The organism is Achromobacter sp. 46006 (assembly GCF_059761975.1).
The window spans coordinates 1-55,294 of record NZ_JCBANN010000013.1 but is presented as its reverse complement, the minus strand read 5'-3'; the positions used below and the strand labels follow the sequence as shown (position 1 = coordinate 55,294).

The window sequence follows — 55,294 nt, the reverse complement described above, 5'->3', positions numbered from 1 at the left end:
CGCCCATCGCCTGGCAGGATTCGGCGCGGCACACTTCCAGCGTGTGGCGGCCCGCGGGCACGCTACGGAAATGGGGGTAAAAGGTGATGACGCCATGGACTTCGGCGCGGGACAGGTTCAGGGCCTCGGCGATGGTCTGCACCGCCTCGGCCGGAATACAGCCCAATTCATGCTGGACCGCGTGCAGGATCGGCAGCAGCGGACCGGGCTGGTCCTTCAATTGGGCCACGATGCGGGCGGCGGCAGCCACCGCGGGGCTGGCGGATGCCTGGGCCGCGTCCAGGGCCAAGGCGCCGCCACGGGCGCCGCCGGTGGAAGCCAGATCGGATTTTGCCTCGCGCTGGCGCATGGCGGTCTCCTCCTGTCGTGCTGGGAGCCCGTAGGGTAGGGGCTTCTGTTGTGGTGAGTCGCCCGGAAAATTAATATGCTTTAAAAAGCATATAAAATAACCGTGCGTCGTGTTATTTGTGTACTCTAAACAGGTAATTAATCGCCTTCAATAAGAAATAAATGACATATAAGTTCCGACTCGGCCTGCGGCCGCAATGGACTTTGGACGGAGACGACGGCACGCCGGTGCCCTTGCAGGACATGCTGGCGCTGCTGGCCGCCATCGACGCCACCGGCAATATCGCCGGCGCCTGTCGCGCCTGTGACCTGTCCTACCGGCATGCGTGGGGCGTGCTGCGCCGCTTCGAGGGCATCTTCGGCACCCAGTTGCTGATCACCAACCGACGCCAGGGCACGCAGTTGTCGCCGTTCGCGCAGCGGTTGCTGTGGGCCAACCGCCGCATCGAGGCGCGGCTGATGCCGACGCTCGACAGCATGGCGTCTGAACTGCAGGAAGAGTTGGCGCGGCTGCTGCCCGAAACCGGTCCGCATCTGCGGCTGCATGCCAGCCACGGCTTCGCGGTCGAGTCCCTGATGGAACACGTGGGCGCGCGCAAGCCCGGGCTGGAGCTGCGCTACCGCACGGCGATCGAGGCCCTGGCCTCGCTGGAGCGGCACGAGTGCGACCTGGCCGGTTTCCAGGTGCCGCTGGGCGATTTCGAGGCGCCCATCATGGACCGCTACGCGCAGTGGCTGCATGCCGACGAATACCTGCTGATCCATCTGGCGGTGCGCAATACCGGGCTGTTCGTCACGGCCGGCAATCCCAAGCGCATCACCGGCATGGCCGACCTGGCGCGCGAGGATGTGCGCTTCGTCAATCGCCAGATCGGTTCCAGCACCCGCTACCTGGTCGGCCTGATGCTGCAGCGCGCCGGCGTGTCGATCGGCGAGGTGCAGGGCTACGAGACCAACGAATTCACCCACATGGCGATTGCCGCGCACATTGCCAGCGGCATGGCCGACACCGGTGTCGGCGTGGAGACCGCGGCCTGCCGCTTCGGCCTGGACTTCATCCCGCTGGTGCGCGAGCGCTATTTCTTCGCCATCCGCAAGAGCGCGCTGGAAACCCCCGCCATGCAGGATCTGCTGTCCATCATGCGCAGCCCCGACTACGTCGGCTACGTCGGCCAACTGGTGGGTTACGACGCGCGTGACACCGGCCGCCTGCAAACCCTGGAAGAGGCATTTTCCTAGGCGCGCTGCCGAACACGCCGGGCTATGATGTTCCCATGAGCAAAGTGATCCTCCTTGCCGATCGCCGCACCGAACGGCCGGCCCCCGTCGCGCCGCCGGCCGCGGGCCAGCCCGCGCTCGACCGGCGCGCGCGGCCGCTGCGCGACCTGCGCATTTCGGTCACTGACCGCTGCAATTTCCGCTGTACCTACTGCATGCCGCGAGAGGTGTTCGACACCAGCTACACCTTCATGCGGCATGCCGACCTGCTGTCGTTCGAGGAAATCGCGCGCCTGGCCGGCGTCTTCACCCGCCTGGGCATCGAGAAGATCCGCCTGACGGGCGGCGAACCGCTGCTGCGCAAGCATGTGGAAAACCTGGTTGGCCTGCTGTCCGGCTTGCGCACGCCTGCGGGCCGGCCGCTGGAACTGACGCTCACCACCAACGGCAGCCTGCTCGAACGCAAGGCCGCCGTACTCAAGCAGGCGGGGCTTAACCGCGTCACTGTCAGCCTGGACGCGCTGGACGCGTCCATGTTCCAGGACATGAGCGACAGCGGCTTCACGCCCGACGACGTGCTGCGCGGCATCGACGCGGCGGCGGCGGCCGGGCTGGCGCCCGTCAAGGTGAACATGGTGGTGCGGCGCGGCCTGAACGACGCGCAGATCCTGCCGATGGCCGAGCGCTTTCGCGGCAGCGGCCACATCCTGCGCTTCATCGAATATATGGACGTGGGCAACACCAACGGCTGGAACCTGACCGAAGTGGTGCCCAGCCAGGAAATACTGGCGCGCATCGGCGCGGTCCATCCGCTCGAACCGATCTCCACCGATGACATGGGCCGCGTGGCCGAACGCTGGCGCTACCGCGACGGCGCCGGCGAGATCGGCGTCATCTCCAGCGTCACCCATGCCTTCTGTGGCGGTTGTACCCGGGCGCGCCTGTCGCCCGAAGGCAAGCTGTTCCTGTGCCTGTTCGGGCACGAAGGCCACGACCTGCGCGCCCCGCTGCGCGACGGCGCCAGTGACGACGAGCTGGCCGCCATCCTCACCGGCATCTGGGCCGCCCGCGGCGACAACTATTCCGAACAGCGCGGCCGCAACATGGCCGATCCGGCCCGCAAAGTCGAAATGAGCTACATCGGTGGCTGAGACGTTGCCCGCGTTCGATCGGCGGCAAGTGGCGGGCCTGATCCTGGCCGGCGGGCAGGGTTCGCGCATGCGGGGCAGCGACAAGGGGCTGGTCACGCTGCGTGGCGAACCGTTGGTGGCGCACGTGGCGCGGCGCCTGGCGCCGCAGGTCGGGTCGCTCATCCTCAGCGCCAACCGCAATGCCGGCATGTACGCCCGCTATGGCCGGGTGGTGGCCGACGATACCGATGCGCTGGGCGCCTGGCAGGGGCCGCTGGCGGGCCTTGCCGCCGGCCTGGCCGCCGCCGCGCCTTGCGAATGGCTGGTCGTGGCCCCGTGCGACACACCGTTCCTGCCGGAGGATCTGGCCCAGCGCCTGATCGCGGCGGCGCGGGCGGCGGGCGCGCCGCTGGCCTATGTGATGGCCGATGGCCAGCGCCATCCGGCCTGCATGGCGTTGCGCACGTCGCTGCTGCCGTTGCTGCGCGACTACCTCGCGGCCGGCGAACGCAAGGTCGGCCTGTGGCAGTCGCGCGTGGGGGGCGTGGGCGCGCCGTTCGATGACGCGCCCGGCGCGTTCATGAACCTGAACACGCCCGAGGAACTGGCCGCGGCCGAGCGCTACGCCAGCCAGTGACGCAGGTCGTAGTAGGGCACGCGGTCGCGGTCCTGCACCCGTACGTCGGCAGGCAGGCGCGCCAGCCCGGTCGACCACGGCAATGAACTGATCACCCCCGAACCCTGGTGGCCGTAAGGCACCAGTTCGGCGCCACCGTCGTCGGCCGTGCGGCGCTGCACCCGCAGGAATTCCTCGCGGCTGTCCAGACGCGGATGCTCGGTGCGCAGCGGCAGCCGGCTGACCGGCGGGAACAACTCTTCGCGGCCCTGCATGCGGCGCACCAGCGGCGTCACCAGCATGGCGAACACCGCGTAGGCCGACACCGGATTACCCGGCAGGCTGACCACCGGCTTGTCGCCGATCATGGCCAGCGCCACCGGCTTGCCCGGCTTCATGCGCACCTTCCACAGCGACAGCTCGCCGCCCAACGCGGCCAGCGCTGGCTTGACCAGGTCGCGCTCGCCGACCGACACGCCGCCCACGCTCAGCACCAGGTCGCAATCGGCCAGCAGGCGCTTGAAGGCGGTTCGCAGGTCGTCCTCGGTGTCGCGCGCGTGCAGCACCAAGGCGGGCTCGGCGGCCATGCCGCGCACCAGCGCGGCCAGCATCGGGCCGTTGGAGTTGTAGATCTGCGCCGGTTCACGCGCACCGCCGGGGGCCACCAGTTCGTCGCCGGTGGTCAGGATGCCCACCCGCAGGCGGCCGTAGACCGGCACGCTGGCCAGGCCCTGCGAGGCCAGCAGTGCCACGTGGGCGGCCTGCAATTGCGTGCCGGCGGGCAGCAGCGGGGCGCCGGCCAGGGTGTCTTCGCCGCGCAGGCGGATGTGCTGGCCGGGACGCGGCTGGCGCGTGATCTCGACCTGCTCGTCGGCCTCGTGCGTGTCTTCCTGCATCACCACCACGTCGGCGCCTGCGGGGATAAGGCTGCCGGTGAACAGGCGGATGGCGTGGCCGGGCTTGAGCGGCTCGGGCGTGTCGCCTGCGTAGCAGCGCTGCTGGATCGGCAGGCGCGCGCCCGGCTGCCAGTCGGCCAGGCGCAGCGCATAGCCGTCCATGGCGCTGTTGTCGGCCGGCGGGATGTCCACCGTGGCGTCGAGGTCGGCCGCCAGCACGCGCCCCGGGGCGTCATCCAGGCCGACGTGTTCGCGGCGCGCGAGGGGGGCGGCCGCGTTGGCCAGCAGGGTCTGGGCTTGGTCGAAATCCAGCATGGGTATCAGTGGTCTTCTTGGTCGCGGGGTTGGAAGTGCGTGGCGAAATTGCAGGGGCGTTGGCCGCTGTCCAGCTGCTCGCGGATGATGCGGTTCCAGGCGGTCTCGCAGGCGTTGTTCGAACCGGGCAGGCAGAACAGCAGCGTCTGGTTGGCCTCGCCGGCAAAGGCGCGCGACTGGATGGTCGAGCTGCCGATCTCCTCGTAGGAAATCTGGCGGAACAGCTCCCCGAAGCCGGGAATCTCGCGGTCCAGCAGCGGCAGGATGGCCTGCGGCACGTGGTCGCCATGCGAGAAGCCGGTGCCGCCGGTGGTCAGGATGACCTGCACCTCGGGGTCCGCGATCCAGTCGCTGATGACGCGCCGGATCTGGTAGACGTTGTCCTTGGATATGTCGCGCCGCACGCATTGGTGGCCGGCCTGGGCCAGGCTGTTGGCCAGCAGGTTGCCGGAGGTGTCGTCGCCGGCGCTGCGGGTGTCGCTGACCGTCAGCACGGCGCAGGCCAGCGAGACGGGGGAGGCGTCGTTCATGGAGTCTCCTTGGGGGTCGGGGTGTCGGCGTCCCAGGACTGCGTGCGGTCCTGGTCGGATTGGCGCTGTTCCACCCAGAAGCTGTTGCCACCGGCCAGGGTTTCGCGCTTCCAGAAGGGCGCGCGGGTCTTGAGCGCGTCGATGATGAATTCGCAGCCGCGAAAGGCGTCGCCGCGATGGGCGCTGGCCGCGGCCACGAACACGATCTGGGCATTGCGCGCCAGGGCGCCGACCCGGTGCACGATCACCGTGCCGTCCAGGTTCCAGCGCGCGCGGGCGGTGGCGGCGATGTCTTCGAGCTCGCGCTCGCACATGCCGGGGTAGTGTTCCAGGTAGAGCGTGTCGGTGGGCGTGTCCGGCGCGTAGTCGCGCACGTAGCCCACGAAGGTGACGATGCCGCCCACGCCCGGCCCGGCGCTGGCGCGCAGGGCGGCGGTGAGCGCGGCGCCGTCGAAGTCGGCTTCCTGCACGATGACCATGGCGCTCAGCCTCCGGTGACGGGTTCGAACACCGCGACCTCGTCGCCAGCGCGGATCGGCGCCGACGGCTTGGCGTGGGTCTGGTTGATGGCCAGCTTCAGGCGGCCGGCCGGCGCCAGCTGCGGATAGCGTTCGCCAAGCGCGGCCAGCAACTGCGCGCCGGTGGACTCGCCGTCCAGCGGCCAGGCCTCCGCGCGCTTGCCGACCAGTTCGGCGACGCGGGCGAAATACAGCAGGTTAATCGTTGCGCCATTCACCGCTTTTACCTCCCGCCTTGTACTTCAGGCGAACTTGTTCGATCACGATGCCCTTGTCGGCCGCCTTGCACATGTCGTAGATGGTCAGCGCGGCGACGCTGCACGCGGTCATGGCTTCCATTTCGACGCCGGTCTTGTAGCTGGTGCGGCAGGTGGCCAGGATGTCGATGCGGTGCGCCGCGTCGTCCAGCGCGAATTCGACGCCGACGAACGACAGCGGCAGGCTGTGGCACAGGGGGATGAGCTCTGCGCAGCGCTTGGCCGCCAGGATGGCGGCGACGCGCGCGGTGTTGAGCACTTCGCCCTTGCCCTGGCCGGGCTGCGTCAGCAGGCCGTAGGCCACCGCATTCATGCGGACGCCGGCGGTGGCGATGGCGACGCGTTCGGTGTCGGTCTTGCCGATAACGTCGACCATGCGGACCTGGCCGGCTTCATCCAGGTGGCTCAAGGTGGGGGCGGGCGTGGACATGGGAATCGGGAGCGAGAATTGTTAATGATTGAAAAGAGCGGTCCCGGCAGGCCGTGGCGGGCCGCTGATGCGCCTATGATAGACGAGCCGCCGCCCGCCGCGCTTTGACGAAAGATAAGCGCGGCCGCCGCCTTGGCCTCGCTCCGATTGGCCTGCCTGCGGGCCGCGCCACGGATCGCCGCGCAGGCCGCGGCTTGCGCGCTTTCGTGCCCCTGCGGGGGCATTTGCGCTTGGGGCGGCGTGGCCGCAATCGCGCGCTGCAAAAAGCCCCCCAATTTGCTCGAAGGACGCGATAATGGCCTTCGATTCGTACCAGGAGACGCACAATGCCCTTGCGGATGCCCAAGTTCCGGTTCACCCGCCGCTTAGGCAAGATCCTCTTGGGCGTCGTGGCCACGGCGCTGATCCTCTGTGGCATCGCCGCCTGGCAGGTGCCCAAGGTGCTGCACAACGTGCTGACCCAGGACGTGTCCAGGATGCTGGGCCGCGACGTCGCCGTCGGCAAGATCAGCTTCAACCCCTTCACCCTGACGGTGCGCGCGCACGACCTCGCCGTGGCGCAGCCCGGCTCGCAGACGCCGCTGTTCAGGGCCGCCGAACTGGATGTCAGCGCGGCCTGGTCTTCGCTGTTCTGGTTCGCGCCGGTGGTCGACCGCTTCACGCTGCGTGCGCCCACGCTGTCGATCGTGCGCGAGGACATCACCCGCTTCAACTTCTCCGACGTGCAGCAGCGGGTGGCCGAGATGACGGCTCCCAAGCCCGACGAGTCGCCCAGGCCCGATGAAGGGCTGCCGCGCTTTTCCCTGAACAACATGGTGATCGAGGGCGGCGTCGTGACGCTGGACGACAAGGTCACCGGCCGCAAGCAGGTGATCGACGAGCTGGCCGTGGGCGTGCCGTTCATTTCCACCTTCGGCTACGCCACCGACATCGACGTGCAGCCGCGGCTGCATCTGCGCATCAATGGCAGCCCGTTCGACCTGACCGGCGTGGCGCGGCCCTTCGACACGGTGCCGTCTTCGACCCTGCGGGTCGCCTTCACCGGCCTGCAACTGGAAAAATGGGCCGACGTCTGGCCCTTGCCGCTGCCGTTCAAGCTCGAGCGCGGCCTGCTCGACTCGAACCTGCAGATCGTCTTCGAACAGCCCAAGGACGCGCCGCCCAAGATCCGCGTGGTCGGCGACCTGGGCCTGCGCCAGTTCGACCTGCGCGACAACGCCGGCGACAGCCTGGCGGCCTGGAGCGCGCTGACCGTCAACCGCCTCGAACTCGAACCCATCGCGCGCCAGGTCTACGTGGGCGATGTTGGCCTGTGGGCGCCGCAGGTGTACGCGCGCCGCTACAGCAACCAGCATTTGAACTGGCAGGACGTGGCCGACAAGCTCAAGCAGCTGGGCGGTCCGGCGCCGGCGGCCCAACCCGCCGCGACGCCTGCCGCCAAGACGGGGACGCAGCAGGGCGCGCCCGCCGCGAATCCCGCGGTCCCGGCGACGGCCGATCCTGCCCAGGCCGCCAAGCCTGCCGCGACCGATCCCGCCCAGGCCGCCAGGCCTGCCCCTGCGGCCGCCACTGCCGACACGCCGCCCGCCGCCGACACCCCGCCCAAGCCCGCCGCGCCGGCCGAATGGAAGGTGACGCTGGACGCCTTCAACATCCACGAAGGCGAGATCTACGTCACCGATGCCATCAGCAAGCTCGACTACACCCTGACCGGCCTGGCCGTCACCGTCGAAGGCGTGGCGCTGCCGCAGGTCAAGGGCGAGCCTATCAACCTCTGGCTGACCGTGGACAACAGCACCGATGGCGGCTGGATCCGCGCCAAGGGCCCGCTGGTGCTGCAGCCGCTGTCGCTGGAACTGGCGGTGCGCATGGGCAACGTCGCGCTGGCGCCGTTCGCGCCGGCCGTGCGCAGCCTGTCGCCGATCCTGTTGCAGGACGGCCGCCTTGGGCTGACCGCGCAGGTGCACGTGCTGGACAAGAACGGCGTCATCGATGCGTCCGCCACGGGCGTGCGCGCCGAGCTGGCGCAATTCAAGGCGCGCGATGAAACCCTGAACCCCGCGCTCGACGTGGCGTTGCAGCAGTTGGTCGTCACCGCCGACCGCCTGGCCATGGGCCCGGGCGCCAGCAACTTCACGCTGGCCGCGTCCGGCATCCAGGGCGGCGGCAAGCTCGACCTGAAGGGCGCCTTCACGCCGCAGCCGCTCACGCTCAAGACCTCGGTCGACCTGGCCGGCCTGAATGTCGCCTCGTTCGCGCCGTACTTCGCCTCCAGCCTGAACGCCACCGTGCGCGCCATCACGCTGGGCGCCAAGGGCGATGCCGAATTCGCGGCGGCCAATGGCAGCGCGCCGATGAAGGCCGGCTGGAAGGGCGGCGTCGAAATCACCGATGTCGACCTGCAGGACCGCGTCAACAAAGACGACTTCCTCAACTGGAAGCGGCTGGGCTTTGCCGGCATGAACGTCTCGGTGGCCGGCGAGAAGATCGTGGCCGGCCTGGGTGATATCGCGCTCGACGATTTCTATGGCCGCATCCTGTTGAACGCGCAGGGCCGCTTGAACGTCATGGACCTGGTCGCCGCGCCCGGCCAGGCCGGCGGCTCCATCACCCAGGATACGCAGACGCCCGCGCGCCGCGCCGCGCCGCCGGCGCCCGCCGCCAAGGGCGGCGGCATGCCCGACATCTCGCTCAACAGCGTCACGCTGTCGCGCGGCCGCATGACCTTCACCGACCGCTTCGTCAAGCCCAATTACGTGGCCGAGCTGTCCAGCATCGACGGCTCCATCACGGCGGTGTCGTCCACCAACCCGCAGCCGGCCAAGGTCAAGGTCACGGGCCGGGTGTACACCACCGCGCCCCTGGCCATCAGCGGCGTGGTGCAACCCTTCGCCAAGTTCCTGTCGCTGGACCTGAAGGCTTCGGCCAAGGGCGTGGACCTGCCGCGCTTCAACACCTACTCGGCCAAGTACGTCGGCTACCCGATCAAGCGCGGCAAGCTGTCGGTGGACCTGGAATACAAGATCAAGGACCGCGCGCTGCAGGCCTCCAACCACGTGGTGCTGAACCAGCTCACCTTCGGCGACAAGACCAACAGCCCCGATGCCACCAAGCTGCCGGTGCTGCTGGCGGTGGCCCTGCTGAAGGACTCGCGCGGCAACATCGACATCAACCTGCCGATCTCCGGTTCGCTGGACGATCCGGAGTTCTCGGTCGGCGGCATCGTGGTGCGCGTGCTGCTGAACCTGGTGGTCAAGGCCGTCACGTCGCCGTTCAGCCTGCTGGCCTCCGCCTTCGGCGGCGGCGAAGAACTGTCGTATGTGGAGTTCGCGCCCGGCAGTGCCGCGCTTACCGAGGACACGCTGCAGCGTATCGCCACCCTGACCAAGGCCCTGGCCGACCGCCCCGGGCTCAAGATGGACCTGAGCGGCCGCGCCGATCCCAAGACCGACCTGGACGGCCTGCGCCAGGCCTGGGTCGACGCCCAGATCCGCCTGGCCAAGGCCCGCGACGTCGCCCCGCGCGGCAAGAAGCCGAATCCCGCCGGCGTCGAGGTCTCGGGCGCCGAGCGCGCCAAGTACCTGGAACAGGTCTACGACGATACCGACCTCAAGGACAAGCCGCGCAATTTCATCGGCATGGCCAAGTCGGTGCCGCCGGCACAGATGGAAGAGATGCTGCGCGCTGCGGCTCCGGTGGGCGACGAGCAGTTGCGCCAGCTGGCCGACGCGCGGGCGCAAGCGGTCTATGAGAAGCTGCAAGCCCAGGAAGGACTCGCGGATCGCGTGTTCATCGTTGCCCCGCAACTGGACGCCGATGGCATCAAGGACGAGGGCTTGCCCTCGCGCGTGGACTTCTCCCTGAAGTGAACCCCGGCGGCCCGCCCGGACGCGTCGGCGTCTGGCGGCCGTCCCTCGCCCGGAGATGCATGATGAAAGACCAGGACGCGCATTTCGACAGCCTGCTGCCTCCCTTGAAACTCGACCGGCGCGGCTTCATCGCCACCACCGTCGCGGCCGGCTTCTCGCTGGCCGCCGGCCCCGCCGTGGCGCAGACCGCCATCAAGACCGACGCCAGCGGCCTGACCGCCGGCAAGGTGGACATTCCCACCTCCGACGGCAAAATGCCCGCCTACCGGGCCATGCCCGCGGGCGAGAAGAATCTGCCGACGCTGCTGGTGGTGTCCGAGATCTTTGGCGTGCACGAGTACATCCAGGACGTCTGCCGCCGCCTGGCCCACCTGGGCTACCTGGCCATCGCGCCCGAGCTGTTCGCGCGCCAGGGCGACCCGTCCAAGTACACCGAGATTCCCAAGCTGCAGGCCGAGATCATCGGCAAGGTGCCCGACAAGCAGGTGCAGGCCGACCTCGACGCCACCGCCGCCTGGGCCGCCGCCAACGGCGGCAGCGACGACAGGCTCGGCATCCTCGGCTTTTGTTGGGGCGGCCGCCAGGTCTGGCTCTACGCCGCCCACAACCCCAAGCTCAAGGCCGGCGCCGCCTGGTACGGCCAGTTGGGCGGCGCCCCGAGCGAACTCAAGCCCAAGTCGGTCCTGAACCTGGTCAACGACCTCAAGGCCCCGGTCCTGGGCGCCTACGGCGGCAAGGACGCCGGCATTCCCCTGACAGACGTCGACAAGATGCGCGTCGAACTCGCCAAGGGGCCGGCCGCCGCCAAGGCCTCCCGCATCGACGTCTACCCCGAGGCCCCCCACGCCTTTCACGCCGATTACCGGCCGAGTTACCGCAAGGCCGAGGCGGAGCAGGCTTGGCAGAGGATGCTGGACTGGTTCAAGCAGAATGGGCTGGGGACTTGAGGTGAGTGTTTCTTCGGGGCGAGAAGGGCGTTCTTCGTAGGCCGCCCCCGCCTGCCGCCGTCCCGCCGGGCGGCTCAAGAACTCAATCCCCCGCCAGCCAAAAAAAACCGCAGAGAATTCACTTCTCCGCACTCTCCCCCGGCAACCCATCACTAACCTCAGCCAACGCCGCCTTCATATCCTCATAGGAAATCACCCGTTCGTTCTGGAAGCTGCCCAGCACCCCCTGGCAGCCATCGACGCCGGATCGCTTCATCTCGTCCATCATCCGCGTCCCATCCGCGAGCCCTTTCTCGTAAAGCCCGTCGTAGCCCGCCGCCGAGAACCCGTATTCCTTGGCATACCGCTCCAGGTTTCTGCGCGCGGTCGCCTGGTGCTGCGCCAGGTCGGGTTCGGACGCGCCGCACGAGCGCGCCGCGCCATTGGAGGCGCCCGCCGCCACCACGAAGGATTCGTACTGGGTCTGCCCGGCCGCATCGGGCGCGGCCCAGGCCGGGGCGGCCGCGGCCATCGTCCAGGCCAGGCCCATCAGCGTCTTGCGCATCGGTGTCTCTCCGCAAAGCGCCCGCGCGCGGCCGGCGCGCCCGGGCATTGATTACCACGACATTATGGCAACGAACCCGTCGCCGCCCCGCGTGTGGAGTCGTTTCAGACTGTGCGGTTTTTTTTCCCGGCCAGCCGGGCGGCGCAGCAAGCGGGGCGCGCAGGAACTATGATGAGGGCTGTGGGGCATGTCCGCCCCAATGCAACACCCCTAACACTGGAGATCCCCCCATGAGCATCAAAGTCGGCGATCGCGTGCCCGATGGCACCCTGACCGAATTCATCGAAACCGAAAGCGAAGGCTGCTCGCTCGGCCCCAACGCCTTCCAGGTCGCCGACCTGACCCGTGGCAAGACCATCGCCCTGTTCGCGCTGCCCGGCGCCTTCACGCCGACCTGCTCGGCCAAGCACCTGCCCGGCTACGTCGAGCAGGCTGCGGCCCTCAAGGCCAAGGGCGTCGATGAAATCTGGTGCGTGTCCGTCAACGACGCCTTCGTCATGGGCGCCTGGGGCCGCGAACAGAAGACCGCCGGCAAGGTCCGCATGCTGGCCGACGGTTCGGCCCTGTGGACCAAGGCCCTGGGCCTGGAGCTGGACCTGATCCAGCGCGGCATGGGCGTGCGCTCGCAGCGCTATTCGGCCCTGATCGTCGACGGCGTGGTCAAGCAATTGAACGTCGAAGGCCCCGGCAAGTTCGAAGTCAGCGACGCCGCGACCCTGCTGTCGCAACTCTGATTTCCCGCGCAGTTCCTGTTTCATCGCTCAATGCGCGGGCCGCCCTGGCGGTCCGCGCCGCTACCTCCCGGCAGAGGTAGCCAGACGCCATGCTCGCAACCATTTCTTCTTTCTCGTCGCTGTATTTCGCGACCCTGCTGATGCTCATCGGCACCGGTCTGTTCAACACCTACATGGGGTTGAGGCTGACCGCGCAGTCCGTCAGCGAGATCTGGATCGGCGCCCTGATCGCCGGCTACTACCTGGGCCTGGTGTGTGGCGCGCGCCTGGGGCACAAGCTCATCATCCGCGTCGGCCACATCCGTGCCTTCGTGGCCTGCGCCGCCGTTGCCACCAGCATGATCCTGGCGCAGACGCTGGTCGACTCCATGCCGCTGTGGCTGGTGTTCCGCGTCATCTCGGGCATTGTCATGGTGACCGAATTCATGGTCATCGAAAGCTGGCTCAACGAACAGACCGAAAACCATCAGCGCGGACGCGTGTTCTCCGTCTATATGGTGGTGTCCGGCCTGGGCACGGTGCTGGGGCAACTGGCCCTGACCGCCTACGCCACGCTCGACCTGCGGCCGCTGACCCTGGTGGCCATGTGCCTGGTGCTGTGCCTGGTGCCGATTGCCGTCACGGCGCGCTCGCACCCGCCCACGCCGCTGCCGGCCGCGCTCGATATCCGCTTCTTCATGCGCCGCGTGCCGCTGTCCATGACCGTGCTGTTCGTGGCCGGCAACCTGTCCGGCGCCTTCTACGGCCTGGCCGCCGTCTACGGCGCCAAGCATGGCCTGACGACTTCGCAGGCCGCCGTCTTCGTTGCCGCTGCCGTCACCGCCGGGCTGTTGGCGCAATGGCCCATGGGCTGGCTGTCCGACCGCATCAACCGCGCCGGCCTGATCCGCTTCAATGCCCTGTTGCTGGTGGTGCTGCCGGCCGTGATGTGGGGCTGGCTGACCCTGCCTTACTGGGCCCTGGTGGCGATGTCCTGCGTGTTCGGCGTGCTGCAGTTCACCCTGTATCCGCTGGGCGCCGCGTTCGCCAACGACCACGTCGAGTCCGAGCGCCGCGTCAGCCTGTCGGCGGTGCTGCTCATGACCTACGGTGTGGGGGCCTGTGTCGGCCCCATGATCGCCGGCCTGCTGATGTCGCTGGCGGGCCACAGCATGTACTACGTCTTCATTTCCGCCTGCGCCCTGATCCTGGTGTGGCAGGTGCGTCCGACCCGCGTGACCGGCGCGCACCAGGTCGAGGAGGCGCCGGTGCATTTCGTGCCGATGCCCGACACCCTGCAAAGCTCGCCGGCCGCCGCGGTGCTCGATCCGCGCGTCGATGTGGAAAACGACATCGGCATCGAGATGGTGCAGCCCGATCCATCGGCGGCACCCGCCGCCACGCCGGTGGACGGGGTGGTGGCGGCTGCCGATGGGGCAACGGACGCGCCGGCGCCGGTCTCCGAGCCCGAGGCCGCCGGCACCGACCAGCCAGCCCGCCAGGCCCGCACCGGCACCTGAGGCGCCTCACCATGTGGCCATCGACAGGATGGCCGCCAGCGCCAGGGCCAGCCCCAGCACGTTCAGGCGGCTGAGCGGTTCGCGGAACACCAGCGCGCCGACCAGCGTGCCCAGCGTGATCACCCCCATGTTCATGGCGGCGAACACCAGCGCGGGATTGGCCGGCAGCGCCTGGTGCGCGCGGATATAGGTGATGATGTTGCCGAAATTCACCACGCCCAGCGCCACGCCGGCGAACAGGTGGCGCGGCGCCCAGCGCGCCCGGCGCCACAGCAGGTAGCCCAGCATCAGCATGCTGGACAGCGCAAAGGCCAGCAGCAGTCCGCCAGCGAACGCCGTGCCGGCGCGCGCCATTTGCTTGAACAGGATATCCACCAGGCCATAGGCCGCCCATACCGCCAATGGCCAGCACCACAGCGCATGGCGCGGCGTATCGTCCGTGGCGGCGGCAACCCCGGCATTGCCGCCGCTGGCCACCGTGGCGGGCCGGCGCAGCAGGCAGAACAGCGCGGCGAAGGCCAGGGCGATGGCGCCCAGCTTGCGCGCGCTGACGGGCTCGCCGAACAGCAGGAACGCAGCCAGCAGCGGGATGAACAGCGACAGCCGCTGGGCCGCGTCGCTGCGCGCCACGCCGGCGTAACGCACCGCCAGCGCCATTGCCATGAAGCCGCTCGGCAGCAGCAGGCCCAGCGCCAGCAGCACGGCCCAGGGGGTCTGCGGCGTCAGCAGGGTGGCCGGGGCGGGCCGCAACAGCAAGCCGCAGAGCAGGGCGGCCACCGCGTGATTCACCATGATGGCCTGGCGCACATCGACCTGCCAGCGCCGCGCCAGTTTCAGCATCGCCGCCACGGCGACGCTGCAGATGACGCTGGCCAGCAGGTAGGACAGGCCGGATGTCAGCGACATGCGCCCACCTCCTGGTGCGCATGGCCGTGCGGGCCGGCGTCGATGCGCATGCCCAGGCGTCGCAACAGGCGTTGGTCGGCTTCCATGCGCGGGTTGCCGGTGGTCAGCAGTACGTCGCCGTAGAACATCGAGTTGGCGCCCGCCATGAAGCACAAGGCCTGCAAGGCATCGTCCATGGCTTCGCGCCCGGCCGACAGGCGCACCATGGCGCGCGGCATGGTGATGCGCGCCACCGCGATGGTGCGCACGAATTCGAACGGATCGAGCGGCTCGGCATCGGCCAGCGGCGTGCCCTCCACCCGCATCAGGTTGTTGATCGGCACCGATTCGGGATAAGGCTCCATGTTGGCCAATTGCGCGATCAGGCTGGCGCGCTCGCGGCGCGATTCGCCCATGCCGACGATGCCGCCGCAGCAGACGTTGATGCCGGCATCGCGCACGCGGGCCAGCGTATCGAGGCGGTCCTGGTAGGTGCGGGTGGTGACGACTTTGCCGTAGAACTCGGGAGCGGTATCCAGGTTGTGGTTGTAGTAGTCCAGCCCGGCCGCCTTGAGCTGTTCCGCCTGGCCTTCGCGCAGCATGCCCAGGGTGACGCAGGTTTCCAGCCCCAGCGCCTTGACCGCGCTGACCATTTCGGCCACGGCCTCCAGGTGATGCGGCTTGGGGCTGCGCCAGGCCGCGCCCATGCAGAAGCGCTGCGCGCCGCCTGCCTGGGCCGCGCGGGCGGCCGCCAGCACCTCGTCCAGCGGCATCAGCTTTTCCGCCTCCAGGCCGGTGTCGTAGCGCGACGACTGCGAGCAGTAGCCGCAATCCTCGGGACAGCCGCCGGTCTTGATCGACAGCAGGCTCGACAGTTGGATGCCGTTGGGGTCGAAGTGGGCGCGGTGCGTCTGCTGCGCGCGGTACACCAGGTCCATGAATGGCAGGTCATAGAGTGCCATCACGGCGGCGCTGCTCCAGGCAGGCGCCAGCGGCGTCTTGGGCGGTTTCGGAACGGGTAGGTAGGCGGTCTGCATGAACGGACTCCAGATGGCTCGCGGGGATCGCGCCGGACGCCCGGGGCGGGCGGCTCGATCGGCGGATCGTATGAAGCTGCGCAGGGGTTGCGCAATCTGGCGTCAGTCCCTGGCGTAGCAGGGGCGTTGTAAGTGCTTTCGCCGGAAATGGCGATTTTTAAAGACGGCCGGAATCTAACGCGGCGGTATCTTCGCCTAGCCGGCTGCCCGGATTATTTTGATTCAATTTGTAAGTTCAGGGGCTGCCGCCTGCCGCGGACTTGCCGCGCGCCTTCGGTTTTTCGTGCCCGGTGATGCCGCGGTCGCGCGCCCAGACGATGGCCGCGCTGCGCCGGTGCACACCGATCTTGCTGTAGATGGTTGCCACGTGGTTGCGCACCGTGTTGCGCGACAGGCGCAACTGACGCGCGATGGCGTCGTCGTCATGGCCCTGACACAACAGCCCCAGCACCTCGCGCTCGCGCGCCGTCAACTGCGCCAGCTCGGCCACGTCGCGGGTCGCCGGCGCGGGCGCGCGCAATTGCGCCAGTTTCTCGATGATGCCGCGGCTGAACCACGAGGTGTCCTGCATTACGGCTTCGATCGCGGTCAAGAGTTCGGTTTCGGTGCGCTTGCGTTCACTGATGTCCTGCAGCACCAGCAGCACGCGTTGTTCGCCGCCGATCATGACCGGCTCGGCCGACAGCAGGCAGTCGAGCTGCGCGCCTTCCGCCGTGACCAGCGCGGTTTCGCGGTTGCGCACGCTTTCACCGCGCGCCAGCGCGGCCGCCATGCCTTCGTACGGCCGTAGTCCGAGGGCGGTCAGTTCCTGGCCCTCGGCTTCTCCGGGCGCGACGCCGACCGCCTGGGCGTAGGCGTCGTTGATATCCAGCGCGCGCAACGAACTGCCTTCGCACAGCGCCATGGGCACCGGCGCCAGCCGGAAGGCCTTGGAAAACCGTTCTTCGCTCTGTTGCAAGGCTTCTTCGGCGCGCTTGCGCTTTTCCAGGTCGATGAAAGTGAACAGCATGCAGGGTTCATCCTGCATGTCTATCGGCTGGCCGGCGACGATCACGAAGCGGGCGCCGCCGTCGGCCAGTCGCAGCACGCCCTCGCGCTGGCCGATGGTCAGGCCGGCGTCGAGCTTGGCCACCGCCTCTTCCCGGTCTTCGCCGCCTTCCAGAACATCCAGTTCATAGGCCGACTTGCCCAGCACCGCATCGCGCGTCAGGCCGGTCATGTCGAGGAACCCCTGGTTCACTTTGACGTAGCGCAGGTCGGACAGGCGGCAGATGAGGGCGGGCGCGGGGTTGGCGGCGAAGGTGCGCTCGAAGCGCTGCTCGGCGTTGAGCTCGTCGGTCTGGTCATCCAGGATCAGCACGCGATAGTCGGCGCCTTCGTTGTCGAGCAGCAGGCCGCGCGCGCGGATGTTGCGCAGGAAGTCGGGGTCGTCCTTGCGGGTCAGGTCCAGCAGCAGATCGTCGAAGGCAATGCCGGCGGCCAGGCGGTCCAGCGGGTACTGCCGGGCCGGCACGCGGTGGTGGTTGCGGTAGGTCAGCGCGTAGCGTTTGCGGTAGCCTGCCGGCGTCTGTCCCAGTGCCTGCGGCGTGTCGGCCCCGTGCAGGGCCAGGGCACTGGCGTTGGCCCAGGCGATGGCGCCATCTGCTTCGAGCAGGATGATGCCTTCGTTCAGGCCAGCGATGATGTGTTGCAGGTGCTGGCGATGCGTGTGCGGGGCGGCGTTGCTGGCGGTCACGTGGGCCTCTTGGCTTGGCTGGCACAAGCCCACAGGATGCGTTGTGCAACGCGGCCTGTCCAGAGGATAAACGGACGAGGCGGGGGGAGGGCGGCACGGCGATGGCTTGCCGCGCAAAGCAAAAAAGCCCCGGAATCCGGAGCTTTTGGCGGGCGCCTTCTGGCGCAGTGCAGGAAGACTCCTGCGGAACAACTGGTCTTGCGGCTTGCTGGGATGCGCACAAGATGCCTGGCGGAGCGGACGGGGCTCGAACCCGCGACCCCCGGCGTGACAGGCCGGTATTCTAACCAACTGAACTACCGCTCCGCAGCGGTTTACTCGACGTTGCAGCTTACCCTCTTGTCAGGACGGCTTTGCAGATCCGGTCGGCGAGCCAGCGAACTGGCGTCCCCTAGGGGATTCGAACCCCTGTACTCACCGTGAAAGGGTGATGTCCTAGGCCTCTAGACGAAGGGGACCGGAACTTGCAACTGCTTCGACTACTGTACTACTTACTGCTTTACTGGTGGAGGTAAGCGGGATCGAACCGCTGACCTCTTGCATGCCATGCAAGCGCTCTCCCAGCTGAGCTATACCCCCAGAATCCCTGCTGTTCCAACCTGCAAACAACAAGGCTTACACCCTATAAATGCAAAAAGCCCCGAGGACGGAGCTCTTGAAAGGCACTGCGTAGAGCGCTTTTGGCGGAGCGGACGGGGCTCGAACCCGCGACCCCCGGCGTGACAGGCCGGTATTCTAACCAACTGAACTACCGCTCCGCAGCGGCATACTCAACTACTGTGTCACTTCAACTGCATCTTGTACTGCTGCCAGTAAGACTGGCGTCCCCTAGGGGATTCGAACCCCTGTACTCACCGTGAAAGGGTGATGTCCTAGGCCTCTAGACGAAGGGGACTTCGGACTTGCTTACTGCTTTCTTCGCTTTGGACTGGTGGAGGTAAGCGGGATCGAACCGCTGACCTCTTGCATGCCATGCAAGCGCTCTCCCAGCTGAGCTATACCCCCGTTCTTCTAATCAATACCAGCTTCCGTTCCACGTTTTCCGACTGCTTTCACGGTCGTTTTTCGTGTCTCGTTGCCGGTTTTGTTTAGTGCCGTTGGCGAAGAAACGAGATTATGCACGAACTAATTTCGGCGTGCAAGTCGGTTGGATGCAAAAAATGAAAAAGTTGCGTTGAAATCGCTTTCAGGGGGACATATGCGGGAAAGAGCCAGGCGCAAACCCGTGGCCCGGCCGCCCGGCCGGCGGCGCAAGGCCAGGCACGGTGTCAGCAAAATCAAAGGCTTGCGCCAGTGCTATCGTGGGCGTGGTTGTGGGCACGCGCAGCGCGGCCCGCCATGATCCGGCCGGCAGGAGATTTTTCGCATGATCACCAAGACTTCTTTTCCGACGCGACCGTTGGGGCGCAGCGACATGTCCATCACGCGGATCGGCCTGGGCGCCTGGGCCATGGGCGGCAACGCCTGGGCCATTGGCTGGGGGCCGCAGGATGACAGCGATTCCATCGCCGCGATCCGCCTGGCGGTGGATCGCGGCATCAACTGGATCGACACGGCCGCCGTCTACGGGCTGGGCCATGCCGAGGAGGTGGTGGGGCGGGCGCTGGCGCAGATGAGCCCCGACGACCGTCCCTATGTCTTCACCAAGTGCGGCCTGACCTGGTCCGCCGACCAGCCGCGGGCGACTCCGCGTCGCAGCGGCGCTCCGGCCAGCATCCGCCGCGAAATCGAAGGCTCGCTGCGGCGCTTGGGCGTGGAGCGGATCGACCTTTACCAGATGCACTGGCCGGCCGGCGACGGCACGCCGCTGGAAGCCTATTGGCAGGAACTGCTCGACCTGAAGCAGGAAGGCAAGGTGCGCGCGGTGGGCCTGTCCAATCACAATCTGGCGCAACTGCAGGACGCCGAGGCGCTCGGCCACGTCGAGTCGCTGCAGCCGCCGTTTTCCGCGATCCAGCGCGGCGCGGCCAACGACCTGATTCCGTGGTGTGCGCAGAATGGCACCGGCGTCATCGTCTACAGCCCGATGCAGTCAGGCCTGCTCAGCGGCGGCTTTTCCGTCGAGCGCGCGCAGGCCCTGCCAGCGGATGACTGGCGTTCGCGCAACGCCGAGTTCCAGGCGCCCAACCTGGCCCGCAACCTGGCGCTGGCCGAGGCGCTCAAGCCCATCGCAGAGCGCCATGGCACCACCCAGGCGGCGGTTGCGATTGCCTGGACGCTCGCGTGGCCGGGGGTCACCGGCGCCATTGTCGGCATGCGCAACACGGCGCAGGTCGATGGCGTGCTGGGCGCGGCGGAGCTGGAACTGGACGGGGACGACATGGCGCGCATCGCGGATGCGATCGAGCTTACGGGGGCGGGCGTGGGACCGCTGCGCCCGCTTGACGACAGCGGCGCGCTGCCCGCCGATCTGCTGCGCTGAGGCCGCGCCGGGCGAGCCGCCCGCTCCGCGCGGCGGGCCTGTCCGGATAGCGCCGGTGGGTTGGCGCTGGCAGAGGTCAGGCGCGGCGCGCGCGGCGGCCGAAGGCGGCAATGAGCGCCAGGCCGATCAGCGCCAGCGCCGACTTGTCGCCGAAGCGCGCATAGGGCGTCAGGCCGGTCATACCCTGTACCGAGACCGGCAGCACGCCCGGCTGCAGCGGCGCCAGTTGGGCCGCCACCTGGCCCTTGGCGTCGATGGCGGCGGTGATGCCGGTGTTGGTGGCCGTCAACATGGGGCGCGCGGTTTCGATGGTGCGCAAACGGCCGATCTGCAGATGCTGGCGCAAAGCCCAGGTATTGCCGAACCAGCCCAGGTTGCTGACGTTCACCAGGATGGTCGCGCCAGGTTCGCCGTTGGGGCCGGCTTGCAGCGCCGGCAGCAGGTCGGGGCCGAACAGGTCTTCGTAGCAGATGTTGAAGGCGATGTGCTGGCCGCCGACCGCGAATGGCGTCTGGCGTTCGGCGCCGCGGTCGAAATCGCCCAACGGGATGTTCAGCATCTCGACGAACCAGTGAAAGCCCGGCGGCACGTATTCGCCCCAGGGCACCAGATGGCGCTTGTCGTAGCGCATCGCGGTGCTGCCGCCAGTCAGTTGTTCCAGCGGCGTCTGGCCGTCGAAACCCATGACGCTGTTGGTGTAGCGGTCGCGGCCGCCGCGCACGTCGTGGATCGGCACGCCCATGGCGATCACGGCGCTCTGCCGCGCCGCCACCTGGCGCCAGACCTCCCAGACGCGCGGATCGAGCTGGTCCTGGAAGATCGGCAGCACGGTTTCCGGCAGGATCACCAGTTGCGGCGGCGGCACGCCCGGCGCCGGCGGCAGGGCCGTCAGCTCGAGGTGCCGGCGCAGACTCTGGTCCAGCAGCGCCGGGTCGAATTTCTGCGATTGCTCGATGTTGCCCTGGACCAGACGCACGTTCAGCGCATCGCCGCTGGGCGTGGACCAGTCAATGCGCGACAGCGGCCAGCCGGCGGCGGCCAGCGCCAGCGCCGCGCCGGCGGCAAGCGCGTGGCGACCGTCGCGCGGCTGCTTCTGCTGGCCCGCGGGACGCCACAGGCTGGCAATGGCGGCGGCGGCGAAGGCCGCCACCAGGGCCATGCCGTGCACGCCCAGCAGCGGCGCCCAGCCGGCGATGGGGCCGTCGATCTGCGCGTAGCCGATGTTGAGCCACGGAAAGCCGGTCAGCAGCACCGCGCGGATCCATTCGAAGCCCGCCCACAGCGCGCCCCAGGCCAATGTCCCGGACAGCACGCGTCCCGGCGTCGAATCGGCCGCAAGCGGGACGTAGCGCCGCGCCAGCGCACCGGCGGTGGCCGGGAACAGCGCCAGGAAGGCCGACAGCGCCAGCACCGCGGCCACGGCCAGCGGCGCGGCCAGGTCGCCGTAGCGGTGCAGGCTGATGAAGATCCAGTACAGCCCCAGCGCGTAGGTGGCGAAGCTGAACAGCCAGCCGCGCAGCCAGGCCTGGCGCGCCGAGGGCGCGTACAGCGTGACGCGCGCGGCCACCGCCAGCGCCAGGACCTGGACGATGGCCAGGGCCCAGTCCGGCAACGGACCGGGGGCGAAGGTGAGGGCGTGGATGGCGCCGGCCAGCGTCAGGCCGGCCGCGCCCAGCAGGAACGGACCGCGGGCGGCGCGGCTCATGCGTCGCTGTCGGGCGAGACGCCGCGGGACGGCGCCACGCGCTTGACGCGCAGCCAGATGGCACGGCGGGCGTCGCCGCGCGCCACTTCGAGCTTCAGGCCGTCGAATTCGGCGCTGTCGCCGCGGCGCGGGATGCGGCCCAACTGGCCCCCCATCCAGCCGCCGACGCTGTCGTACTCGTCGTCGGGCAACTGGCAGCCGAACACGTCGTTGAAGTGCGAGATGTCGGTGGCCGCCAGCACGCGCCACTGGTTCTCGCCTTCGGGAAAGATCGAGTCTTCCTCGGTTTCGTCGAATTCGTCCTCGATGTCGCCGACGATCTGCTCCAGCACGTCTTCCATCGTGACCAGGCCGGAGATGCCGCCATGCTCGTCGATGACGATGGCCTGATGGTTGCGGCTGGCGCGGAACTCGTGCAGCAGCACGTTCAGGCGCTTGGATTCGGGGATGAACACCGCCGGGCGCACCAGCGTGCGAACCTCGATGTCGGGTTCGAGCATGCAGCGCAGCAGGTCCTTGGCCAGCAGGATGCCGATGATGTTGTCGCGGTCGCCTTCGTAGACCGGGAACCGCGAGTGCGCGGTTTCGATCACGTTGGCCACCAGGTAGGGGATGGGCTGCGTGACGTCGAGCAGGTCCATGCGCGAACGCGGCACCATGATGTCGCCGACGGTGCCTTCGGACACGGCCAGCGCGCCCTTGATCATCTTGTAGGACTCCGCGTCCAGCAGGTCGCGGTCGTGGGCGGCTTCCAGGACGGCCTTGATGCCTTCACGGTCCTCGGGCTCGCGGCGCACGAGGGAAAGCAGGCGGTCTAGGAGGGATTTGTTGGCGGGTTTGGATGAGCGAGCGGGAGTCGCTTCGGGAGCAGGGTAAGGGTCAGACATCGTCCGGGAGGACAAGTTATGGAGGGGCCAGCATAACCGAATCTGGCGCCCGATTTGTAACGCCGCCCCCGAAAATGGGGCCAACCGACGCGATCTGCGCCTTGCTGGACGCCATTTCGCGCCGATTGCTCAGGGTTGACCCCAGGGGCTTGCGGATCAGGCGGCGGTGTAGGGGTCGGCGATGCCCATGCGGGCCAGCGTGGCGGTCTCCAGTGCTTCCATGCGGCGGGCGTCGCGGGCCTTGATGTGGTCATAGCCGAGCGAATGCAGCACCCCGTGCAGGGTCAGGTGGGCGGCGTGGTCGAGCAGCGCCTTGCGCTGTTCGCGGGCCTCGCGCACCAGCACCGGCACGCACATGACGATGTCGCCGCGCGCCACGCCCAGCGGGTCGACGCCGTATTCGAACGTCAGCACGTTGGTGGCGTAGTCGCGCTGGCGGAAATCGCGGTTCAGGCGGCGCCCCTCGGCCGCGCCCACCAGGCGCAGGCTGAGCTCGGCGGCGCTGAAGTCCACCAGGCCGTCCTCGGCCGCGGCGGCCAGCGCCCGTTCGGCCCAGCGCCGCAGGCGCCAGCGCGGCAGGCGCGGTTCCTCGACCCCGTACTGGACGGAAAGGGACAGGTCAGGCGTCATTTTCGGCGGCCCGGTCATAGGCATCGACGATGCGCGCCACCAGCGGATGGCGCACCACGTCGCGGCTGGTGAAGCGGGTGGTGGCGATGCCCTGCACGTCGTGCAGCACCTTGACGGCATGCGCCAGGCCGCTTTCCTGGCCGCGCGGCAGGTCCACCTGCGACGGGTCGCCGGTGATGACGGCCTTGCTGCCGAAGCCGATGCGCGTCAGGAACATCTTCATCTGTTCCGGCGTGGTGTTCTGCGCCTCGTCCAGGATGACGAAGGCGTGGTTCAGCGTACGGCCGCGCATGTAGGCCAGCGGGGCGATCTCGATGGTCTGTTTCTCGAACAGGCGCTGCACCTTCTCGAAACCCATCAGGTCGTACAGGGCGTCATACAACGGGCGCAGGTAGGGGTCGACCTTCTGCGCCAGGTCGCCGGGCAGGAAGCCCAGGCGCTCGCCGGCCTCGACCGCCGGACGCGTCAGCACCAGGCGCTGCACGGTGTCGCGCTCCATCGCGTCGATGGCGCAGGCCACCGCCAGCCAGGTCTTGCCGGTGCCGGCCGGGCCCACGCCGAAGGTGATGTCGTGCTTGAGGATGTTGTTCAGGTAGTCGCGCTGGCGCGGCGTGCGCGGACGCAGGTCGCTGCGCTTGGTGCGCAGGGCGATGGCGTCGCTGTCGTCGTCCAGCGACGGTAGCGGGTCGGCCTCGCGGGCCGGTGCGTCCTGCAGTTTCTCTTCCTGGCGGCCGACGCCGATCTCGACCAGCCCGAGCTGGATGTCGTCGACCGACAGGGCGCGGTGCACGGCCTGCTCATGGAAACGGCGCAGCACGCGGCCGGCCAATTCGGCCTTGTCGCCTTCGAGGGTGACGCGGCTGCCGCGGCGCGAGAGCTTCACGCCCATGCCGTCGGCCAGTTGGCGCAGGTTCTCGTCCAGCGGGCCGCAGAGGTTGGCCAGGTGGGTGTTGTCGCCGTCCAGGGTGACGACGGCGGGCATGCTGCGGCGGGCGCGGGGGCGGGAAGTGGTCATTCGGCCTCTTGGGAGTCGCGGTCGACGTCGGCCACCCGGGCGCGCAGCGAATTGGTGTGCGCTTCGGTGATGATGACGTCGACCATCTGTCCGATGAGCCGCGCGGGCGCGGCGAAATTGACGATGCGATTGTTTTCGGTGCGGCCCATCAGCTCGTTGGGGTCGCGCCGCGACGGGCCTTCCACCAGCAGGCGCTGGCGCGTGCCGATCATGTTGCGGGCGATGGCGGCGGCCTGTTCGTTGATCAGCGCCTGCAGGCGCTGCAGGCGGCGCAGCTTGACGTCCTGCGGGGTGTCGTCGTGCAGATCCGCGGCCGGCGTGCCGGGGCGGCGCGAGTAGACGAACGAGAACGAGGTGTCGAAACCGACGTCCTCGATCAGCTTCATGGTCTTTTCGAAGTCTTCCTCGGTCTCGCCTGGGAAGCCGACGATGAAGTCGGACGACAGCGTCAGGTCGGGACGCGCGGCGCGCAGGCGGCGCACCACCGACTTGAATTCCAGCGTGGTGTAGCCGCGCTTCATGGCCGCCAGCACGCGGTCGCTGCCGGCCTGCACCGGCAGGTGCAGGAACGACACCAGCTTGGGCAGGCGGGCGTAGGCGTCCACCATGCGCTGGGTCATTTCCTTGGGATGCGAGGTGGTGTAGCGGATGCGCTCGATGCCGGGGATCTCGTGCACGTATTCCAGCAGCATGGCGAAATCGGCGATCTCGTCGCTGTCGCTCATGCGGCCGCGGTAGGCGTTGACGTTCTGGCCCAGCAGGGTGACTTCCTTGACGCCCTGGTCGGCCAGGTCGGCCACTTCGACCAGCACGTCGTCGAACGGCCGCGAGACCTCTTCGCCGCGCGTGTACGGCACGACACAGAAGCTGCAGTACTTGCTACAGCCCTCCATGATCGAGACGAAGGCGGTGGCGCCGTCGACGCGCGGCGGCGGCATGTTGTCGAACTTCTCGATCTCGGGGAAGCTGATGTCGACCTGCGAGCGCCCTTCGGCGCGGCGGCGCTGGATCAGGTCGGGCAGGCGGTGCAGGGTCTGCGGGCCGAACACCACGTCCACGTAGGGCGCGCGCTTGACGATGGCCTCGCCTTCCTGGCTGGCCACGCAGCCGCCCACGCCGATCACCAGGTTCGGGTTGGTCTTTTTCAGGTGCTGCACGCGGCCCAGGTCGGAAAACACCTTTTCCTGGGCCTTTTCGCGCACCGAACAGGTGTTGAACAGGATGACGTCGGCGTCTTCCGGATTGTCGGTCAGCTCCAGCCCCTGGTCGCCGCGCAGCACGTCGGCCATCTTGTCCGAGTCGTACTCGTTCATCTGGCAGCCGAAGGTGCGGATGTACAGCTTGCGGGGAGCGCCGGTGGTGGCGGGGGCGGGGGGGACGGCGGCGCCGTCTTGCGCGTGGGGCACGCGCTTGAGGGAAGTTTCTTGCATGTCGGTCGCCGTGACGGGTGTAGATCCCGGGGGCAGTGGAGAGGGGAAAAGCGGAATTTTACCCCTTGCTGCAAATTTCCTCCTTGCGCAAGCAATGCAGAGTTACGATAGCTGGCCTTGGCCGGCTTCCCTGGCCGAGAACGATTATCCTTAAGCGATCGGTTCGATGACGACGAATCCCTCTCTTCCCCCGCAGGCCGCGCTGGCGCCGGGCGCCGTGGCGGCGCCGGACGAGTTCCGCAATCCGCTCTCGACCCGCGCCTGGTTGCTGGCCGGACTCGGCGTGGCCCTGGCGGCCGCGGTCTGTGCCCGGTGGGTCGATCTGCCACTGGCGATCTGGATCCGGCAATCGGTCAGCGATGGGGTCAACACCTCGTTCGAGTGGATCGGTGAATTGGGCGAAAGCGGCCGCTACATCGGCGTGGCGCTGGCGTTCTACGTCATCGGCCTGGTGGGCCTGGCGCGCGGCTGGCGCAATCCGGTGCGCATGAGCTATGCCAGCATGGCGCGCGGCAGCCTGCTGATGCTGTCGACCATGGCGGTTGGGGGGCTGGTGGTGCTGGTGCTCAAGCGCTCGGTGGCGCGGGCGCGCCCAGAGCTGTTCTTCGAGAAAGGCATCTACGGGCTGGGCGAATCGTTTTCGCGCGCCAACCAGTTCAATTCCTTTCCTTCCAGCCATACCTACGCCGCCTTCGCGGTGGCGGTGGTGCTGGGCATCCTGGCGCCGCGCTGGCGCTGGGCCTTCCTGTCGCTGGCCGCGCTGGTTGCCGCCAGCCGCCTGGTCAACCTGGATCACTACCTGTCCGACGTGCTGACCGCCGCCGCGATCGCCATCGCCGTCGGCCATCTGCTGGCGCCGCGGGTGCTCTGTAGCAAGTACCAGTGGCCGCTGCGCGCGCCGTGGCGCTGGTGGAAAAAGGGCTGATCCGGCCGTCGGACACGCGTTGCCACAGCAAAAGGTCGCCCGCGAGAGGCGACCTTTTTGCTTGCGCGGCGTCGCCTCAGGCGAAGGCCACGACCACGCGGCGGTTGGTGCGGCTTTTCTTTTCGATCTTGGTGACGGTTACCGCGCCGATTTCACGGGTGTTGGCCACATGCGTGCCGCCACAGGGCTGGATGTCCACACCGGGAATCTCGATGATGCGGATGCGCTCCGTGCCGGCCGGCGGCGCCGCGCCGATGGTGCGCACCAGATCCGGCTGGGCCGCCAGTTGCTCGGGCGTGATGGCGTTGACGGTGACGTCGGTGGCGGCCGTGATCAGCGCGTTCAGGCGCTCGGTCAGGTCGGCCTTGTCCAGGGTCGACTCGGGCAGGTCGAAGTCGATGCGCGCGGAATCGGGCGAGATGCTGCATCCCGTGACCGGCGCGGGCACCAGCGCGCCGAGCAGGTGCAGGCAGGTATGCAGGCGCATCAGCCGGTGCCGCCGGGCCCAGTCGATGGCAACCGTGACGCGCTCGCCCACCCCTGGAGGCGTCTCGCCCTCGGCCAGCACATGGATGATGCGGCGGCGGTCGTCGGCGTAGACCGTGTCGGCTAGCGCCAGCACGCGGCCGTCGGCCAGGGTCAGCGTGCCGCGGTCACCGGCCTGGCCGCCGCTGCGGGCGTAGCAGACGGTTTGGTCCAGCTCGACGCCGTCGGCGCCAACGGCGATGACGGTGGCATCGCACTGTCGTTCATAGGGCGCGTCGTCAAAGCGCTTGCGGGTCACGCTCATGGGGAAGTCTCCGTGTCGTCGTTCGTGTCAGGCGAGGGTCTTGATGCCCCGCGGGGTTTCGATGGCTGCGCGCAGGCGCGGCGGTCCGTCCGCCTGTTCGACCGTGATGAGTTGGCCCGCGCCCAGCCACGCCAGTCCCTGGCGCAGCAACGCCGCGCGCGGGTGGCTGCCGGCCAGCGACACCAGCGCCAGCGGCTGGCGCGGCAGGCTGATGCCCGGATAGGCGTCCACATCCCACTGGATCAGCGTCGGCAGCAGGCCTTCGCCGGCAGCCTCGCCGCCGTCGCGCCAGGTCGGCAGGCTGCCGTCGTCGGGCACGGTCAGCCGCCAACGCAGGTCGCCGCGCGTCATGGGGATGGCGGGGGCGATGCGGTCAGGGTGGCGCGCCTGCAAAGCGCTCAAGTCGTCGGGCGCCTGGACGCGCGCCGCCCAGTGCGCCAGGAACGGCCCTTCGGCCAACCGCGCCCGCATGGCCGGCTGGTCCAGCCCGAACCAGCGCGGCCGCTGCGGCGCGGGCGCGTCCGGGTCGATGGCGATCACCTCCAGGTACACGCCGCCCGCCATGCCCAGCACGCGGTTGTGGGTGCCCATGCGCGGATGCGCGCCGCCGCCCGTGGGCGCGACGCCCAGCAGGTCGGCCACGTGGCGCGTGCCGCTGTCCAGGTCGGCGGCGGCGACGACGAGATGATCGAGAGCGAGTTTCATGAGGCCTATGGTAGCGAATAAGGAGGCGGCCGTACCCGTACACCCGGCGGGCGGGGCAGCGGTACAGTGCGGGGCTAACTTCTGGTTGTGCTAGGCCGCGACGCTGATCCCGGCAGTGTCGGGGGGGCCGGTAGTACGCGTCATGGTCGTTTCTTGTGGGGCCCATTGCGGGCCTGAACCTGTTTGAGCCGCCCGGTGATCAGGGCAATGTCGGGCCGCGGCGTGAAAACGCCCGATTTGGACTTCTTCTGGAATGCATGCGGTACATGCACGCCGTTGCCAATGCGTATCAGGCAGACGGCGCGGAATGTATCGCCCCGATGATCGTCGACCAGTTCAAACACGTCCGGCCCCAGTCCGTGCCATGGCTTGGACGCGGCCGGTCGCCGGCCCGACTGCACGATGAACAGACTCATCCCCAAGTGTTTCTGAACGGCCAGCGGGAAGGCCTGTAAGTCCCTTTTCGAGGAACCTTCCCAATACAGGGGGCGAGCGCGTTCGATAAACACGAACATACCTGTTCGGATATAACTGTCGACCTCCGCAGCGACGGCTGTGGCAAAGGTATCCGCATGTAGGATGGGGGGCTATTCGTAGTGACCGAGGGGGCCTGCGCCAGGATCCGCGGCGCATAAAAAAACCCGCCACAGCGGGCGGGTCTTGCGGAGCGAGAAGCGACTCAGGCGACTTCGCCTTCCTCGCCTTCCTTCTTGGCCGGCTTGATCAGGTCTTCGCGCTTGACGCCCATCCACATCGCCAGCGCGGCGGCGACGAACACCGATGAGTAGATGCCGAACCAGATGCCGATGGTCAGGGCCAGGGCGAAGTAGTGCAGGGTGGGGCCGCCGAAGAACAGCATGGCCAGCACCATCATCTGGGTCGAGCCGTGGGTGATGATGGTGCGCGAGATGGTCTGGGTGATGGCGCTGTTGATGACTTCCTGCACGTTCGCCTTGCGGTACTTGCGGAAGTTTTCGCGGATCCGGTCCATGATGACCACGGATTCGTTCACCGAGTAGCCCAGCACCGCCAGCACGCCGGCCAGCACCGACAGCGAGAATTCCCACTGGAAGAAGGCGAAAAAGCCCAGGATGATGACCACGTCGTGCAGGTTGGCGAGCACGCCGGCCACGGCGAACTTCCATTCGAAACGGAAGCCCAGGTAGATCATGATGCCGATGACCACCATCAGCAGCGCCATCAGGCCGTTGTGCAGCAGTTCCTGGCCCACCTGCGGCCCGACGAACTCGACGCGGCGCAATTCCACGCCCTGGTCGGCGGCCTTCAGCGCGGCCAGCACGGTTTCGCTTTGGGTGGCCGACGTCTGGCCTTCCTGCAGCGGCAGGCGGATCATGACGTCGTGCGAGGTGCCGAAGTTCTGCACCTGGAAGTCGGTGTAGCCCAACTTCGAGACCACGCCGCGCACGCTTTCAAGCTGCGCCGTCTGGGCGTAGTTGACTTCCATGACCGTGCCGCCGGTGAATTCGATCGACAGGTGGAAGCCGCGCGTGATGATGAAAAAGACCGCCGCCACGAAGGTGACGAGGCTGATGATGTTCAGCACCAGCGCGTGGCGCATGAACGGGATGGTGCGGTGGATCCGGAAAAATTCCATGTTTTGCCCTGGCTAGTCGGTGACGGGCGGCGTGGCCGCCCGTGTCCATGTTCAGTTGGTCTTCGGCTTCCAGACTTCGCCGATGGAGATCGACGTGAGTTTCTTCTTGCGGCCGTACCAGAGGTTGGCCAGCGCACGCACGCCCACGACAGAGGAGAACATCGAGGTCAGGATGCCCAGGCAGTGGACCACCGCGAAACCGCGGATCGGCCCCGAGCCGAATGCCAGCAGGGCCAGGCCGACAATCAGCGTGGTGAGGTTGGAGTCGAGAATCGTGCCCCAGGCGCGCTCGAAGCCATGGTGGATGGCCTGCTGGGGCGATGCCCCGTTGCGCAGTTCCTCGCGTATCCGCTCGTTGATCAGCACGTTCGAGTCGATCGCCATGCCCAGTGTCAGCGCGATGGCCGCGATGCCTGGCAGCGTCAGCGTGGCCTGCAGCATGGACAGCAGCGCCAGCAGCAGCAACACGTTGAACGTCAGGCCGATCGTGGAGAACACGCCGAACAGGTGGTAGTAGAGGATGATGAAGACGGCGATGCCGATGAAGCCGTACAGGGTCGAATGGAAGCCCTTCGAGATGTTGTCGGCGCCCAGGCTCGGGCCGATGGTGCGCTCCTCGATGATCGACATCGGCGCGGCCAGCGCGCCGGCGCGCAGCAGCAGCGCGGTGTCGGCCGCTTCCTCGGAGCTCATGCTGCCCGAGATCTGCACCTGGCCGCCGGCGATTTCGCTGCGGATGACCGGCGCGGTGACCACTTCGCCCTTGCCGTTCTCGAACAGCAGGATGGCCATGCGCTTGCCGATGTTGTCGCGGGTGACGTCGCGGAAGATGCGCGCGCCCTTGGAGTCCAGCGTCAGGTGGACGGCGGCCTGCTGGGTCTGCGAGTCGCGGCCGGGCTGGGCGTCCTGCAGGTTTTCACCGGTCAGCAGCACCTGGCGGCGCACCAGGATCGGACGGCCGTCGCGGTCGGAATAGCGTTCCAGGCCGAATGGCACGGTGCCGCCCAGCAGCGCGGCCTGCGCGGCCGGAGAATCGTCGACCATGCGGATTTCGAGGGTGGCGGTGCGGCCCAGCAGTTCCTTGGCCTTGGCCACGTCCTGCACGCCCGGCAGTTGCACCACGATGCGGTCCGAACCCTGTTGCTGGATGACCGGCTCGGCCACGCCCAGTTCGTTGATCCGGTTGTGCAGCGTGTTGATGTTCTGCTTGAGCGCCGAGTCCTGCACACGGGTGACCGCGGCGGGGTTCAGCGCGCCCAGCAGCAGCAGCTTGCCGTTTTCTTCGCTTTCGGTGAATTCGAGGTCGGGCAGGCGGCTGCGCAAGGTGGCGATGGCGCGGTCGCGATCCTGGGCGTTGGCGAAGGTGGCGGCCACGCTCATGCCGGAACGCTCGACCCCGGCCACGTTGACCTTCTGGTCGCGCAGCACCGAGCGCACGTCGGCGGCCAGCGAGTCGTAGCGGGCGGTCAGGGCGCCCTGCATGTCAACTTGAAGCAGGAAATGGACGCCGCCGCGCAGGTCCAGCCCCAGATACATGGGCTTGGGCTCGAACCAGCCCAGCGCGCGCATCCAGGCGGGCGAAGCGGGCAGCAGGTTCAGCGCCACGGTGTAGTGCGGGTCGCCCTGCACCGTGTTGAGGGATTTGTCGATCAGGTCGCGCGCCTGCAGTTGCAGGTCGGTCGAGGCGAAGCGGGCGCGCACGGTGCCGAGCGTGCCGTTCTGTTCGTAGTAGACCCCGTCGTTGGGGATCTTGGCGTCGGCCAGTACCTGCTCGACCCGGTCGCGCATGGCCGGGTCCACCTTGATGGTGGCCTTGGCGCTGGAGACCTGGACGGCGGGCGACTCGCCGTAGAAATTGGGAAGCGTATACAGCAGGCCGATAAGGACCGCAATCAGGACCGTAATGTACTTCCAGAGGGGATAGCGGTTCATTGCCGGCTACGTCATGTCAGAGTGGAGAAAAGGCCGTCCGGGCGGCGGGCGCGGCGGACGGCGAGGCAGTTGCGCCGTCGGGCCCGGGGCCCGGCGGCGCGGCTCCCATGGGACGCTTACAGGGCCTTGATGGTTCCCTTGGGCAGAACGGTCGACACCGACGACTTCTGCATGATGATCTCGACCGGCTTGTCGGCCAGTTCCGAGACCTCGACCGTGACGTAGCTGTCGTTTACCTTGGTGACCTTGCCCAGCATGCCGCCGGCGGTCACGACTTCGTCGCCCTTGGCCAGGGCGGCGATCAGGTTGCGGTGTTCCTTCTGGCGCTTCATCTGGGGACGGATCATCAGGAAGTAGAGGATCACGAACATCAGGATGATGGGCAGCATGCCCATCAGCGCATTGCCTTCAGGGGCGGCCTGGGCCACGACGAGGCTGGCGGTATCGATAGCGGACATGTAATTCTCCTGCGTTTGGTCTGTTTGGGTTTGTTTGTATCGTGCTGTCGACGATCTTGTTCTGCGCCCATCCCCGCGCGAGCCATGGATAGGGCAAGCCGACTATTGTAGCGAGGTTATCCCGGGCTACCAGTCACGGCCTGTGCGCAGTGATGGGGGCGGATCGCCAAATAAAAAGCCCCGACGATCTCGTGGTTTTCACTAGGTCGGCCGTCGTTTGCTCCTCCCGCTACTCCACCCCGCGCGCCCGGTCGGCCGCGAACTGCGCGCGCCAGGCATTGAAGCGGCCCTCGGCGATGGCCTCCCGCATTTCCTTCATGATGGTCAGGTAGAAATGCAGGTTGTGCAGCGTGTTCAGGCGCGCGCCGGTGATCTCGTTGGCGCGCTGCAGGTGGTGCAGATAGGCGCGCGAAAAGTTGGCGCAGGTGTGGCAGGCGCAGCTCGGGTCCAGCGGGCGGGTGTCGTCGCGGTACTTGGCGTTGCGGATCTTGACGTCGCCGAAACGGGTGAACAGCCAGCCGTTGCGGGCGTTGCGCGTCGGCATGACGCAGTCGAACATGTCGACGCCACGGCTCACGCCCTCGACCAGGTCTTCCGGCGTGCCCACGCCCATCAGGTAGCGCGGCGCCTGGGCCGGCAGCTTGGGCGTCACGTGCGCCAGGATGCGCATCATGTCTTCCTTGGGCTCGCCCACCGACAGGCCGCCGATGGCGTAGCCGTGGAAACCGATGTCCTGCAGGCCGGCCAGGGACTCGTCGCGCAGTGATTCGTACATGCCGCCCTGCACGATGCCGAACAGCGCGTTGGGGTTCTGCAGCCGGTCGAACTCCTCGCGCGAGCGGCGCGCCCAGCGCAGCGACATGCGCATCGAGCGGGCCGCTTCCTCGACGGTCGCGGGGCGGCCGTCGATCTCGTAGGGCGTGCACTCGTCGAACACCATGACGATGTCCGAGTTCAGCGAGCGCTGGATGCGCATCGATTCCTCGGGCGTCAGGAACAGGCGGGCGCCGTCGATGGGCGAGGCGAACTTCACGCCTTCCTCGGTGATCTTGCGCATGCCCTGCAGGCTGAACACCTGGAAACCGCCCGAGTCGGTCAGGATCGGCTTGTCCCATTGCATGAAGCCGTGCAGGCCGCCGTGCTTTTCCATGATTTCCGTGCCTGGGCGCAGCCACAGGTGGAAGGTGTTGCCCAGCACGATCTGCGAACCGATGTCCTTGAGCTCGTGCGGCATCATGGCCTTGACGCTGCCGTAGGTGCCCACGGGCATGAAGATGGGCGTTTCCACCACGCCGTGGTTGAGCGTGATGCGGCCGCGGCGGGCGCCGCCGTCGGTGTCGAGCAGTTCGAAATTCAGTCCGGTCATGGGGCGGGGGATTCGATGAACATGGCGTCGCCGTAGCTGAAGAAGCGGTAGCGCTGGGCCACGGCGTGGGCGTAGGCGCGGCGGATCGGCTCGACGCCGGCCAGCGCCGACACCAGCATCAGCAGGGTCGACTGGGGCAGGTGGAAATTGGTGACCAGCGCGTCGATGACGCGGTACTGGTAGCCGGGGGTGATGAACAGGCGCGTGTCGCCTTGGGCGGCGGCCAGCGGCAGGCCCGGGGCGGTGCGGCCCTCGGTCTGGGCGGCGGCCGATTCCAGGGCGCGCACGCTGGTGGTGCCGACCGCGATCACGCGGCCGCCGCGGGCGCGCGTTGCGGCAATGGCGTCCACCGTGGCTTGCGGCACCGTGAACCATTCGGCGTGCATGATGTGGTCGGCCAGCTTGTCCACGCGCACCGGCTGGAAGGTGCCGGCGCCGACGTGCAGCGTGACGAAGGCGCGCTCCACGCCCAGCGCCGCCAGGCGGTCCAGGGTGGGCTGGTCGAAGTGCAGGCCGGCGGTCGGGGCCGCCACGGCGCCCGGTTCGCGGGCGTAGACGGTCTGGTAGCGGTCGTCGTCGCCGGCATCGGCGGCATGCGTGATGTAGGGCGGCAGCGGCGTGGCGCCGTGAGCATCCAGCAAGTCCAGTACCGGGCCGGGGAAGCGGATGTCGAACAGCTCGCCCTCGCGGCCCAGCACCGTGGCGTCGAAGGCGTCGGCCAGCCGCAGCACCATGCCGGCGCCGGGCGATTTGCTGGCGCGCACGTGCGCCAGGGCGCGGTCGGTGTCGATGATGCGCTCGACCAGCACCTCGACCTTGCCGCCGGTGATCTTGTGGCCGGCCAGGCGCGCCTTGATGACGCGGGTGTCGTTGAACACCAGCAGGTCGCCGGGGCGCAGCAGTTTTTCCAGGTCGGCGAACTGGCGGTCATGCAGATTGCTGGCGCCATCCAGGTGCAGCAGGCGGCTGCCCGTGCGCTGGGCGGCGGGCGTCTGCGCGATGAGCTCGGGAGGCAGCTCGTAGTCGAAATCGGAAACGGTAAGGGCTTGCACGCGGGTATCGGTATCAGGGGCGGGCGCGGCCTGGGCCGGCCGCCGGGCCGCCGGATGGGGCGGCGGCAAAAAAGCGAGCCGGACCTGTCGGCTCGGCTCTGGGCAACTATCTATTGTAAAGGGGCTGGCGAAAACGGCGCCCGGACGGCGCGGCGCCTCAGCGCCCGCCGCGCCAGCCGAGCCGGCGCGAACAGTCGGTGGCGGCGGCCATCAGGGCCCGCAGCGGCGCGCCGTCCGGCGCCAGGTCGAAGCCGCCGTGCAGTCCCAGGCCGGTGATGGCCCCGGCCAACTGGCCCTGGGCGTCCAGCACCGGCAGCGCGGCCGAGTCGATGCCGTGCAGCAGGTGGCCGCTGACGCTGGCGTAGCCGCGTTGGCGCGTGGCCTGCCAGCGCGCCCGCAGCGCGGCGGCGGGATCGGCCGGGTCGAGCGGCAGGCCGCTGGCGGCTGGATCGTCCAGTAACTGCGCGGCGTCGGCACCCTGGCGCCGCGCCGTGTCCCATTCGGCCAGCGCGCGCGGCAGAGCCAGCGCCTCTGGCAGCCAGGCCGCAAAGACGCGCCCTGTGGCGCTGTTGAGCAGCGGCAGGACCGAGCCGACGCGCACGTTCACCGTGACCGGCAGCCGCGCGTCCCGCCACTGGACGATGGTGGGGCCGTGCTGGCCCCAGACCGAAAGGAAGACGGTCTGGCCGATGGCCGCGCTCAGGTCTTCCAGGCAGCCGGCCGCCGCGTTGACGAAATCCACCTCGGCCAGCGCCGCCAGACCGGTGTGCAGGGCCTGCGGTCCGAGGCGGTAGCGGGCGCTGGCGGGGTCCTGCTCGACGTAGCCGCGCCGCTCCAGTGACACCAGGTAGCGGTGCGCCTTGGCGCGAGGCATGTCCAGGCTGCGGCCCAGTTCGGACACCGACACGGCGCCACCCAGCTCGGCCAGCCGGGTCAGGACGTCCAGGGCGGTTTCGGCAGACTGGATGCCGGTGCTGCTTTCTGTTGACATCAGTTCGTCTCTTATTAGAATACGTGTATCACTAAAAAATACATCAGCGTGCCGTGGCGGACAAACCCCGTGCCGGATGACCGGCCGGGGCGCAGGCGGACAAAGACGGAGACAAGCAATGAAGATGTCCATCTTTTCGGTGCAGGACCACTACCCCGACCAGCCCCGCAGCCTGGGCCAGCTCTACGGCCAGGTGCTGGAGCAGGCGCGCCGCGCCGAACAACTGGGCTACGACACCTTCTGGGTGGCCGAGCACCACTTCCATGAATACGGCGCGGTGCCCAACCCGGCCGTGTTTCTGGCGGCGCTGTCGCAGCAGACGACGCGGCTGCGGCTGGGCACGGCGATCTCGATCCTGACCTTCCACAACCCGCTGACGGTGGCCGAAAACTATGCCCTGGTGGACCAGCTTTCGCAAGGCAGGCTGTCACTGGGCGTGGGGTCGGGCTACCTGAAGCACGAGTTCGAGGGCTACGACGTGGATCCGACCACCAAGCGCGAGCGCTTCGACGAAAATCTGATGCTGGTCGAGCGCCTGCTGGCCGGCGAGCGCGTCAGCCATGAAGGCAAGTACAACCGCATCCACGAGGTGCGCCTGAACGTGCAGCCGGTGCAGCAGCCGGTGCCGGTGTATGTGGCGATCCTGCGCCGCGAGGCCGCCTACCACGTCGGCCGCCAGGGCCGCCGCATGTTGTTCGTGCCCTACGCGGCCGTGGACAACTTCGAAGAGATCGGCCTGATGATGCAGGACTACCGCCGCGGCCTGGCCGAGGCCGGCATCGAGGACGCCAGCGGCATGGCGGCGGTGGCGCTGCACACCCACGTGGCCGCGACCGACGACCAGGCCCGCGAGCGCGCCGCCCGCGCCTTCGACCTGTACGTGGACACCCGCCTGTATGCGCGCAAGCAGGTCTACGACGACATCATCGCCAGCGGCCTGTCGCTGTTCGGCTCGGCCCGCACCGTGGCCGACAAGCTGGCGCGGCTGGCCGACATGGGCCTGGACCACGTCATGAGCCTGCATAACTTCGGCCTGATGCCGCAGGCCCTCGTGCTGGATTCGATGCAGCGGCTGATGGACGAGGCCATGCCGCTGTCGGGCGTGCGCCCGGCCAACGCGGTGCCGGCCTGAACGGGCTCGTCGCGGGAGCCGCCATGAGCGCCAGCCTCGAACTCAGCCCGGCCCGTCTGCGCCGGGCGCTGGGCCGCTACGCCACCGGCGTCACGGTGGTGACCGCCGCCGGCGCCGACGGGCCGATCGGCCTGACCGTCAATTCCTTCGCTCCGGTGTCGCTGGAGCCGCCGCTGGTGCTGTGGAGCCTGCGGCGCGCCAGCATGCATTACGCCGACTTCACCACCCGGGGCGGCTTTGCCATCCATGTGCTGGGGGCGCCGCAGCGCGACCTGGCGCGGGTGTTCTCGCAGCCGGTGGCCGACCGCTACGCCGGACTGGACTGGTACGCCACCGAAGACGGCATCCCCGTGTTCGATGATTGCGCCGCCCGCTTCGAGTGCATCACCCGCCAGGTGCTGGAAGTGGGCGACCACGCCGTGCTGATCGGCGAGGTGCGGCGCCTGCACGCGCCGGACCATCACGGCGGCGCCCTGGTTTTCCATGACGGCGTTTTCCTGTCGCACCTGGAGGATCCCGTCGTATAACGCTTTCTACGCCGTAGCGGATCGGCAAGACGCATAACGATATCCGCGCCCCAAAGGAGATACCGCATGACCCCTCGTAGCACTTTGACGGCCGCGTTGGCGGCCCTGCTGGTGGCGGGCGCCGCGCCCGCCCTGGCGCAGGTGAAGATCGGCGCCACCCTGTCCACCACTGGTCCCCAGGCCTCGCTGGGCATTCCCGAACGCAACACCATCAGCCTGCTGCCCACCGAGATCGGCGGCGCCAAGGTCGAGTACGTGGTGCTGGACGACGCCTCCGACCCCACCCGTGCGGTCAGCAATTCGCACAAGCTGATCTCGGAAAACCAGGTCGACCTCATCATCGGCTCGAGCACCACTCCCAACACCATGGCCATGCTGGATACGGTGTCCAGCGGCGCCACCCCGGTGATCACGCTGGCTTCGTCGGCGCGCCTGATCGACCCGGTGGACGACAAGCGTCGCTGGATCTTCAAGACGCCGCATTCCGACTCGCTGATGGCCGAGGGCATTGCCCGCCATGCCGCCGCCAACGGCGTCAAGAAGCTGGCCTTCATCGGTTTCAACAACGCCCTGGGAGAGACCTTCTGGGTGGAAGTGGAAAAGGCCGCCAAGCGCCACGGCATCGAGATTGTCGGCAAGGAAAGCTTTGCCCCGACCGACACCTCGGCGGTGGCGCAGACCCTCAAACTGGTGGGCGCCGCGCCCGATGCCGTGGTGGTGGGGGCCTCCGGCACGCCGGCGGCGATGCCGGCGCGGGCGCTGCGCGAGCGCGGCTACCAGGGCAGGATCTACTTCAACCACGGCGTGGCCAACAACGACTTCCTGCGCGTGTGTGGCGCGGCCTGCGACGGCGCCTGGGTGCCAGTGGGGCCGGTGATGGTGGCCGGCCTGCTGCCGGACACCCATCCGGTCAAGGCCACGGCGCAGGCCTTCGCCAGGAAGTACGAGGTTGCCAACGGCCCGGGCAGCGTTTCGCTGTTCGCCGCCTACACCTGGGATGCCGGACTGCTGCTGCAGCAGGCGGTGCCGCAGGCGTTGAAAAAAGCCAAGCCCGGCACCCCGGAGTTCCGCGCGGCGCTGCGCGACGCCCTGGAAAACATCAAGGACCTGCCGACCGCCACCGGCGTGGTCAACATGAGCCCGACCGATCACAACGGCCTGGACGAGCGCGCGCTGGTCATGGCGACCGTGGCCGGCGGCAAGTGGCAGTTGCAACGCTAGCGTTGCGCCCGGGCGGCGGCGCGGCGCCCGCCGGGGGCGGCGCAGGCCGCGGGCAGGGCGCCGCCGCCTGTTTCGGCGCGTGGCGCCGCCCGTAATCGTCCCAGGTTTTGTATGCTCACGGTTTTGCAGGACGAGCAACCGGGTGGACAGGGCATGACGGGACTAGGGAAAAAGCGTGTGGGCGGGCTGTGGCAATGGCTGGCCGGTGGACTGCTGGCCCTGGCGGCCGGTGCCGCGTGCGCCCAGGTGCCGGGCCTGCCGCCCAGCGTGGTCAACGCCTGGAAAGCCAGCAAACTGCCTGACAGTTCGCTGTCGCTGGTGGTGCAGGAAGTCGGCGGGCCGAGGCTGGCGGCCCTGAACGCCAAGGAAGCGCGCAACCCGGCCTCGGTGATGAAGCTGGTCACAACCTGGGCGGCGTTGTCCGAACTGGGGCCGAACTACGTCTGGCGCACCGCCTTCATGACCGAGCCCGGCGCCCGGCCCGACGCCAAGGGGGTGCTGCCCGGACCGCTCTACCTGCGCGCAGGCGGCGATCCGCAATTCCTGATGCAGGACCTGTGGGTGCTGCTGCGCGAGCTGCGCCTGCGCGGCGTCAAGCAGATCAACGACCTGGTGATCGACCGCAGCATCTTCGGCCAGGTCGCCACCGACCCCGGCGCCTTCGACGGCGCGCCCGACCGAGCCTACAACGCCAGTCCCGACGCCCTGATGGTGGGCTTTGGCGCCGTGCGCATCCTGTTCACCCCGGATCCCGTCGCCAATAAATGGGTGCCGCTGATCGACCCGCCGCTACCCGGCCTGAAGATCGAAGGCCGGGTCGAATGGAGCGAGGCCCGCTGCCCGGGCGCGCCGGTGGTGTCGACCGATCCGGTCATCACCCAGCAGGGCGTCACCCTGCGCATCAGCGGCAAGGTTGCCGGCTCCTGCGGTGAATTCGACCTATACCGGCTGGCGCTGTCGCAGACCGACTACGCCACCGCGCTGTTCCGCCTGTTGTGGAAGGAACTGGGCGGCACGTTCAAGGGTCAGGTGCGTTCCGGCATGGTGCCGGGCGACGCCGTGGTGCTGGCCTCGCACGATTCGCCGACCCTGGCCGAGGTCATCCGCCAGATCAACAAGCGCAGCAACAATGTCATGGCGCGCACGCTGCTGCTGACCCTGGGCGCCGAGCGCGGCCGCCGGCCCGCCACGGTGGCCAGCAGCGGCAGCGTGGCCAAGAGCCTGCTGGCCCGGCAGGGCCTGGACATGCCGGAACTGGTGATCGACAACGGCGCCGGGCTGTCGCGCGAGGCGCGGGTGTCGGCCGATAGCCTGGCCTCGATGCTGACCCTGGCCTGGAGCTCGCCGGTCATGCCGGAGTACATCGCATCGCTGGCGATCGCCGGCGTCGACGGCACCGTGCGCCGCCGCATGAAAGGCGACGGCACGCTCGGCATGGCCCATCTGAAGACCGGGTCGCTGCGCGATGTGCGCGCGATCGCCGGCTATGTGCTGGGCGCCAGCGGCAAGCGCTACGTGGTGGTCAGCATCGTCAACCACGAGCAGGCCGGCGCCGTGCGCGCCTTCGATGACGCCCTGATCGCCTGGCTGGCCGAACAATAAAGGTTGACGCGGCCCCTGCATCCTCCTGCCAAACCGATTACGATTCTCGGGCGTGCGCCATGTGCCGGCGGCGCCTGAGGCGAACCAACCCTGCCTATCAATATTCTGGAGATTTACGCACATGCCCGTGCACGAAATCCGCCATCCGCTGATCCGCCACAAGCTCGGCATCATGCGGCGCGCCGACCTCAGTACCAAGAGCTTCCGTGAACTGTCGCAGGAAGTGGGCGCGTTGCTCACTTACGAAGCGTCCAAGGACCTGCCGCTGGCGCCCGCCACGGTCGAGGGCTGGTGTGGCCCGGTCCAGGTCGAGAAGATCGCCGGCAAGAAAGTCACCGTGGTGCCGATCCTGCGCGCCGGCATCGGCATGCTGGACGGCGTGCTCAGCCTGATTCCTGGCGCCAAGGTCAGCGTGGTGGGCGTGGCCCGCAATGAAGAAACCCTGGAGGCGCACACCTACCTGGAGCGCCTGGTGGGCGAACTCGACCAGCGCCTGGCGCTGATCGTCGACCCGATGCTGGCTACCGGCGGTTCGATGGTCGCGGCCATCGACCTGCTCAAGCGCGCCGGCTGCAAGGAAATCCGCGCGCTGGTGCTGGTGGCGGCGCCCGTCGGCATCGACGCGGTGCTGTCCAAGCACCCCGATGTGCAGATCTACACCGCTTCCATCGACGACGGCCTGAATGAGCACGGCTACATCATGCCGGGCTTGGGCGATGCCGGCGACCGCATCTTCGGCACCACCCAGAAGACCGACTGACATCGTCCCGGGGCGATGTGGCCCGGGACGCGACCGGCCGTTACGCCGCCAGTCGCTGCGGCGCCCCTTGCAGGTGTTCGCCGAACCAATGCAGGGATTGCGCCAGCCCGGCCACTTCGCCCACGATCAGCAGGGCGGGCGAGCGGATGGCATGGGACCGTGCCAGTTGCGGCAGGTCGCGCAGCGGGCCCGACAGCACCCGCTGGCCGGGGCGGCTGCCGTTCTCTACCAGCGCGAACGGGGTGTCCGGCGCGCGGCCATGCTGGGTCAAGCGCTGCGTCAGCCGTTCCAGTTGGCCCACGCCCATGTAGAACGCCAGCGTCTGCCGCTCGCGCGCCAGCGCCGGCCAATCCAGATTGTCTTCGTCTTCGCGGCAGTGCGCTGTCACCAGGCGCACCGACTGGGCGTGCTCCCGGTGGGTCAGCGGAATGCCGGCGTAGGCGGCGCAGGCCAGCGCGGCGGTGATGCCGGGCACGACTTCATAGCGCACGCCGTGCGCGCGCAGGTGTTCCAGTTCCTCGCCGCCACGGCCGAAGATGAAGGCATCGCCGCCCTTCAAGCGCACTACGCGGCGGCCGGCGCGGGCGTGCTCGACCAACAGGGCGTGGATGCGCGCCTGGGTGGCGTGGTGATCCTCGCCGGGCAGCTTGCCCACCGCGATGCGCTCGGCGTCGCGGCGCGCCAGCGACATGACTTCGTCGCTGACCAGCCTGTCGTACAGGATCACGTCGGCTTCGTTCAGCGCCCGCAGCGCCTTCAAGGTCAGCAGGCCGGGATCGCCGGGGCCGGCGCCCACCAGCACCACGCTGCCTTCGGCCGGCGCCAGCGGCCGGGCCAGCGCCGAGTCGAGCGCGGCCGCCGCGGCCTCGGGCCGCTGCTGGCGCAGCAGGCCGGCCACCGGACCGTCCAACAGCCAATCGTAGAAGCGGCGCCGCGCGCCCAGGTCGGGATGGCTGGCACGGATGCGGGCGCGGTAGCGTTCGGCCAGGGCGGCCAGGTGGCCCAGGCTGTGGTCGAACAGCGATTCGATGCGTTCGCGCAGGCGCCGCGCCAAAACCGGCGCCACGCCCGACGATGAAATGGCCACGATCACCGGCGAGCGGTCGACGATGGACGGCACCTGGAACGAAGACAGCGCGGGATCATCCACCACATTGCAGAACAGGCGGCGGGTCGCGGCGGCCTCGGACACGCTGGCGTTGACGTCGCGGTCGTCGGTGGCGGCTACCACCAGCCAGGCGCCGTCGAGCCAGGCCGGATCGAAGCGGCCGGGCAGGTGACGGATGCGGCCCTCGGCCGCCAGGGCGGCCAGGGCCGTCGTCAGCTCGGGCGCGCCGACAGTCACGGCGGCGTGGGTCTGCAGCAGCGCGAGCGTCTTGCGCTCGGCCACCGCGCCACCGCCCACGACCAGCACGGACCGGTCTTTCAGATCGGCAAAAATCGGGAATAGCTTCATCAAGCAGCCTCGGGCGCACCCGGCAGAAGGTCAAACGATCATAGGGATGGGGTCTCATCCCCACAACTTCTCATTTCTTGAATCCATATAGCCATAACTTATTTGGCGGGGCCGGCGCCGGGGCGCGGGCCCCGCCTTGCTCCATGCAAATTCCATGCCCGTGGCGGCGCGCCCCAGCGGGCCGCCCGCGCGGCCGGCATCCTGATGCCATCGACCGCACAGGCTTGGTGCGATACCGCATGGGAATGCGCACCAAGATGGATCGCCGCCGCCGCTGTCCGCCACCGCGCGGCGTTGCGCGGATTTTTCGGTGGCGCGCGCGCAGCCAGCGTTGGCGCGGGTTTGCGGGCGCCAGAGGGGCGCATGGCGAGGACTTGGCATGGCAATTGCTTAATTGCTGGTGGGCGGGCCGCGTGCGGCGGCCCATGCCAAGCGCCGCGATTCGCGGCAGGGAACAACGACGTTCCGCAACGCCGACGGGGGTGCCCGCGAGGCGTGCGGGACGTTTTTTTTTGCCAGGAGCCCCCGTATGACGCTCGTGAAATCCCATCCTTCCACCGACCCCGGCGCGCAACCGGGCGCCGATCCCGGGCGCCGCCGCTGGCTCGCCGGCACGGCCCGCGCCGTGGCCGGCGCTGGCCTGCTGTCGCTGGTCGACCCATTGGTGCGCGCCGGCGCCTGGGCAGCCGGCAGCGATGCGCCCGAGCAGACCGAGGTGAGAATCGGCTTCATCCCGCTGACCGACTGCGCCTCGGTGGTGATGGCCTCGGTGCTGGGCATCGACAAGAAGCACGGCGTGACCATCACGCCGTCCAAGGAGGCCTCGTGGGCGGCGGTGCGCGACAAGCTCCTGAACGGTGAACTGGCGATGGCGCACGTGCTGTACGGCCTTATCTACGGCGTGCAACTGGGCATCGGCGGGCCCCGCAAGGATATGGCGGTGCTGATGAACCTTAGCCAGAACGGCCAGGCCATCACTCTGTCGAACAAGCTGTTGCAGGCGGGCGCCCGCGATGGCGAATCGCTCGCCCGGCTGATGGCCGCCGACAAGCGCGAATACACCTTCGCCCAGACCTTTCCCACCGGCACCCACGCGATGTGGCTGTACTACTGGCTGGCCGCGTACGGCATCGACCCGATGCGGGATGCCAAGGTCATTACCGTGCCGCCGCCGCAAATGGTGGCGAACATGCGCGTCGGCAACATGGACGGCTACTGCGTCGGCGAGCCCTGGGGCGCGCGCGCCATCATCGACAAGATCGGCTTCACCGCCGTGACCACGCAGGCGGTCTGGCCCGACCATCCCGAAAAGGTATTGGGTACCAGCGCCGATTTCGTCGCGCGCAACCCCAACACGGCGCGCGCCGTCACCGCCGCCATCCTGGAGGCGGGCAAGTGGATCGACGCGTCGCCCGAGAACCGCCGCAAGACCGCCGAGACCATCGCCGCCAAGTCATACGTCAACACCAGCGCCAGCGCCATCATCGACCGCATGCTGGGGCAGTACGAGGACGGCCTGGGCAAGCGTTGGAACGACGCGCACGCGATGCGTTTCTCGGGGGATGGCGCGGCCAATTTCCCGTACCTCAGCGACGGCATGTGGTTCCTGACCCAGCACAAGCGCTGGGGCCTGCTCAAGGAACACCCCGACTACCTGGCCACGGCGCGCCAGGTCAACCGTATCGACCTCTACAAACAGGCCGCGCAGGCCGCGGGCATCGCCGTGCCGGCCAGCGAGATGCGCAGCGCCACGCTGATCGATGGCGTGGCCTGGGATGGCAGCAACCCCGCGGCCTATGCCGACGCTTTCAAGGTCAAGGCCTGAGCGCCGCGATGCAAAGGAGAAACACGCAATGTCTACCGCAACGAGCATGGAGCGGGCCGCGCCCGCCACGGTTCCTGCCGCGCCGCAGCCGGCCATGTCCGCCCCGCCATGGCGCGAGGCCTGGCGCGAGCGGCTGGAAGCGGCGCTGCGCGCCGTGGCCGGCCCGGTGGCCGGATTCGCGCTGTTCGTGCTGATGTGGCAGGTGGTGGCCATGCGCATCCCCGAGATCCCCACGCCGGGCGTGACCTGGCGCGCGGCGCTGGAACTGTTCGCGGATCCGTTCTACGACAACGGCCCCAACGACAAGGGCATCGGCTGGAACCTGCTGGCCTCGCTGCAGCGCGTCGGCATCGGCTTTGGATTGGCGGCGCTGGTGGGCATCCCCGCGGGTTTCGCCATCGGCCGCTATGCGCCGGTGCGGGCGATGTTTTCGCCCATCGTCAGCCTGCTGCGGCCGGTGTCGCCGCTGGCCTGGCTGCCGCTGGGGCTGCTGTTGTTCAAGGCCGCCAACCCGGCCGCGATCTGGGCGATCTTCATCTGTTCCATCTGGCCCATGATCATCAACACGGCGGTGGGTGTGTCGCGCGTGCCGCAGGACTACCTGAACGTGGCGCGCGTGCTCAATCTGTCGGAATGGAAGGTCACTACCAAGGTGCTGCTGCCGGCCGTGCTGCCCTACATGCTGACCGGCGTGCGGCTGTCGATCGGCACCGCCTGGCTGGTGATCGTCGCGGCCGAGATGCTGACCGGCGGCACCGGCATCGGCTTCTGGCTGTGGGACGAGTGGAACAACCTGAAGGTCGAGCACATCGTCATCGCCATTTTCGTGATCGGCATCGTCGGCCTGATCCTGGAGACGCTGCTGGTCGCGCTGGCCCGCCGCTTCACCTACACCGAGGAGTAGCGCCATGAAGAAATTCGTACGCATCGAACGCGTGGGCCAGACCTTCGCTACCCGTAAAGGCGCTTTCGTTGCCCTGCGCGACATCGACCTGACGGTGGCGCAGGGTGAGTTCATCACCCTGATCGGCCATTCCGGCTGCGGCAAGTCCACCCTGTTGAACCTGATCGCCGGCCTGACCCGGCCGACCAGCGGCGTGCTGCTGTGCGCCGAGCGCGAAATCACCGGCCCCGGTCCGGACCGCGCGGTGGTGTTCCAGAACCACTCGCTGCTGCCCTGGCTGACCTGCTTCCAGAACGTCCACCTGGCGGTGGAACGCGTCTTCGGCGGGTCGGAAAAGCGCGCCCAACTGGCCGAACGCACCCGCGCCGCGCTCGATCTGGTGGGCCTGCTGCCCGCGCAGAACAAACTGCCGCGTGAGATATCCGGCGGCATGAAGCAGCGCGTCGGCATCGCCCGCGCGCTGGCGATCGAGCCGGGCGTGCTGCTGATGGACGAGCCGTTCGGCGCGCTCGACGCGCTGACCCGCGCCCATCTGCAGGACGAACTGCTCAAGATCGTCGCCAAGACCCGCACCACCACCATCATGGTCACGCACGACGTGGACGAGGCGGTGTTGCTGTCCGACCGCATCGTCATGCTGACCAACGGCCCGGCCGCCACCGTCGGCGAGATCCTGCCGGTGCCGCTGGCGCGGCCGCGCGATCGGGTGCGCCTGGCCAATGATCCGGTCTATCTGTCGTGCCGCGCGGCGGTGGTCGATTTCCTGCACCGGCGCCACGGCAACCCCGAGCGCGTTCAGCCGGTGGCGCTGGCGGTTGCGGCGGCGCCCGCGGACGAGACGCGGGGCGCCGGCACGTCGCGCGCCGCGGCCTAGCGCCCAGCCCCAGGGGCTACGCCACCGCCGCCCGCCCGCCCGCCCGCCAGCCGGCCGCATGCCGCAGCCGCGGGGGGAGGGCGGATGGCCGCCGGCCAGACACGTTCGGTCATGCGCCAGCGTTGCCAACCGGTGTAGTATCAAGCCAGTCCCGCGCTAATGGCGCGAGGCGTGTTCTGGATTTCTGGAGTGGCTTGTGGCGTTGCGAAAATTGGCATCCCTGGTGATTATGGCGAGCGCGTTGGGCGCTGCCGGCGTGGCGCGGGCCGGCGTCTGCGACGCCCAGTTCATGCACGACGGCGGAGCGGTCCAGCTCACCGGTTCGGGCAACATCGCGCTGGGCGCCGACCTGACCTTCGCCGAGGTTACAAAAAGCAATGGCGACAACTGCCGCGCCCGCGTGCAGGGGGTGGCCCGCTTCAGCTACGCGGGCCTGCCGCCCGGCAAATCCCGGCTCGATTACCTGATGACAGTCAAGGGCGGCCAGGCCACGTTCCTCAAGTACGCCACCGCCGGCGAAGCGCCCCGGCCCGCCGAGGGCCAGTTCGACCTGCGCATGCTGGGGCTGTTCGCCTACGACGGCAAGCTGAGCGCAGGCCAGAAGTTGCCGGGTAATTCGTTCCGTCTGAAAATCGGCAAGGAAGCGCCGGTCGGCGGCCAGCCCAGCACCACGATCCGCATCGGCGACAAGACCGTCGGCCGCGCCACTGCCCTTAATACCGCGTTGGGCCGGCAGTCCTGCCATCCCATCACCTATACGCGCAATTCCGAGCCCACCATGGCCACCTTTCAAGGCTTGACCATTCCGATTCCCGGCATGAACACCACCGTGACCGACTGGTACTGCCCGGCGCTCAATCTGGTGATGAAGCAGGACATCGATCAGGGCGGCGTCAAGTCCGCCGTTGAGATTACGCAAATCAAGTAGCACACGGTAGCAAGCCGGCCTGGACCCTCGCGAAGCGGCTGGTATGATGATTTCGTCATAGACACAAACAGGAGCTCAAAACATGGCAACGAGAAAATCCGAAGACGTCGCAAAAGAAAAACTCATCGACAGTGTCAAGACCAGCCTGAACGATGCGGAAAACCTGCTGCGCGAAGCGGCCAGCAGCACCGGCGACAAGGCCACCGAATTGCGCGAACGCGCCATGACCTCGCTCAAGCGCACCCGCGAAGCCCTGTACGAGGCGCAGGACGCGGTGCTCGAACGCGGTCGCAAGGCGGCGCGAGCCACCGACGACTATGTGCATGACAATCCCTGGCAAGCCATCGGCATCGCGGGCGTGACCGGCCTGCTGCTCGGCTTGCTGATCAGCCGCCGCTGACCAGGCTGGACACCGGGCGGGCGGCGCCGGCCTTGGGCCGGCTCTCCCGCCCGGTGTCCTTTTGTCCATGGGTCTACGAAAATCTGTCTTTGGCGTGGCGTCCAGCCTGGTCGGGCTGATGCGCACGCGCCTGGAACTGCTGGCGCTGGAAGCGGCGGGAGAGAAATCGCGCCTGCTCAAGCTGCTGGGCATGGCATTCGCCGCCTTGCTGTTCCTGACGCTGGCGGTGCTGGTGTTCACCATCACGGTCGCGGTGGCCTTCTGGCCTACCGAAGATCGCTACCTGGCGCTGGGCCTGTTGGCGGCTTTCTACCTGGTGGTGGGCGTTGCGCTGCTGCTGGCGGTGCGCCACGGCCTGGTCTACGGGCCGCCGCCGTTCGCCGCCACCCTTGAAGAATTGGGCCGTGACGCCGAATTGCTCGAACGGGTGCGCGAGGCGCAGGACGATGACCGCGCGCAGCGGCGCCAGGAGGACTGACCATGACGAAAAGGTCTCCCGCCGTCGACCGCGCCGTGCGCATCGAACTGCTGCGCGCCCGCGCCGCGATCGAGCGTGAATCGCTGGCGCAGGGCATCGTGTCGGCCGGGCGCAAGCTCGAGCCGGCGGCGCTGTTCAAAAGTTTCCTGCCCGGGGTGGCATCGGGCGGCGCCTCGCGCTGGGCCATGCAGGCCATCGGCCTGGCGCGGCGCTATCCCATCATCAGCTCGTCGCTGTCGGCCCTGTTCATGCGGGGCGGCGGCAAGTCCAAGCTGCTCAAGATCGCCGGCGGTGCGCTGGTCGGCTGGCAGTTGTTCAAGCTCTGGCGCGATTCGAGCGATGGCCGCGACGACGCGCGTTGATGCCGCCCTTCTGGCCGGTCCAAAAGAAAACCCCGCCGGGCTGAACCGACCGGCGGGGTTTTTTCATGGGACGCGCCATGCGGCCGGGGCGGCTGTCCGCCCATCGGGCCAGCTCAAAGGCCCAGTTGCCCCCACATGTCATCGACCCGCTTCTTGACGTCCGCATCCATGGTGATGGGCGTGCCCCATTCGCGCTGGGTTTCGCCCGGCCATTTGTTGGTGGCGTCCAGGCCCATCTTGCCGCCCAGGCCGGACACTGGCGAGGCGAAGTCCAGGTAATCGATGGGCGTGTTCTCGACCAGTAGCGTGTCGCGCACCGGATCCATGCGGGTGGTCATGGCCCACACCACTTCCTTCCAGTCGCGCGGATTGATGTCCTCGTCGACCACCACGATGAACTTGGTGTACATGAACTGGCGCAGGATGCTCCACAGCCCGAACATGACGCGCTTGGCGTGGCCGGCGTACTGCTTGCGGATCGACACCACCGCCAGGCGGTAGCTGCAGCCCTCGGGCGGCAGGTAGAAGTCGACGATTTCGGGCAACTGGCGCCGTAGCAGCGGCACGAACACCTCATTCAGGGCCACGCCCAGCACGGCGGGCTCGTCGGGCGGCTTGCCGGTGTAGGTCGAGTGATAGAGGGGGTTGCGGCGCATGGTGATGCGCTCGACCGTGAACACCGGGAACCAGTCCTGCTCGTTGTAGTAACCCGTGTGGTCGCCGTAGGGGCCTTCCAGCGCCATCTCGTAGTCGCGGTTGGGCGGCGGGTTGACGCCGTCCGGCACCACGGGAGCGATGGCGCGCGGATCGGACGACGGTAGCAGGTGGCCTTCCAGCACGATCTCGGCCCAGGCCGGCACCGACAGGTTGCTGCCCAGCGCCTGTGCCACCTCGGTGCGCGAGCCGCGCAGCAGGCCGGCGAACTGGTATTCGGACAGGCTGTCCGGCACCGGGGTGACCGCGCCCAGCGTGGTGGCCGGATCGGCGCCCAGCGCCACGGCGATGGGGAAGGGCGTGCCCGGATGCGCCAGCGCGTGGTCGCGGAAATCGAGCGCGCCGCCGCGGTGCGACAGCCAGCGCATGATGAGCTTGTTCGGGCCCAGCAGTTGCTGGCGGTAGATGCCCAGGTTCTGGCGGCGGGCGTTGGGGCCGCGCGTGATCACCAGGCCCCAGGTCAACAGCGGCGCCACGTCGCCGGGCCAGCAGGTCTGGATCGGCAGGCGCGTCAGGTCCACGTCCTTGCCTTCCCAGACGATCTCCTGGCAGGCCGGGCTCTTGACGTTCTTGGGGCTCATATCCCACAGTGCCGACTTCAGCATCGACACCTTGGCCAGCGCGTCGCGCAGACCCTTGGGCGCCTCGGGCTCGCGCAGCGAGGCCAGCAGTTCGCCGATGTCGCGCAGCGCGCTGACGTCGTCGGCGCCCATGCCGCGCGCCACCCGCGAGGGCGTGCCGAACAGGTTGGCCAGCACCGGCATCTCGGCCGGCTTGCCGTCGTGCTGGGCATGTTCGAACAGCAGGGCGGGGCCCTCGGCGCGCAGCACGCGGTCGGAAATCTCGGTCATTTCCAGGCGCGTCGAGACCGGCGCGGCGATGCGTTTGAGCTCGCCCATGCGTTCGAGTTGGGCGAGGAAGTCTCTGAGGTCGCGGTATTTCACTACAGATCCCGGCGATTTGGTTACATTTTGGGGAGAAAGAGAGGTTAACATTGACTCCCTCTTTTTTAACGCAGGAGGTTTCCATGCCCGATGCGTCAGTGGCCAGCCTGTTCAGGAACATGGCCCAAGGAGTGCACCAATATCTTGCCGAATCGCTGCGCATCTGCTCCGTCTACCTGGGCATCGCGGTGATCGTGACGGTAAGCATGGGATTCGCACTGCCTGGTTTGCGCGACCAGGCATTGCAAGTGCACAAAGCCTTGTTGACCGCCCTCGCGCCTTCATCCATGCAGGCCGGTGTCGATGCCGAGACCGGGACCGAATTCGGCGCCGACACGTCGTCGGCGATTGCCATGGCCGTACCCACCGCGCCCTCCAGCAATGCGACCGGCATGCTCGGGCCTGCCCGCAGCGCGCCCGCCGCGGCCCAGAAACCCGCGGCCGCCACCGGCGCGCAGGCCGAAGCCTTGCGCAACTACATCTCGCGCAAATACAAGGTGGCCTATGACGCCACCGGCCCGCTCCTGAACACCGTGTACCGGGTGGGCCGCGAAAAGAAACTGGACCCGCTGCTGTTGCTGGCGGTGATCGCCATCGAGTCGCGCTACAACCCCCTGGCCGAAAGCCACGTGGGCGCGCAGGGCCTGATGCAAGTGATGACGAGCGTGCACCAGGATAAATTCGATGCCGTGGGCAAGAATCCGCTGGACCCGACCGCCAACATCATGGTCGGCGCGACGATCCTGAGGGATTGCATCAACCGGCGCGGGTCGGTCGATGGCGGCCTGGCCTGCTATGTCGGCTCGACCGGGCCGGACGACAACGGCTATGGCGCCAAGGTGCAGGCCGAGCGCCGCCGCCTGGCCTTGGCGTCGGGGATCGCGCTGGCGCGCGATTGATCCTGCAGGCCCGTACGCGGAACCGGGGATCAGCGGAAGGTCACGAGTATCGTGATTTGCTGGCTGAACGTCCCCGGCACCACTGCCGCGCCGGTCTTCATCAGTTCCGCCGAGTAGTACAGGCTCCTGGGACGCAGCGTGGTAGTCAGTGACTCGGTCGGGCGCCATTCATTGAAGGCGATCGGAATGGCGCCGTTTTCCTTGACTTGCAGTGCAAGCCCGTTCGGCGTGCCATCGGTGTTTTTCAACTCGATGTTCTGGCCGTTGGGCGTCAGCACCGGGCTGCCTTCGGGCTGGAACTTGATCTGCAGCGGAACCACCATGTTGTCCAGGTCGGCGATGTGGAAGCCGCCATCGCAGGCTTCGTCGAAATCCGCGACGATGGAGAATGGCGTCGGTGGCGGCAGCGGCAGATTGCCCAGGCTGTAGGCCCTGCCCAGGTAGACCGAACCGGGCGTCGAGATTTTCGCGATGCAAGTCGGGACCAGGCTTATGGCCGTTGCGTTGCTGGAGCCGATCGCGATGTGATTTGTATTGATGAATGCGTAATGCATCCTGACCAGGTCGCTGTACGCGGGGAAGAAGGCCCTGACAGGCTTGGTCGGAGGCGTCACGGTGACCAGTTGCAACTTGCCGAGCAGCACCCCTGTCGCCGTGAGCGTGGGGTCGGTCGCGGACTTGGGGGCGTATTGCTCGGCGCTCAAGCGGAATCGGTCATCGGTGGTGCTGCCCGTGGGTTCCCAGGCCGGGTAACCATTGATCTGGATGACGAGTTTCAGGCCGACCTTGCGCAACTCGTTCAGTACCGGGGCCATGTTGCCCCCAGACACCAGGAAAGGCGCCATACTCGTGCTGCCGCTGATGCACACCCAAGGTACGGGCGGCAAAGGGGCATCGTAGACGACCGTGCCTGGCGGATTGGACTTGTCCAACGTCAGGAGCGTTGGCGCGAATTGGCCGGGCGCCGCTTGCGCCCCCATGTCCTGTGTGTAGTTGCCGGCCCGCGTCGGGTCGAGTTGGCATCCCGGGCCCAGCGCGTGGGCCGCCACGGGCAGCAGACAGGCGGCGAGCCATCCCGCCACCGCCAGCGCGCCATGCCGCGGGCGGCGGACCCTCGTCGCGATCCGCTTGATCATGCATTGACTCCTGAATGGGCGCGGTCCGGCCGCGCGGCTGCCCGCAACCCGGCCTCGGTCGGGTCGCGGGAAAGACTCCAGGGAATATAGGTGGGCGGGCTAGGCAAATGCCGCGCCGCCATAGGCTCGGCTATTGTGTCCGGGCCATGGCCGGGACGACGGCCCGGCCATGGCTGCGGCTTCACAGCGGCGCTCAACGCGGGAATGCGTGGCGCCGGGGAGTATGCACGGCAACGATGATCTGGACGTTAATTCTTCGCCAGGCGGGGGTAGGGCGGCGCAAGGCCGTCCGGCGGCATAACCACAGGCGGCCGGGCGCAAGCCCGGCAGTCCGTGGCGGGGCCCGGTGCGTGGCCCCACCAGGGCGGCGTGGCCGCGCGTCAGCGGCCCAGCAGCTTGCCCAGGCGGGCCACGGCTTCTTCCAGGCGGTCCAGCCCGGTGGCGTAGGAAAAGCGCATGGTGTGGTGGCCATGGGCGGGGCCGAAATCCAGGCCGGGCACGGCGGCGATGCCGGCTTGCAGCAGCAGGCGTTGCGAGAAGTCGGCGCTGTCGCTGGCCAGGTCGCTGATGTCGGCGTAGATGTAGAAGGCGCCGTCGGGCTTGACCGGCACCTTCAGGCCCAGCCGCTCGAACTCGGGCAGCAGGTAGTCGCGGCGCTGCTTGAAGGCTTCGCGGCGGTGCTCGAAGGTGCGCAGGGCATCGGGGGTGAAGCAGGCCAGGGCGGCATGCTGCGCCAGCGTGGGGGCGCAGATGGCCAGGCTGCCGGCGATCTTCTCGACCGGCGCCACCATGGCCTCGGGCACGATCATCCAGCCCAGGCGCCAGCCGGTCATGTGGAAATACTTCGAGAAGCTGTTGATGACGATGATGTCATCGTCCAGCGTCAGCGCCGAACGCGGCTGGCCTTCGTAGGACAGGCCCAGGTAGATTTCGTCGACGATGGCGAAGCCTTGGCGGGCGCGCACCTCGGCCAGCAGTCGGGACAGTTCGCCATGGTCGATGGAGGTGCCGGTGGGATTGCTGGGCGAGGCCACCAGCACGCCCCGGGTGGCGTCGGTCCAGTGTTGGGCCACGTCCTGCGCCGACAACTGGAAGCGCTTGGCGGCCGTGCTGGGGATCAGGCGCGGCTGGCCGCCGGCGGCCAGCACGAAGTTGCTGTTGGCGGGATATGACGGGTCCGGCATCAGCACTTCGGCGCCGGGATCGACCAGGGCGGCGCAGGCCAGGGTCAGGGCGCCCGAGGCGCCGGCCGTGACGATGACGCGCCGGGGATCGATCGCGGCGCCGAACTGCTCATGGTAGAACCGTGCAATGGCCTCGCGCAGCGGCATCAGGCCGGCGGGCGCGCTGTAACCGCTCTGGCCAGCCTGGGCCGCGCGCTGCAGCGCTTCCACGACCTGGGGCGGCGCGGTAAAGTCCGGTTCGCCGATGCCCAGGCTGATGATGTCCTTGCCCGCCGCCTGCAGCGCTTGCGCCTGCTTGAACAGTTCAACCACCTGGAAGGTCAGGAAATCGTGGGTGCGGGCGGCAAGGCGGGGCATCGGAATCTCGAAGGCTACTTGAAGCGGAATAGGGAATTGTAGTCATGCAGCCATCTCGTCGCGCTTTTCTCCTGGGCCGGCGGCCCGTGCGGACACCCTGGGCGACTTTCCTGCAGCGGTTGGCGCTGATGTGCCAGGGCGCGGCGCGCGATCTCGGCGAGGCGCCGGGGCTGGGCCCGCGCGCCTTGCTGGTGCCGCAGGGCGATGCCGATGTGGCGCAGGCCCGCGCTCTGTGCGCCGAATACGGCGTGGTGCTGGCGCTGGATGAGGCGCAGGGGCCCTTCGCGCCGGTTGCCGGGCCGTTGCTGCGGGTCGATCCCGGCCGCCTGGCCGGGATGGCGCGGCTGGCGGGGCCGGCTCCGCGCTGGCGCGTCCAGCCGGGCGTGCCGCTGGCGGCCTTGGCCCAGGCGGGCCTGCCCCAGTTCGCGGGGTTGCCCGCCGCCATGACGCTGGCGCAATGGCTGGCCGCGCCCGCCGCCTGGCCGGCGGGAGGCTGCGCCGATTCGGGCGTGCTGGCGGTCGATCTGCTGCTGGCCGATGGCGTGGAGGAGACGCTCGGGCCGTTTGGCGCGGACGATGTGCAACCGTTGCGGTCGGCCACCGTGCAGCGGCTGGTGCCGGCGCTGTTCCAATTGGCCGGCGGCGAGCTGGCCCGCGCCTGCCGTTCGGCCGCCGCCTGGCGCGCGCGCTACCGGCTGGACGCATTGATCCCTCGCGCGCCGGCAAGCGTGAACCTGGCGCATCTGCTGCTGGGGCATGGGGGCACGCTGGGGTGGGTGCAGGCGGTGACGCTGGCCGCCCCGGCGGCTCCGCCGGCGGAGCAGGCCGGTCCGCAAGCGCGCCCGGGTGCCGCGGAGCCGCCGGCCGCCGCCGCCGGCGAGGTGCTGGCGTTGCAGGCGCGGATCAAGGACCTGTTCGATCCCTATGGGCGTTTTCCCGAATTGGCGGCCCGCACCGATGGCGACAATTTGTAAGCCGGAGGTAAGATGGGCGGCGCCCGTGGCCAGGCCGGCGGCGGGCGCCGCCAGTGCCGCAGGGGAACGTTTCGCCCGGTCCGCCATCGGAATAGAATTGCCCCCTTTCCGTCCTCACTCTAGCCAGTAGCCGCCCCTATGGATGCCAACCTCCGCAAAGCCGCCCTTGAATACCACGAGCACGGCCGTCCCGGCAAAATCTCGGTCACCCCGACCAAGCAGCTCACCAACCAACGCGATCTGGCCCTGGCGTACTCGCCCGGCGTGGCGGCGGCCTGTGAGGAAATCGTGGCGGACCCGGCCAACGTGTTCCGCTACACCGCGCGCGGCAACCTGGTGGGGGTGATCACCAACGGCACCGCGGTGCTGGGCCTGGGCAACATCGGCGCGCTGGCCTCCAAGCCGGTGATGGAAGGCAAGGCGGTGCTGTTCAAGAAGTTCGCCGGCCTGGACGTATTCGACATCGAGATCAACGAAACCGATCCGGACAAGCTGGTCGAGATCATCGCCGGCCTGGAAGCCACCTTCGGCGGCATCAACCTCGAAGACATCAAGGCGCCGGAATGCTTCACGGTCGAGCGCAAGCTGCGCGAGCGCATGAAGATCCCCGTCTTCCATGACGACCAGCACGGCACCGCGATCTGTGTGTCGGCGGCCTTCATCAACGGCCTGAAAGTGGTGGGCAAGGACATCGACAAGGTCAAGGTGGTGACCTCCGGCGCCGGCGCGGCCGCGCTGGCCTGCCTGGACCTGATGGTGGACCTGGGCCTGCCGCTGGAGAACATCTGGGTCACCGACATCGAGGGCGTGGTGTACGAAGGCCGCACCACCCTGATGGACCCTGACAAGGCGCGCTTCGCGCAAAAGACCGACGCCCGCAAGCTGGCCGAAGTCATCGAGGGCGCGGACGTGTTCCTGGGCCTGTCGGCCGGCGGCGTGCTCAAGCCCGAGATGGTGGCCAAGATGGGTCCGCGCCCGCTGATCCTGGCGCTGGCCAACCCCACGCCGGAAATCCTGCCGGAAGTGGCGCACGGCGTGCGCGACGACGTGGTCATGGCGACGGGCCGCTCGGACTACCCGAACCAGGTCAACAACGTGCTGTGCTTCCCGTACATCTTCCGCGGCGCGCTGGACGTGGGCGCCACCACCATCACGCGCGAGATGGAAAAGGCAGCGGTCTACGCCA

Annotated in this window: 52 protein-coding genes and 6 tRNA genes (1 of these 58 cut by a window edge); 24 read left to right on the top strand and 34 right to left on the bottom strand. The window is 68.2% G+C overall.

Going from position 1 to position 55,294, the window contains the following annotated elements; genetic code table 11:
- On the bottom strand, positions 1-349 hold the 5' portion of the coding sequence (locus tag AC6LKG_RS09620; RefSeq protein ID WP_498164099.1) for a formate dehydrogenase subunit gamma. Its footprint begins 209 nt before the window's first position; the window shows 349 of its 558 coding nt (coding positions 1-349); the start codon lies at positions 347-349; the stop codon falls past the left edge of the window.
- 161 nt (positions 350-510) lie between these two features.
- Between AC6LKG_RS09620 and AC6LKG_RS09615 the strand changes: the two genes are divergently transcribed.
- From AC6LKG_RS09615 to mobA, 3 genes are read left to right on the top strand one after another with little or no spacing between them, the layout of a single operon-like run.
- A complete protein-coding gene (locus tag AC6LKG_RS09615; protein ID WP_498164098.1) occupies positions 511-1,587 on the top strand; it encodes a substrate-binding domain-containing protein in 1,077 nt (358 codons plus the stop codon).
- Positions 1,588-1,622: 35 nt separating this feature from the next.
- The gene (gene moaA / locus AC6LKG_RS09610; protein WP_498164097.1) at positions 1,623-2,717 is read left to right on the top strand and encodes a GTP 3',8-cyclase MoaA; all 1,095 of its coding nucleotides are present in this window, start codon (positions 1,623-1,625) and stop codon (positions 2,715-2,717) included.
- Positions 2,710-3,333 carry a molybdenum cofactor guanylyltransferase MobA gene (gene mobA / locus AC6LKG_RS09605; protein WP_498164096.1) on the top strand — a complete coding sequence of 208 codons (624 nt, stop codon included), beginning with the start codon at positions 2,710-2,712 and terminating at the stop codon, positions 3,331-3,333. Before moaA ends, mobA begins: the two co-directional genes overlap by 8 nt.
- Here mobA and AC6LKG_RS09600 read toward each other — a convergent pair.
- The 5 genes from AC6LKG_RS09600 to moaC are packed head-to-tail and all read right to left on the bottom strand — an operon-like array spanning position 3,318 to position 6,258.
- The gene (locus tag AC6LKG_RS09600) at positions 3,318-4,523 is read right to left on the bottom strand and encodes a molybdopterin molybdotransferase MoeA (RefSeq protein WP_498164095.1); all 1,206 of its coding nucleotides are present in this window, start codon (positions 4,521-4,523) and stop codon (positions 3,318-3,320) included. The genes mobA and AC6LKG_RS09600 overlap by 16 nt on opposite strands.
- Before the next feature lie 5 nt (positions 4,524-4,528).
- Positions 4,529-5,053, bottom strand: a complete 525-nt coding sequence (moaB, locus tag AC6LKG_RS09595) for a molybdenum cofactor biosynthesis protein B (protein ID WP_498164094.1) — start codon at positions 5,051-5,053, stop codon at positions 4,529-4,531.
- A complete protein-coding gene (locus AC6LKG_RS09590; protein ID WP_498164093.1) occupies positions 5,050-5,532 on the bottom strand; it encodes a molybdenum cofactor biosynthesis protein MoaE in 483 nt (160 codons plus the stop codon). The genes moaB and AC6LKG_RS09590 overlap by 4 nt, the downstream gene beginning before the upstream one ends.
- A 5-nt stretch (positions 5,533-5,537) precedes the next feature.
- Entirely contained in the window at positions 5,538-5,789 is a 252-nt protein-coding gene (locus AC6LKG_RS09585; RefSeq protein ID WP_020926652.1) for a MoaD/ThiS family protein, read from the bottom strand.
- Positions 5,770-6,258 (bottom strand): cyclic pyranopterin monophosphate synthase MoaC, encoded by a 489-nt coding sequence (moaC, locus tag AC6LKG_RS09580; RefSeq protein WP_498164092.1) that lies wholly within the window; start codon positions 6,256-6,258, stop codon positions 5,770-5,772. The genes AC6LKG_RS09585 and moaC overlap by 20 nt, the downstream gene beginning before the upstream one ends.
- Positions 6,259-6,584: 326 nt before the next feature.
- Here moaC and AC6LKG_RS09575 point away from each other — a divergent pair, with 326 nt between their 5' ends.
- On the top strand, positions 6,585-10,127 hold the full coding sequence (locus tag AC6LKG_RS09575; RefSeq protein WP_498164091.1) for a DUF748 domain-containing protein: 3,543 nt from the start codon (positions 6,585-6,587) through the stop codon (positions 10,125-10,127).
- A 62-nt stretch (positions 10,128-10,189) separates the two neighbouring features.
- Positions 10,190-11,074, top strand: a complete 885-nt coding sequence (locus AC6LKG_RS09570) for a dienelactone hydrolase family protein (protein WP_498164140.1) — start codon at positions 10,190-10,192, stop codon at positions 11,072-11,074.
- Between the two features lie 118 nt (positions 11,075-11,192).
- On the opposite strand, the gene AC6LKG_RS09565 is transcribed toward AC6LKG_RS09570, so the two are convergent.
- Positions 11,193-11,618: a hypothetical protein gene (locus tag AC6LKG_RS09565; protein ID WP_498164090.1), complete on the bottom strand. Its 426-nt coding sequence runs from the start codon at positions 11,616-11,618 to the stop codon at positions 11,193-11,195.
- Between the two features lie 230 nt (positions 11,619-11,848).
- Between AC6LKG_RS09565 and AC6LKG_RS09560 the strand changes: the two genes are divergently transcribed.
- Positions 11,849-12,352, top strand: a complete 504-nt coding sequence (locus tag AC6LKG_RS09560) for a peroxiredoxin (RefSeq protein ID WP_049075637.1) — start codon at positions 11,849-11,851, stop codon at positions 12,350-12,352.
- Positions 12,353-12,441: 89 nt separating this feature from the next.
- Entirely contained in the window at positions 12,442-13,851 is a 1,410-nt protein-coding gene (locus AC6LKG_RS09555) for an MFS transporter (protein ID WP_498164089.1), read from the top strand.
- Between the two features lie 6 nt (positions 13,852-13,857).
- On the opposite strand, the gene AC6LKG_RS09550 is transcribed toward AC6LKG_RS09555, so the two are convergent.
- The 9 genes from AC6LKG_RS09550 to AC6LKG_RS09510 form a co-directional block, all read right to left on the bottom strand.
- Positions 13,858-14,751 (bottom strand): EamA family transporter, encoded by an 894-nt coding sequence (locus tag AC6LKG_RS09550; protein ID WP_498164139.1) that lies wholly within the window; start codon positions 14,749-14,751, stop codon positions 13,858-13,860.
- Positions 14,748-15,773 (bottom strand): biotin synthase BioB, encoded by a 1,026-nt coding sequence (gene bioB, locus AC6LKG_RS09545; protein WP_498164088.1) that lies wholly within the window; start codon positions 15,771-15,773, stop codon positions 14,748-14,750. Before bioB ends, AC6LKG_RS09550 begins: the two co-directional genes overlap by 4 nt.
- A gap of 235 nt (positions 15,774-16,008) precedes the next feature.
- On the bottom strand, positions 16,009-17,508 hold the full coding sequence (locus AC6LKG_RS09540) for a PAS domain S-box protein (RefSeq protein ID WP_498164087.1): 1,500 nt from the start codon (positions 17,506-17,508) through the stop codon (positions 16,009-16,011).
- A 229-nt stretch (positions 17,509-17,737) separates the two neighbouring features.
- Positions 17,738-17,814 (bottom strand) — tRNA-Asp (locus AC6LKG_RS09535).
- A 76-nt stretch (positions 17,815-17,890) separates the two neighbouring features.
- Positions 17,891-17,966 (bottom strand) — tRNA-Glu (locus AC6LKG_RS09530).
- Between the two features lie 45 nt (positions 17,967-18,011).
- Positions 18,012-18,087, bottom strand: a tRNA-Ala gene (locus AC6LKG_RS09525).
- Between the two features lie 102 nt (positions 18,088-18,189).
- Positions 18,190-18,266 (bottom strand) — tRNA-Asp (locus AC6LKG_RS09520).
- A 61-nt stretch (positions 18,267-18,327) separates the two neighbouring features.
- Positions 18,328-18,403: transfer RNA gene (locus tag AC6LKG_RS09515), tRNA-Glu, on the bottom strand.
- 34 nt (positions 18,404-18,437) lie between these two features.
- A tRNA-Ala gene (locus AC6LKG_RS09510) sits at positions 18,438-18,513 on the bottom strand.
- Positions 18,514-18,874: 361 nt separating this feature from the next.
- On the opposite strand from AC6LKG_RS09510, the gene AC6LKG_RS09505 reads away from it, so the two are divergent.
- Entirely contained in the window at positions 18,875-19,930 is a 1,056-nt protein-coding gene (locus tag AC6LKG_RS09505; protein ID WP_498164086.1) for an aldo/keto reductase, read from the top strand.
- 76 nt (positions 19,931-20,006) lie between these two features.
- Here AC6LKG_RS09505 and lnt read toward each other — a convergent pair whose 3' ends face one another.
- From lnt to miaB, 5 genes are all read right to left on the bottom strand, one after another.
- Positions 20,007-21,635: an apolipoprotein N-acyltransferase gene (lnt, locus tag AC6LKG_RS09500; protein WP_498164085.1), complete on the bottom strand. Its 1,629-nt coding sequence runs from the start codon at positions 21,633-21,635 to the stop codon at positions 20,007-20,009.
- A complete protein-coding gene (locus tag AC6LKG_RS09495; protein WP_498164084.1) occupies positions 21,632-22,522 on the bottom strand; it encodes a CorC family transporter in 891 nt (296 codons plus the stop codon). Before AC6LKG_RS09495 ends, lnt begins: the two co-directional genes overlap by 4 nt.
- Before the next feature lie 156 nt (positions 22,523-22,678).
- The gene (gene ybeY, locus AC6LKG_RS09490) at positions 22,679-23,152 is read right to left on the bottom strand and encodes an rRNA maturation RNase YbeY (RefSeq protein ID WP_498164083.1); all 474 of its coding nucleotides are present in this window, start codon (positions 23,150-23,152) and stop codon (positions 22,679-22,681) included.
- Positions 23,142-24,167 carry a PhoH family protein gene (locus tag AC6LKG_RS09485; protein ID WP_498164082.1) on the bottom strand — a complete coding sequence of 342 codons (1,026 nt, stop codon included), beginning with the start codon at positions 24,165-24,167 and terminating at the stop codon, positions 23,142-23,144. The genes ybeY and AC6LKG_RS09485 overlap by 11 nt, the downstream gene beginning before the upstream one ends.
- A complete protein-coding gene (gene miaB, locus AC6LKG_RS09480) occupies positions 24,164-25,597 on the bottom strand; it encodes a tRNA (N6-isopentenyl adenosine(37)-C2)-methylthiotransferase MiaB (RefSeq protein WP_498164081.1) in 1,434 nt (477 codons plus the stop codon). The genes AC6LKG_RS09485 and miaB overlap by 4 nt, the downstream gene beginning before the upstream one ends.
- Positions 25,598-25,763: 166 nt before the next feature.
- Here miaB and AC6LKG_RS09475 point away from each other — a divergent pair, with 166 nt between their 5' ends.
- Positions 25,764-26,522 carry a phosphatase PAP2 family protein gene (locus AC6LKG_RS09475; RefSeq protein WP_498164080.1) on the top strand — a complete coding sequence of 253 codons (759 nt, stop codon included), beginning with the start codon at positions 25,764-25,766 and terminating at the stop codon, positions 26,520-26,522.
- Positions 26,523-26,598: 76 nt separating this feature from the next.
- Here the strand turns inward: AC6LKG_RS09475 and AC6LKG_RS09470 are convergent, their stop codons facing one another.
- The 9 genes from AC6LKG_RS09470 to AC6LKG_RS09430 all read right to left on the bottom strand — a co-directional run bounded on the left by AC6LKG_RS09470 (position 26,599) and on the right by AC6LKG_RS09430 (position 35,431).
- Positions 26,599-27,312 (bottom strand): alanyl-tRNA editing protein, encoded by a 714-nt coding sequence (locus AC6LKG_RS09470; RefSeq protein WP_498164079.1) that lies wholly within the window; start codon positions 27,310-27,312, stop codon positions 26,599-26,601.
- Between the two features lie 27 nt (positions 27,313-27,339).
- Positions 27,340-28,017, bottom strand: a complete 678-nt coding sequence (locus tag AC6LKG_RS09465) for a VOC family protein (RefSeq protein WP_498164078.1) — start codon at positions 28,015-28,017, stop codon at positions 27,340-27,342.
- A gap of 140 nt (positions 28,018-28,157) precedes the next feature.
- The gene (locus tag AC6LKG_RS09460) at positions 28,158-28,532 is read right to left on the bottom strand and encodes a type II toxin-antitoxin system RelE/ParE family toxin (RefSeq protein ID WP_498164077.1); all 375 of its coding nucleotides are present in this window, start codon (positions 28,530-28,532) and stop codon (positions 28,158-28,160) included.
- 164 nt (positions 28,533-28,696) lie between these two features.
- Positions 28,697-29,632 (bottom strand): protein translocase subunit SecF, encoded by a 936-nt coding sequence (gene secF / locus AC6LKG_RS09455; RefSeq protein WP_498164076.1) that lies wholly within the window; start codon positions 29,630-29,632, stop codon positions 28,697-28,699.
- A gap of 51 nt (positions 29,633-29,683) precedes the next feature.
- Positions 29,684-31,564, bottom strand: coding sequence for a protein translocase subunit SecD (secD, locus tag AC6LKG_RS09450; RefSeq protein WP_498164075.1), 1,881 nt, complete (start codon positions 31,562-31,564; stop codon positions 29,684-29,686).
- Between the two features lie 116 nt (positions 31,565-31,680).
- Entirely contained in the window at positions 31,681-32,022 is a 342-nt protein-coding gene (gene yajC / locus AC6LKG_RS09445) for a preprotein translocase subunit YajC (RefSeq protein ID WP_006390891.1), read from the bottom strand.
- Between the two features lie 229 nt (positions 32,023-32,251).
- Positions 32,252-33,388 (bottom strand): tRNA guanosine(34) transglycosylase Tgt, encoded by a 1,137-nt coding sequence (tgt, locus tag AC6LKG_RS09440; protein WP_498164074.1) that lies wholly within the window; start codon positions 33,386-33,388, stop codon positions 32,252-32,254.
- On the bottom strand, positions 33,385-34,440 hold the full coding sequence (queA, locus tag AC6LKG_RS09435) for a tRNA preQ1(34) S-adenosylmethionine ribosyltransferase-isomerase QueA (RefSeq protein WP_498164073.1): 1,056 nt from the start codon (positions 34,438-34,440) through the stop codon (positions 33,385-33,387). Before queA ends, tgt begins: the two co-directional genes overlap by 4 nt.
- A gap of 157 nt (positions 34,441-34,597) precedes the next feature.
- Positions 34,598-35,431 (bottom strand): IclR family transcriptional regulator, encoded by an 834-nt coding sequence (locus AC6LKG_RS09430; protein ID WP_498164072.1) that lies wholly within the window; start codon positions 35,429-35,431, stop codon positions 34,598-34,600.
- Positions 35,432-35,549: 118 nt separating this feature from the next.
- Between AC6LKG_RS09430 and AC6LKG_RS09425 the strand changes: the two genes are divergently transcribed.
- The 5 genes from AC6LKG_RS09425 (at position 35,550) to upp (ending at position 40,673) form a co-directional block, all read left to right on the top strand.
- Positions 35,550-36,563, top strand: coding sequence for an LLM class flavin-dependent oxidoreductase (locus AC6LKG_RS09425; protein ID WP_498164071.1), 1,014 nt, complete (start codon positions 35,550-35,552; stop codon positions 36,561-36,563).
- A gap of 23 nt (positions 36,564-36,586) precedes the next feature.
- On the top strand, positions 36,587-37,090 hold the full coding sequence (locus AC6LKG_RS09420) for a flavin reductase family protein (RefSeq protein ID WP_498164070.1): 504 nt from the start codon (positions 36,587-36,589) through the stop codon (positions 37,088-37,090).
- A 66-nt stretch (positions 37,091-37,156) separates the two neighbouring features.
- Positions 37,157-38,311 carry an ABC transporter substrate-binding protein gene (locus AC6LKG_RS09415; RefSeq protein ID WP_498164069.1) on the top strand — a complete coding sequence of 385 codons (1,155 nt, stop codon included), beginning with the start codon at positions 37,157-37,159 and terminating at the stop codon, positions 38,309-38,311.
- A 153-nt stretch (positions 38,312-38,464) separates the two neighbouring features.
- Entirely contained in the window at positions 38,465-39,913 is a 1,449-nt protein-coding gene (dacB, locus tag AC6LKG_RS09410) for a D-alanyl-D-alanine carboxypeptidase/D-alanyl-D-alanine endopeptidase (RefSeq protein WP_498164068.1), read from the top strand.
- 121 nt (positions 39,914-40,034) lie between these two features.
- Positions 40,035-40,673: a uracil phosphoribosyltransferase gene (upp, locus tag AC6LKG_RS09405; protein WP_175133638.1), complete on the top strand. Its 639-nt coding sequence runs from the start codon at positions 40,035-40,037 to the stop codon at positions 40,671-40,673.
- A 40-nt stretch (positions 40,674-40,713) separates the two neighbouring features.
- Here upp and cysG read toward each other — a convergent pair whose 3' ends face one another.
- Entirely contained in the window at positions 40,714-42,129 is a 1,416-nt protein-coding gene (gene cysG / locus AC6LKG_RS09400; RefSeq protein WP_498164067.1) for a siroheme synthase CysG, read from the bottom strand.
- A 529-nt stretch (positions 42,130-42,658) separates the two neighbouring features.
- Here cysG and AC6LKG_RS09395 point away from each other — a divergent pair.
- From AC6LKG_RS09395 to AC6LKG_RS09365, 7 genes are all read left to right on the top strand, one after another.
- Positions 42,659-43,954 (top strand): CmpA/NrtA family ABC transporter substrate-binding protein, encoded by a 1,296-nt coding sequence (locus tag AC6LKG_RS09395; RefSeq protein ID WP_498164066.1) that lies wholly within the window; start codon positions 42,659-42,661, stop codon positions 43,952-43,954.
- A gap of 28 nt (positions 43,955-43,982) precedes the next feature.
- On the top strand, positions 43,983-44,858 hold the full coding sequence (gene ntrB / locus AC6LKG_RS09390; RefSeq protein ID WP_498164065.1) for a nitrate ABC transporter permease: 876 nt from the start codon (positions 43,983-43,985) through the stop codon (positions 44,856-44,858).
- Between the two features lie 4 nt (positions 44,859-44,862).
- The gene (locus tag AC6LKG_RS09385; protein ID WP_498164064.1) at positions 44,863-45,732 is read left to right on the top strand and encodes an ABC transporter ATP-binding protein; all 870 of its coding nucleotides are present in this window, start codon (positions 44,863-44,865) and stop codon (positions 45,730-45,732) included.
- 229 nt (positions 45,733-45,961) lie between these two features.
- The gene (locus AC6LKG_RS09380) at positions 45,962-46,660 is read left to right on the top strand and encodes a hypothetical protein (protein ID WP_498164138.1); all 699 of its coding nucleotides are present in this window, start codon (positions 45,962-45,964) and stop codon (positions 46,658-46,660) included.
- A gap of 82 nt (positions 46,661-46,742) precedes the next feature.
- Positions 46,743-47,060 carry an ElaB/YgaM/YqjD family protein gene (locus AC6LKG_RS09375; RefSeq protein ID WP_498164063.1) on the top strand — a complete coding sequence of 106 codons (318 nt, stop codon included), beginning with the start codon at positions 46,743-46,745 and terminating at the stop codon, positions 47,058-47,060.
- Between the two features lie 67 nt (positions 47,061-47,127).
- Positions 47,128-47,538 carry a phage holin family protein gene (locus AC6LKG_RS09370; RefSeq protein WP_498164062.1) on the top strand — a complete coding sequence of 137 codons (411 nt, stop codon included), beginning with the start codon at positions 47,128-47,130 and terminating at the stop codon, positions 47,536-47,538.
- 2 nt (positions 47,539-47,540) lie between these two features.
- Complete coding sequence (locus AC6LKG_RS09365; protein WP_498164061.1) at positions 47,541-47,900, top strand: hypothetical protein; 360 nt, start codon at positions 47,541-47,543, stop codon at positions 47,898-47,900.
- Between the two features lie 113 nt (positions 47,901-48,013).
- On the opposite strand, the gene ubiD is transcribed toward AC6LKG_RS09365, so the two are convergent.
- A complete protein-coding gene (gene ubiD, locus AC6LKG_RS09360; RefSeq protein ID WP_498164060.1) occupies positions 48,014-49,558 on the bottom strand; it encodes a 4-hydroxy-3-polyprenylbenzoate decarboxylase in 1,545 nt (514 codons plus the stop codon).
- A gap of 83 nt (positions 49,559-49,641) precedes the next feature.
- Between ubiD and AC6LKG_RS09355 the strand changes: the two genes are divergently transcribed.
- Positions 49,642-50,457, top strand: coding sequence for a lytic transglycosylase domain-containing protein (locus tag AC6LKG_RS09355; protein ID WP_498164059.1), 816 nt, complete (start codon positions 49,642-49,644; stop codon positions 50,455-50,457).
- A 29-nt stretch (positions 50,458-50,486) separates the two neighbouring features.
- Here the strand turns inward: AC6LKG_RS09355 and AC6LKG_RS09350 are convergent, their stop codons facing one another.
- Together AC6LKG_RS09350 and AC6LKG_RS09345 are read right to left on the bottom strand one after the other, a co-directional pair.
- A complete protein-coding gene (locus tag AC6LKG_RS09350) occupies positions 50,487-51,593 on the bottom strand; it encodes a hypothetical protein (RefSeq protein ID WP_498164058.1) in 1,107 nt (368 codons plus the stop codon).
- 380 nt (positions 51,594-51,973) lie between these two features.
- Complete coding sequence (locus tag AC6LKG_RS09345; protein ID WP_498164057.1) at positions 51,974-53,134, bottom strand: pyridoxal phosphate-dependent aminotransferase; 1,161 nt, start codon at positions 53,132-53,134, stop codon at positions 51,974-51,976.
- 44 nt (positions 53,135-53,178) lie between these two features.
- Here AC6LKG_RS09345 and AC6LKG_RS09340 point away from each other — a divergent pair, with 44 nt between their 5' ends.
- Together AC6LKG_RS09340 and AC6LKG_RS09335 are read left to right on the top strand one after the other, a co-directional pair.
- Positions 53,179-54,108 (top strand): FAD-binding protein, encoded by a 930-nt coding sequence (locus tag AC6LKG_RS09340; RefSeq protein ID WP_498164056.1) that lies wholly within the window; start codon positions 53,179-53,181, stop codon positions 54,106-54,108.
- A 138-nt stretch (positions 54,109-54,246) separates the two neighbouring features.
- Positions 54,247-55,294: malic enzyme-like NAD(P)-binding protein (locus AC6LKG_RS09335; protein ID WP_498164055.1), on the top strand; the 1,048-nt coding region annotated here is incomplete at its 3' end.

Excerpts from the sequence above, each read along its gene's own strand:
- moaC (WP_498164092.1), bottom strand. The coding sequence starts at position 6,258 with ATGTCCACGCCCGCCCCCACCTTGAGCCACCTGGATGAAGCCGGCCAG.
- AC6LKG_RS09475 (WP_498164080.1), top strand. The coding sequence starts at position 25,764 with ATGACGACGAATCCCTCTCTTCCCCCGCAGGCCGCGCTGGCGCCGGGC.
- ntrB (WP_498164065.1), top strand. The coding sequence starts at position 43,983 with ATGTCTACCGCAACGAGCATGGAGCGGGCCGCGCCCGCCACGGTTCCT.
- AC6LKG_RS09505 (WP_498164086.1), top strand. The coding sequence starts at position 18,875 with ATGATCACCAAGACTTCTTTTCCGACGCGACCGTTGGGGCGCAGCGAC.
- cysG (WP_498164067.1), bottom strand. The coding sequence starts at position 42,129 with ATGAAGCTATTCCCGATTTTTGCCGATCTGAAAGACCGGTCCGTGCTG.
- AC6LKG_RS09565 (WP_498164090.1), bottom strand. The coding sequence starts at position 11,618 with ATGCGCAAGACGCTGATGGGCCTGGCCTGGACGATGGCCGCGGCCGCC.
- AC6LKG_RS09485 (WP_498164082.1), bottom strand. The coding sequence starts at position 24,167 with ATGACCACTTCCCGCCCCCGCGCCCGCCGCAGCATGCCCGCCGTCGTC.
- AC6LKG_RS09380 (WP_498164138.1), top strand. The coding sequence starts at position 45,962 with ATGGCGAGCGCGTTGGGCGCTGCCGGCGTGGCGCGGGCCGGCGTCTGC.
- AC6LKG_RS09355 (WP_498164059.1), top strand. The coding sequence starts at position 49,642 with ATGCCCGATGCGTCAGTGGCCAGCCTGTTCAGGAACATGGCCCAAGGA.
- dacB (WP_498164068.1), top strand. The coding sequence starts at position 38,465 with ATGACGGGACTAGGGAAAAAGCGTGTGGGCGGGCTGTGGCAATGGCTG.
- AC6LKG_RS09350 (WP_498164058.1), bottom strand. The coding sequence starts at position 51,593 with ATGATCAAGCGGATCGCGACGAGGGTCCGCCGCCCGCGGCATGGCGCG.
- secF (WP_498164076.1), bottom strand. The coding sequence starts at position 29,632 with ATGGAATTTTTCCGGATCCACCGCACCATCCCGTTCATGCGCCACGCG.
- AC6LKG_RS09560 (WP_049075637.1), top strand. The coding sequence starts at position 11,849 with ATGAGCATCAAAGTCGGCGATCGCGTGCCCGATGGCACCCTGACCGAA.
- AC6LKG_RS09340 (WP_498164056.1), top strand. The coding sequence starts at position 53,179 with ATGCAGCCATCTCGTCGCGCTTTTCTCCTGGGCCGGCGGCCCGTGCGG.
- AC6LKG_RS09385 (WP_498164064.1), top strand. The coding sequence starts at position 44,863 with ATGAAGAAATTCGTACGCATCGAACGCGTGGGCCAGACCTTCGCTACC.
- AC6LKG_RS09365 (WP_498164061.1), top strand. The coding sequence starts at position 47,541 with ATGACGAAAAGGTCTCCCGCCGTCGACCGCGCCGTGCGCATCGAACTG.
- AC6LKG_RS09415 (WP_498164069.1), top strand. The coding sequence starts at position 37,157 with ATGACCCCTCGTAGCACTTTGACGGCCGCGTTGGCGGCCCTGCTGGTG.
- AC6LKG_RS09420 (WP_498164070.1), top strand. The coding sequence starts at position 36,587 with ATGAGCGCCAGCCTCGAACTCAGCCCGGCCCGTCTGCGCCGGGCGCTG.
- moaB (WP_498164094.1), bottom strand. The coding sequence starts at position 5,053 with ATGAACGACGCCTCCCCCGTCTCGCTGGCCTGCGCCGTGCTGACGGTC.
- miaB (WP_498164081.1), bottom strand. The coding sequence starts at position 25,597 with ATGCAAGAAACTTCCCTCAAGCGCGTGCCCCACGCGCAAGACGGCGCC.
- AC6LKG_RS09615 (WP_498164098.1), top strand. The coding sequence starts at position 511 with ATGACATATAAGTTCCGACTCGGCCTGCGGCCGCAATGGACTTTGGAC.
- lnt (WP_498164085.1), bottom strand. The coding sequence starts at position 21,635 with ATGAGCCGCGCCGCCCGCGGTCCGTTCCTGCTGGGCGCGGCCGGCCTG.
- AC6LKG_RS09395 (WP_498164066.1), top strand. The coding sequence starts at position 42,659 with ATGACGCTCGTGAAATCCCATCCTTCCACCGACCCCGGCGCGCAACCG.
- AC6LKG_RS09345 (WP_498164057.1), bottom strand. The coding sequence starts at position 53,134 with ATGCCCCGCCTTGCCGCCCGCACCCACGATTTCCTGACCTTCCAGGTG.
- AC6LKG_RS09425 (WP_498164071.1), top strand. The coding sequence starts at position 35,550 with ATGAAGATGTCCATCTTTTCGGTGCAGGACCACTACCCCGACCAGCCC.
- tgt (WP_498164074.1), bottom strand. The coding sequence starts at position 33,388 with ATGACCGGACTGAATTTCGAACTGCTCGACACCGACGGCGGCGCCCGC.
- ybeY (WP_498164083.1), bottom strand. The coding sequence starts at position 23,152 with ATGACGCCTGACCTGTCCCTTTCCGTCCAGTACGGGGTCGAGGAACCG.
- AC6LKG_RS09555 (WP_498164089.1), top strand. The coding sequence starts at position 12,442 with ATGCTCGCAACCATTTCTTCTTTCTCGTCGCTGTATTTCGCGACCCTG.
- AC6LKG_RS09590 (WP_498164093.1), bottom strand. The coding sequence starts at position 5,532 with ATGGTCATCGTGCAGGAAGCCGACTTCGACGGCGCCGCGCTCACCGCC.
- AC6LKG_RS09570 (WP_498164140.1), top strand. The coding sequence starts at position 10,190 with ATGAAAGACCAGGACGCGCATTTCGACAGCCTGCTGCCTCCCTTGAAA.
- moaA (WP_498164097.1), top strand. The coding sequence starts at position 1,623 with ATGAGCAAAGTGATCCTCCTTGCCGATCGCCGCACCGAACGGCCGGCC.
- bioB (WP_498164088.1), bottom strand. The coding sequence starts at position 15,773 with ATGCAGACCGCCTACCTACCCGTTCCGAAACCGCCCAAGACGCCGCTG.
- AC6LKG_RS09495 (WP_498164084.1), bottom strand. The coding sequence starts at position 22,522 with ATGTCTGACCCTTACCCTGCTCCCGAAGCGACTCCCGCTCGCTCATCC.
- AC6LKG_RS09600 (WP_498164095.1), bottom strand. The coding sequence starts at position 4,523 with ATGCTGGATTTCGACCAAGCCCAGACCCTGCTGGCCAACGCGGCCGCC.
- AC6LKG_RS09430 (WP_498164072.1), bottom strand. The coding sequence starts at position 35,431 with ATGTCAACAGAAAGCAGCACCGGCATCCAGTCTGCCGAAACCGCCCTG.
- secD (WP_498164075.1), bottom strand. The coding sequence starts at position 31,564 with ATGAACCGCTATCCCCTCTGGAAGTACATTACGGTCCTGATTGCGGTC.
- AC6LKG_RS09375 (WP_498164063.1), top strand. The coding sequence starts at position 46,743 with ATGGCAACGAGAAAATCCGAAGACGTCGCAAAAGAAAAACTCATCGAC.
- upp (WP_175133638.1), top strand. The coding sequence starts at position 40,035 with ATGCCCGTGCACGAAATCCGCCATCCGCTGATCCGCCACAAGCTCGGC.
- AC6LKG_RS09460 (WP_498164077.1), bottom strand. The coding sequence starts at position 28,532 with ATGTTCGTGTTTATCGAACGCGCTCGCCCCCTGTATTGGGAAGGTTCC.
- AC6LKG_RS09575 (WP_498164091.1), top strand. The coding sequence starts at position 6,585 with ATGCCCTTGCGGATGCCCAAGTTCCGGTTCACCCGCCGCTTAGGCAAG.
- AC6LKG_RS09465 (WP_498164078.1), bottom strand. The coding sequence starts at position 28,017 with ATGAAACTCGCTCTCGATCATCTCGTCGTCGCCGCCGCCGACCTGGAC.
- AC6LKG_RS09370 (WP_498164062.1), top strand. The coding sequence starts at position 47,128 with ATGGGTCTACGAAAATCTGTCTTTGGCGTGGCGTCCAGCCTGGTCGGG.
- yajC (WP_006390891.1), bottom strand. The coding sequence starts at position 32,022 with ATGTCCGCTATCGATACCGCCAGCCTCGTCGTGGCCCAGGCCGCCCCT.
- AC6LKG_RS09470 (WP_498164079.1), bottom strand. The coding sequence starts at position 27,312 with ATGAGCGTGACCCGCAAGCGCTTTGACGACGCGCCCTATGAACGACAG.